Raw genomic sequence first — 57,671 nt, 5'->3', positions numbered from 1 at the left:
GTTTATTATTTAGATCAACCCAATCGTCTGAATAACTGGCTACCATTGATAAAGATAGTTTATTACTAAGAGAACTTGCGACTTTTGATAATGAAAACATTGATTTTTCAGTGTTATTAACAACTTTTGTTGTTTTATCAAAATGACTATTTAAACTTTTTAAATGTTGTTCAACTTGACGTTGCGAAGTAAGCATATCTCGAACATCTAATTGTATTTTATAAGCAACACTATTTTGATTTGCCATTTGAGGATCTCCAAAAATAAAAAAACCGCTCAATGGCGGATATTAGTTAGATAATTTTCTTTTTCTGCTAACTAGTCGTCGTTTACCACTAGTCAACTCATCATTACGCTTATCATCTTCTTCCATGATGGCGTTATATTCTTCTTTAGTGAAACCTTTCTCATCTGGATATTTCGCTTTTAACATCAACTGAAATTCAGTCATAGTTAATTGCTCTGCATCATAACGAGTCATACCAAAATGGGCTCTAGCGGCACTAATGTATTCAATAGAAAGAAAAGAACCAGAAAAGTCATTTTGATTTTCATTGCGTTGTAGTTGACGGATCTTTGCTTTTCCAATTACGCCATGCGTAAATAACTCTCGTGCGATCAGTATGATATCTGAAATAGGCATTTTGCCTTGTTTATAAACAAGACCGCGTTTTCCAGGTTTCCATTCACCGATTATTTCATCACATTCATCGTTGCAACAAGATTGCATGACCAACATAGCAAGTTGAAGAATATTTCGACCATAAACTGGTTTATTAATCATTTTAAATAACCAGTCGGGTATTTTTTGGTAATTCATCATAGCTTGACTAAGCAAATTTTGAATTTCAATACCATTTAATAATGCAAAAATATCAACAATCTGTTTAGGATCGCCAATACGAGTCATATTGGCGAAAGATGGGCGGAAAAAATAATCTTTTTTATCAGTAGAGATAACCATCTCACCGATTTCTAGCATGGGTGTCATAAAGCCTCCTAAATATTATCAAGGGTACTCGAAAGTACCCTTTGTAATATTATTCAGCTATAGACACCGAACAACTTGCACTCTTAGCACCGTCTTCAGATGTTACTGTAATTACTGTATTACCAGCAGCAATACCACGAACAGTAACGATGTCATCACTTTGAGAAACCGTTGCAATATTTGTTTTATCGCTAACAACAGCATAATTACCGTTAGTGGCATTTGTTGGTATAAATTTCACAATAAATGTTTTTTCTTCATTTGCTTTAACAGATAAAGTTGTTGGTTCTAGAACAATACTTTGTACAACAATTTCTTCTTGCAACCATTCAACAGTATCAGCATCATAAACTTTAAGCTCACCAGAATAGGTAGAAATCTCTTTCGTTGGAAACTCCATCGACCATGATGTAAATGCCATGTAACCTTGAACCACATCAGAACCATCACCTTTCATATCAAGCTGAACCCAATATGCAGGTTGGTTATTTGTTTTTACTTCATCTAAAATTTCCTTTGCAACATCAAAAGCTGATGTAGAGCCTGTCACACCTTTCTTTTTCAGTTCACCATCGAAACTAATAGTAAAGTCGGCACCTGTAACAATTGATTCAGTTAAACCTTTTGTATCATCAGCATTCGATGTTACTGTTTCCATACCAAAATCAAATGACTTACTTGTTAAAGCGCCTAGTCGTAAGAATTGACTTTGTTCTGGCACACGATTTGGATGTCCTTTAGCAATACGTAAAATACCAGCATTGCCCATTACTAACCCTTTGTTATCTGTATTATTCGTCATATTTTAAAACCTCTATTTTTGAAATAAAAAAAGCCACTTATGTGGCTTATATTTAATTTACGTTTAATTTTAATATCTTCAGTTGTAGCTATAATTTATCAACAATTAACTGAAATGCTTTTCATACAAAAACACTCTTTTGCAGGACTTATTTTAAGTCCTGTTTTAATAAAGATATTTTATATTTTATTTATCTAACATCATGAATATATGTTAGTGAAATACAGATACAAAAAAGCCCCACTTCAGAGTGGGGCTATTTATATTCTGTTGTGAGGTCTTTAGGTACAAATCTCTCACTGTGGGGATAGTGTATGTTTATTCTTCCTAAAGGTCAATAGTAAATTCCTATAAAAATAAACAAATAGAGAAAATTATTACTTCGCGGTCACTTCTTGAAGAATTTTTTCTGATAAAGACTCTTCTTTAAAGCATTCTTCCACTAAATGTTCAAATAATACCTTATAGTTACTGTATGCAACTGTTTTAGAAACACTCACCACTGTTTGTACTTGTGCTAATACTTCACTGAATTTTAAACGAGGATATCCACGTCCTGCACATTTACCACAAGGTTTAAAAACTGATAAACCTTGTTTTTCACTCTCTTTTTTATCTAAAACTTGGCCACGACCATGACAACGGCAAGCTAAGCGAATTTCAGCTTTCCCTTTACAAGTAGGGCAAATAACACGAGTTGTCTCTCTCACTTCGCGGTAAGAAGTGTTACTTATAGGTTTGATTTTAAGTGCATTTTTAAGATCTCGCTCAAATCCTTTAACGGGTTTTGAGGTATAACTTTTGGTAGTAAAAATATCAACTTCAATAAATCCATTGGTGCAATCAGGGCAGGCTTTTTTGCTTGCTGCACTTCTTGCATAATCTTGAAAGGCATAATTAGCAATAATATGTAAAACCTTAGCTTTATCATTTTCAGTTAGTTTATCAATTGCTTTATATTGGTATGCTTGAGTTAGTGCATATTGATAAAGACTTTCTATCGCTTCATCTGGATGACTAATATTATGTTTAGCTAAAAACAACTCTATGCCCATGCGCCCTTTTCGCGTAACTAAGCTAATTGATGTCATCACATCAGTTACGGAAAGCGAATCTACCGCTTTAACAGTTCTTACATCACTTAATACAATGCTTTTTGGTGAAAAATATTTAGGTAAGTCTGCTAGTCTCATTTAATGCTCCTTTTGATTTCCTATCATTACTAAATTGGTCATCCATGTACCACGACAAGGCATGGCATTTATGCATCTAAATCACCCGCATTTTACGGCGTTATCTCAACGTGATTTTTACTTACCACTCTTGCATTGGTTTATTTAGTTACTATTTTGTACTTCTCGCACTTTTATTAACTATTAGTTAATGCTATATTTTAACCAAAGTGGCGTCAAGTAGCAAAGGAAATTAACCAATGGTTAAAAATGATAATAAAACGGAGTTCACAAAAAGGCTTCAAGAAGCTTGCTTAGATTCAGGGATTGCTGGTCGTGGGCTGGGCAAAAGAATTGCAGATGCGTTAGCTCAACAAGGTATAAAAGTCAGCGCACCTGCAGTGTGGAAATGGTTAAACAGTGAATCGATTCCTGATCCAACTAACATTTTAGCATTAAGCCAGTGGTTAGATATTCGACCGGAATGGTTAGAATATGGGCGAGGAGCAAAAAGAAATGACGGTGTTTCAGTAAATGAAATGACTCCGGTTGATGATTGGGATAATAATACACCGATAGAACGAGATGAAGTTGAAATCCCCTTCTATACTACTATTGAATTAGCTGCCGGTTTCGGAAGTTGTACCACTGATAATCAAAAGGTGGAATTGTTGAGATTTTCTCGTTCTACATTTAATCGCTATGGTGTACAACCTAGTGATGCCGTTGCTTTTAAAGTACATGGTGACAGTATGTCTCCGGTTATTCCTGATGGCTCTATAGTGACTATCAGTACAGGGCATACAAAAATTGTTGATGGCGGTATTTATGCTATTCAACAAGGCGATCTTTTAAGAGTTAAAATTTTACATCGACTCCCCAATAACACTATTATCATTCGTAGTTATAATACGATTGATTATCCTGATGAACGTTCCACATTAGAAGAAGTAAAAATCTTGGGCCGTGTATTTAACTGGTCGGTAATGGGCTGGTAATTATTGTAATACCCAAAAACACCACCATCTTTTTATTTATGTGGTGTTTTTTTAGTATATACATGCTTTAGCATTAGGATTTAACCAAAGAAAAAACCCGCTATCTCTTACGAGATAACGGGTTCTTATATGGTGCCGGCTACCGGAGTCGAACTGGTGACCTACTGATTACAAGTCAGTTGCTCTACCAACTGAGCTAAGCCGGCTAATTCTGGCGGAAGGATAGAGATTCGAACTCTAGGATGGTTTCCCATCGGCGGTTTTCAAGACCGCTGCCTTCAGCCACTCGGCCATCCTTCCATAGCGCGGAATTATGCCTATCTCTGACCCCGCTGTCTAGCTCCTATTGTAAAAAAATCTGTTTTTTTTGTTTGTTTGCTCAAAGTTCATCCGAATATCCCTTTTAAAGCGATAACCTGTTAATATAATGGCTGAATAATGGTGATTGTTTATTCAACTTTTCTTTTTTAACTACATTGTCTCTTAAAGGCTCGCAAACTGAATGCGTACATTGAACCAACTCAAGCCAAATACACTAACTCGCTTATATGTCCTATTTCTTCTTTTTATGGTCATATCACTTTTTCTATACGCTTACAGTTATTTTGATACTTGGCTAGATAGTAAAAAGAATGCTATCAACAACACGACTCATAAATTTGCTTTGCAGGTTGAAGATTACCGTTATCATTCTAATCAGCTTTTTCAGTTATCAAATAAAATATCAGACACAACTGTCTTTCCATCCTTACCATTAACCCCAATAAAACTACGTTCTGATGTCTTTTGGCTTGAAGGTCGGGATCAAACAGTAGATGCCATTATATTTGGTAAACCTAACGAACAAACGTTCCAGCTAGCACAACGGTTTGCAAATTCACTCGAAATTATCTGGGGTGTACGTAATGATTACAGTTCACTTTATTATCTAAATGGTAAAGGAAATGATCTTATCTTAATTACGACTCACTCCGTGCTTAAACCAGAAATTCGTTACAAAGAAAGCTACCTAACTTTAACTGCTGAGAACAAACGCTCTGAACTGTTGATGCAATCAACCGCTTTAGATGAAAAAGAGAGTCTTTCCCCTATTAGAAAGATGTCTACAGAAAATATCTATTACTATACCTACCGCATTATGTTTAATGTGCCAGGGCAACTTACTAGCGTGGTCGCATTTGATTTACCTATCAATAATTTTTTACCTTCAGAACTATCACCACACTACTTGAGATTACTGCCAACAGGCCAACAGTCGGTCTATGATAAAAACAGCATTGAAATTTCAACCGATGGCTCTTCTTTGATTTTTTCTCAACCTATTGCGGGCATTCCCTATTCACTCTCTTATGAATATCCGTTGAAACTAATTATCAAAGAAATTGCTTATAAAAACATCTGGTTGTTAATTAGCCTGCTTGCCTTTATTTCAGTTTCTGTTTTCGGACACATTTATATACGTAACAAGTATGTTTTTCCGTACATCTCAATGACTCGTAATCTACGCATCAAAGAAGAGATGACTAACGACATCATTTCTAATCTTCCTATTGGGTTATTGGTATACAATTTTTCCTCCAACCATAAAATTATTAGCAACAGCCATGCTGAAAAACTATTACCTCATATCGATTTATCAAAGATCCGACAGATGGCGATTGAGCATAATGGTTTAATCCAAACAGCAATCAACAATGAGATTTATGAGATTAGAACCAGCAATAACAGCAATATTGATAATACGTCATTATTCATATTTCTGAATAAAGACAACGAAGCACTCATCAATAAAAAATTACAACTTGCACAGCAAGAATATGAAAAAAACACCATCGCACGACGTAAGATCTTATCTAATATGTCACTAGAATTAATGCGTCCAATCAAAGATATAAATGAGATGGTTTATCAATTCAAAGAACTATTGCCTGAAAGTACGCATCAGCAATTGCTTAGCTTATTATTAGAAAAGACAAATTATATTTCTGAATGGATAGAAAATATTACGTTAATTAATAAGTTAGAAAATCAAGAATGGAAAATTCACAAGGATGAATTTGAGCTTTCGACATTAGTTGAATCTATTTTGATAACTGCATCACCATTTATGATAAGAAAAGGTTTAACCCTTTATTTCCATAATAATATAAGGCCAGGTTTACTTTTAATTAATGATGGCCCTGCATTAAGTAAGATTATTTTATCATTGATTAATTATGCCATTAGTACGACTAACTATGGAAAAATAACTGTTAATCTAAATTTAGTTAAAAATAAAGACAAAGAAGAAATACTTATTGATATTATTGATAGCGGAAGTGGGCTAACACCACAAGACATTGCCAATATAAAATACCCATTCCTAGGGCAAGCAATGGGAGATAAATATTATTCCAATTCTGGAATTATTTTTTATTTATGTCATTTGTTATGTAATAAAATTCAGGGTGAGTTAACAATTAAAAGCCAAGAAAGTATTGGTTCTCATTTCCGAATTGTACTCCCATACCAGCATATAGATACAGAAGAACGAACTTTTAACGTATTATTGGAAGGAATAAGCGCAAAACTCGCCATAAAAAACCCTGAAATAGAAAAAATTATCTGTCAACAGCTTGATAAATACGGCGCGACATACTTTGATAAAAATAAAGAGAATCTTTATCCCGAATACGATATCATACTTAAAGATACTCCGGATGATAGTCCTGAGTCCCCAACAATATTATTAATGAGCTCTATTGTTGGATTTGAAAAAATATCAAAAGATTTAATAAAGTGTAACTATAACTTCGGTGATCCTTTAATTGAAGCTATTACTTATTTAATTGAAGAGAATGAGCCATTTTCTCTAGATACAACTGAAGAGAGTATTTTGGATGAAAATAATAACCTTGATAATTACGAAGTAATTCTTAATAATTATAGGAAGAAGTTGAATGGTAGTGATTATAAGGAACTATTTATCAGTACTGTTCCTATTGATGTTGAGAAACTACACTTAGAAGCAACAAATAAAGACTTTCATTCTCTAGCCCAGACAGCTCATCGCCTAAAAGGGGTTTTTGCCATGTTAGATTTAGAATATCTCAGAGAAAGCTGTGAATATTTAGAACATGACATAAAAAATCATAATGAATTAGAGATCAAAGAACGTATCACTCAACTGGATAAATGGATTCAACAGTTGCTGCAGCAAGGTAACAATTAAACATGAATAACCTTAATATTATTATTGCCGATGATCACCCAATCGTTTTATTCGGTATTCGTAAATCTTTAGAACAAATTGAATGGGTCAATGTTGTCGGTGAATTTGAAGATTCAACTTCACTTATCAACAACTTACCTAAGTTAAATGCAGATGCTTTAATTACTGACTTATCTATGCCTGGGGATAAGTATGGTGATGGTATTACGCTAATTAAGTACATCAAAAGACATTACCCGAATTTGTCGATTATTGTGCTTACCATGAATAACAACCCTGCTATTTTAAGTGCTGTCCTTGATCTTGAAATTGAAGGTATTGTACTTAAACAAGGTGCTCCAACGGATCTACCAAAAGCATTGGCTGCGTTGCAAAAAGGCAAGAAATTTATGCCTGAAAGTGTCGCGAAACTACTTGAGAAAGTAAATGCAAATGGTTATGGCGATAAACGTTTATCACCTAAAGAAAGTGAAGTACTGAGATTATTTGCTGAAGGCTTTCTCGTAACTGAGATCGCAAAAAAACTTAATCGTAGTATTAAAACAATTAGTAGCCAGAAAAAATCAGCAATGATGAAACTGGGTGTTGATAATGATATTGCATTACTTAATTACTTATCATCCGTAACTATTGATAAAGAAATTAACGGCCCAGATTAATCTTTTCAATCGACCGTTTGTAATACCGATAAAATCAGGAAGCTCAACCTATTTTGGGAGCTTCTCTGCTTTTTGTCTTTATTTTATCGCAATATCCCACCCACTAAGCACCAAACCGATGTAACATAACCTAACACTCATCTTTTATCTGATAATGCCCTAGAACCTATAGGATGTGTTGCTTACGGTATCATTCTTTATGTCTATCTTATCCGTACAATTAACATTGTTCTTATTTGTTCATTTTTATGATGACTATGTAAACTATTTTTTCGGTATATGTCCTACCAAAACTTCTTTTAGAATAGAAAGTGATACAGGTTTAGACACACAATCATTCATTCCAGCATCAATACAGCGTTGCTTTTCTTCTGCTATTGCATTTGCTGTTACGCCAATTACTGGCATATCACTACCCATTTCTCGTATATGAGTTGCAAGCTGATAACCATTCATATTTGGCATATTGACATCAGTCAGAATAATATCGATGTGATTTTTCACTAAATAGGCTAATGCATCACACCCATCCTCTGCGGTTGCTGTATTAAAACCAATTTTTTTCAATTGATCGGTCAGCAATAAGCGATTTATAGGATGATCATCAACAATCAAAATGGTCAATGCTTGTAAACCGCAATCTGTATTCAGCTCAACCATATCAACACAATTTGCTTCAATTTTATTCTGTGGTAATTGTAGTATTATTTTTGTTAATTCATTTAATTTATAAGTACTACATACCCATATGTTCTCTGCTATTTTTTTGGATGGCTCGAGGTAATGCTCATTAAGCCTAATAAATTGGCAATGATGCGCTCTAGGATAATCATAGTCCGTAATAATAAAATCTGTTGAAGACAGTGTTGTTTCTTCCGTTAATAATTCGCAGTTCAATCCAAAATAATTAAGATATCGCCCAATAAATCCTTCTAAATAAAGATTTTTGATATCAATAAAACAACGAACAGTGCTCTCTTTATAAATATCCTTTTCGGTAGCAAGTTCACTCTCTTCTAACGCACCATAAAGTGGTATTCGAACTGTAAATCGGCTGCCAATATTTTCTTGTGAAACAACGCTGATATCGCCATCCATTAAGTTAATCAGCTTTTCACAAATAGCTAAACCTAACCCTGTACCTTCGGATGCGCTTTCTGTATTTTGTGATACTTGGAAAAATGGTTCAAAAAGCTCATGTAATGCCTTCTCACCGATCCCTCGTCCTGTATCATGAATATCAAAATATAGGTAATACTCATCTTTATAAAGATGTAAAGTAATACATCCTGTCGTAGTAAATTTAATACTATTATTCAATAAATTAGAAATAACCTGTTGTACACGAACAGGATCACTGTTTACAATTTTAGGCACATCTGGTTCGATAAAGCAGTAGATCGCTAAATCTTTTTTCGCAATTAAAGGTAAATAATTAGAAATAACAAAAGAGAGTACTTGGCGACAATTAAACGGTTTAATCTCAATTTTTAACTGTTTAGATTCAATTTTTGAGAAATCGAGAATATCACTAATAATTTTTAGCAGTAATGATGAGGAGTTATCCATCGTTTTTAATAATCGACTTGTATCATCATTTTGTGTAAAGGATTGTAATAACTCTAAGTTGCCAATAATGCCATAAAGTGGTGTACGTAGTTCATGACTCACCGTGGCTAAGAACATTGATTTTGCTTGGTTCGCTTGTTCTGCCGCTGTTGCCATATTTTGTAGCGAACGTTCCATTTTGACACGAGCGCTAATATCCACTAAAACACAGATAGCCACATCTTCATTTTGATAACGCGAATTAACAAAACTGATTTGTAAGTGATTACGGTTATTCGTCACTACATCAACCATATTGCTACTTTTCTCAGCAATAATAGATAAAATATTTTGCTTATCACTGTGGCTGAGTAACCTAAAATAGTTATGTGCTAATTCGTTACTTAAAATGATCATGCCATCGCGAATTCTCAGAATACTAATTCCGACAGGTGCTGATGCCACAATTTTATGGTTAAACTGTTCATGCTCTTCTAGTCGGGAAGCGTTATTTTCTGCTGGTGAGAATATTTTCCTTTCGAAGATCCACACAAAAATAAAAATAAAAATGGCAGAAATAATATTTAAAATCAGTGCATTAAAAATAGTAAATTTAAATTCATTTAGAATTTGCTTCAGTGGTAATGAATACACCACACTAAAAGAGGATGGCAATAGTTTTCGCTTTGCAACTAGTTCACTGAAATCTTCGTCAAAACCAAAATAGGGTGCACTTACATCAGCAACTTGCTTAATAGAACGATAATTATTTTCTGCAGGATAGCTTAATACTGTGGTGTTTCTGCTATTTAGAAGATGGATAGAAATCACTCTATCTTTGGCTGGAGAGAAATATTCAAGACGAATTGCTCTTTCAATACCAATTAACCCAATGAATTTACCTGAAGCATAAACTGGTGACATTACATATAAAATGCCACTATCCCCTTTTGCATCAGGAACTATCCAGTATTGATTAACTTCTTTGCCTTGCGCCCGTTGATTAATATAGTTACGCGTATTTTCGTAAACCATCTTTTTCAACATTTCAGTATCTACAGGTGATGCACGTAAAGGGAAGTTAATCATGCACATACTGTGAGAACCTACCATGAAAACTTGGTTTATCCCTTGTAATGCAGGGGTGTTATCTTTCCAATAATATAAGATACTGTTAAACGAACGAAAATAGTTGTTGGTTTGTCCCTTAAATAACTCACAGTCCGCAGCCTCATTGAGTTTATGAAGTGAAAATGGTCCTTCATAAAATAATGAATTTTTTATACCTGGATTTAAATTGATTTGCTCTTGATGACGTTCTGCGAGGTATTGTAAATCACGGATGGTGCCAGAAGTTTGTCGAAAAAAACCGAGGAGATTAGTGTAGTTATTACTATACTCTTGCCTAATATCTGACTTTGTATCATTAAAGATATTGATGAGGTAAAACATTGTTAATAATGCCCCCATCGCCCACAACATGATACCTAATACGCGAAAAAGGTAGCGGGAAATTTTTAACGATGTTTTAAAGGACGAGAGATATCTCAAACAACCACCCTAATCAATATTCCTACCGCATAAGAAACTTATTCTATTCTAGCAGAAGTTACTGTATGTCTGAATAATATGATCTTTATCATCAGAATAATTATTTCTGATGATGTACTGATCCTACCACATAAAAAAAGCAGGCAATTATGCCTGCTTTCTTTTATTTATACATCACAATAATGATAAATATTATTCTTCGTCTGCTGCATCATCGGTTAAATCTGATCCTGGCTCTTCAGGTGATGCTTCGTTAATAACCTCATTAACTTCATCATCATCTAATGCATCATCTTCATCTTCAACACGTTGCAAGCCAACAACCAACTCATCTTCTGTTGTACGAATTAAGGTAACACCTTGTGTATTACGTCCAACAATGCTGACCTCTGAAACACGAGTACGAACTAATGTACCTGCATTGGTGATCATCATAATTTGGTCAGTTTCTTCAACTTGAATTGCACCTACCACTTTACCGTTACGCTCACTCACTTTAATAGAGATAACGCCTTGTGTAGCACGATTCTTCGTTGGGTACTCGTTTTGTGCAGTTCGTTTACCATAACCATTTTCAGTGACAGTTAAAATATTACCGTCACCACGAGGAATGATCAGAGAAACGACTTTGTCGTCATCACTCAGTTTCATACCACGAACACCTGTCGCAGTACGACCCATTGGACGAACACAATCTTCTGCAAAGCGGACCACTTTACCATCAGCAGAGAACAGCATAACTTCGTTCGTGCTATCAGTTAAGTCAACACCAATTAGCTCATCGCCTTCATTTAAGTTGACTGCGATAATACCTGCGCTACGAGGACGGCTGAAATCTTGTAGAGGTGTTTTCTTCACTGTACCGCTTGCCGTTGCCATAAAGACAAACTTACCTTCTTCATACTCTCTCACTGGCAATATAGCCGTAATACGTTCATTTTGTTCAAGAGGTAATAAGTTGATAATCGGACGGCCACGAGCACCACGACTTGCTTCTGGTAACTGGTAAACTTTCATCCAATAGAGACGACCACGGCTTGAGAAACATAATATGGTGTCATGGGTGTTAGCCACCAGCAGGCGATCAATAAAGTCTTCTTCTTTAATTCTTGCTGCTGACTTACCTTTACCGCCACGACGTTGTGCTTCGTAATCGGTAAGTGGCTGATATTTAACGTAGCCTTGATGAGAAAGTGTAACAACCACATTTTCTTCATTGATCAGGTCTTCGATATTAATATCCGCTGTATTCTCAGTGATCTCAGTACGACGTGGATCGTTATATTGATCTTTAATCGCATTTAGCTCTTCTCGAATGACTTCCATCAAACGCTCAGGGCTTCTTAAGATATGCAATAATTCAGCAATTTGAAGCAATAAGTCACGGTATTCATCTAACAGTTTTTCATGTTCAAGGCCGGTTAGTTTCTGCAAACGCAGATCCAAAATAGCTTGAGCTTGTTGTTCTGTAAGATAGTATTTACCGTCATGCACACCATATTGTGGTTCTAACCATTCAGGGCGAGCAACATTACTGTCACCAGCACGCTCTAACATAGTAGAAACACTACCTAAATCCCAAGGCTGTGCAATTAATGCGGCTTTTGCTTCTGCTGGGTTTGATGCTTGGCGGATCATTTCAATAACAGGGTCAATATTCGCCAATGCAACAGCCAATGCTTCTAATATATGAGCACGGTCACGCGCTTTGCGTAATTCGTAAATAGTACGACGAGTAACGACTTCACGACGGTGACGAATAAAAGCAGAAATAATTTCTTTTAGATTTAATAGTTTTGGCTGACCTTGGTGAAGCGCAACCATATTAATACCGAAAGAAACCTGCATTTGTGTTTGTGAGAATAAGTGATTTAATACCACTTCACCCACAGCATCACGTTTAATTTCAACAACAATACGCATGCCGTCTTTATCAGACTCATCACGTAATCCGCTGATACCTTCAATGCGTTTATCTTTAACAAGCTCTGCTATTTTTTCAATTAAACGCGCTTTATTCACCTGATAAGGAATTTCCGTTACGATAATTGTTTCGCGACCGGTTTTCTCATCAGTTTCAATATCAGCCTGAGCACGGATATAAATTTTTCCGCGACCAGTACGGTAAGCATCTAAAATTCCTCTGCGACCATTAATAATAGCGGCAGTCGGGAAATCAGGCCCCGTGATATGTTCCATCAACTCTTCAATAGTGATGTCTTCGTTATCAACATAAGCAAGACAGCCATCAATAACTTCGCCTAGGTTATGTGGCGGAATGTTTGTTGCCATCCCCACCGCAATCCCTGATGAACCATTGACTAGCAAGTTTGGAACTCGGGTTGGCATAACTGCCGGAATATGTTCTGTTCCGTCATAGTTAGGAACAAAATCAACCGTTTCTTTTTCCAAATCCGCCAGCAGTTCATGGGCGATTTTCGCCATACGAACTTCGGTATAACGCATTGCAGCCGCCGAGTCACCATCAACTGACCCGAAGTTACCCTGCCCGTCAACCAACATGTAGCGCATAGAAAAAGGCTGTGCTAAACGAACAATCGTTTCATAAACAGCACTGTCACCGTGCGGGTGATATTTACCAATAACATCCCCAACAACACGGGCTGATTTTTTATAAGGTTTATTCCAATCGTTTCCTAGTACATTCATCGCGAAAAGAACTCGGCGGTGTACTGGCTTCAGTCCGTCTCGAACATCGGGTAATGCGCGTCCTACAATAACAGACATCGCATAATCCAAATATGAGCTTTTCAGCTCTTCTTCGATATTAACTGGTGTGATTTCTCTGGCAATGTCGCTCATGGAGCCACTGTCCCTCATACTACGGATTCAAAGGTTTAGAACTATACCACAAATCGCCAATTTTTGGAAAAAGGAAACAACTAAATTAATGATCCTTTCGCTATTCTCTTCGATTTCACCGTCTAACGTTGGTAGAATCATGGCAATATGAAAATAGGAGTAATACTTTCTGATGAATGATAAAACAACCTCTTTACATGCTAACGTGGATCAGCATGAAATCGACAAGTTTGAAAGCGTCGCGTCACGCTGGTGGGATCTTGAAGGTGAATTTAAACCATTACACCGTATAAACCCACTAAGACTTAACTATATCCAAGAACGCGCTGACGGCTTATTTGGAAAAAAAGTCCTCGATGTTGGCTGTGGTGGCGGTATTTTATCTGAAAGTATGGCGTGTGTCGGTGCCGAAGTTACTGGCCTTGATATGGGCACAGAGCCATTACAAGTTGCACGCTTGCACTCATTAGAGTCAGGTATTCCTGTGACTTACATTCAAGATACCGTTGAAAACCATGCAAATGAAAACCCACAAACTTACGATGTTGTTACCTGTATGGAGATGTTAGAACACGTTCCAGATCCCTCTTCTGTCGTAAGAGCCTGTGCAAAATTGGTAAAACCCGGTGGACATGTTTTCTTTTCGACCATTAACCGTAATAAAAAAGCATGGCTAATGCTGGTGGTAGGTGCGGAGTATATTCTAAATATGGTACCTAAAGGCACACATGATGCTAATAAGTTTATTCGTCCATCAGAACTGCTCAGTTGGGTTGATGAAACAGCCTTACGTAGCAAAAATATGATTGGCTTACATTATAACCCAATCACTGACAAATTCCGATTAGCGCCAAACGTCGATGTGAATTATATGGTACACACACAATCGATACATAACTCGAATTCGTGAAACTGAAAGTTTGATTTGGTTTAATAAAACATCAAACGATCACATTTTTTAAAATTGACTTTACATCATTGTCACTTGAATTTGAGTTTCTTACTGCCTGTATTTATGCAGGGTACGGGCAGTTATTAAAAAATTTATCCCCTATTTATCCACAGAAACAATCAGATTTGTACACTTGATCAATCTCTCAATTACCTTTATCTTGTTATCACAATTTGAACCAACCCCTATATATTGTGTTTCCTTAAATTTCACACCACAAGACTCCTTGACACTCATTGTCATCGGGAGCGTTTTTTTGCGGTATAAAATTTCAGGTAGCACTAATGCAAGAAAGGTGCATCGCTCATGAATCACAGCCTGCTTGTCACAAAACGTGATGGTCATAAAGAACGCATTGACTTAGACAAAATTCACCGTGTAATTGCCTGGGCCGCTGAAGGTCTAGAAAATGTCTCTGTATCTCAAGTTGAACTACGTTCTCAGATTCAGTTTTATGATGGTATCAAAACTGCTGATATCCATGAAACTCTGGTAAAAGCTGCTGCAGATTTAATTTCAGGTGAAACTCCTGATTATCAATATCTTGCTGCCCGTCTTGCCGTATTTAACTTACGCAAAAAAGCCTATGGCCAATTTGAGCCACCAACGCTCTATGAACACGTTAAAAAATTAGTTGATCTAGGTAAATACGACCGTCATCTTCTTGAAGATTACACCCAAGAAGAATTTGAACAGATGAATAATTTTATTGTTCATCAACGTGATATGAACTTCTCTTATGCAGCAGTTAAACAGCTAGAAGGTAAATATTTCGTTCAAAACCGCATTACCGGTGAAATTTACGAAAGTGCACAATTTTTATATGTTTTAGTTGCAGCTTGCTTGTTCTCCCGTTATCCACAAGCAACACGTATGGACTATATCGAACGCTTTTATAATGCGATTTCTACTTTTAAAATCTCATTACCAACGCCAATTATGGCTGGCGTCAGAACACCAACTCGTCAATTTAGCTCTTGTGTATTAATTGAGTGTGACGATAGCCTTGACTCTATCAATGCGACATCAAGCGCTATTGTAAAATACGTTTCTCAACGTGCGGGTATTGGTATTAATGCAGGTCGTATTCGTGCATTAGGCAGTGCTATTCGTAATGGCGAAGCATTCCATACAGGTTGTATTCCTTTCTATAAACACTTCCAAACTGCGGTGAAATCTTGCTCACAAGGCGGTGTTCGAGGTGGTGCAGCCACACTGTTTTATCCATTATGGCATTTAGAAGTTGAAAGCCTTCTGGTACTGAAAAACAACCGTGGTGTTGATGATAACCGTGTTCGTCATTTAGATTACGGCGTACAATTAAACAAATTAATGTATGAGCGTTTAATCAAAGGTCAAGATATTACTTTATTTAGCCCTTCTGATGTTCCAGGTTTATATGATGCCTTCTTTGCCGATCAAGATGAATTTGAACGCTTATATGTACAATATGAAAAAGATAAGAGCATCCGCCAAAAACAAGTTAAAGCGGTTGAGTTATTTTCATTAATGATGCAAGAACGTGCATCAACAGGTCGTATTTACATTCAAAACGTTGACCACTGTAATACACACAGCCCGTTTGATCCGGCTATTGCACCTATCCGCCAATCAAACCTGTGTTTAGAAATTGCACTGCCAACTAAACCATTGAATGATATTAAAGATCCTAATGGTGAAATTGCACTCTGCACCTTATCGGCCTTTAACTTAGGTGCAATTGAAAATCTTGATGATTTAGAGGAGCTAGCTCGTTTAGCTGTTCGCTCACTGGATGCGTTATTAGATTACCAAGATTATCCGATCTTAGCGGCTAAACAAGGTGCAATGGGCCGTCGTACCTTAGGTATTGGTGTTATTAACTTTGCTTATTACTTAGCAAAACACGGTGTTCGCTACTCTGACGGTAGTGCAAATAACTTAACTCATCGTGCATTTGAAGCAATTCAATACTATTTATTAAAAGCATCTAATGAATTAGCAAAAGAACAAGGCGCGTGCCCATGGTTTAATGAAACCACTTATGCTGAAGGTATTTTACCTATTGATACCTATAAAAAATCATTAGATATCCTGACAAAAGAACCTTTACATTACGACTGGGAAGGCCTACGCAAAGACATTAAAGAGCACGGTTTACGTAACTCAACATTGTCTGCACTGATGCCATCAGAAACCTCTTCACAGATTTCGAATGCAACCAATGGTATCGAACCACCACGTGGTTATATCAGTATCAAAGCCTCTAAAGACGGTATTTTACGTCAAGTGGTTCCTGAGTATGAGCGTTTGAAAGGCGCTTATGAATTACTGTGGCAAATGCCAAGTATTGAAGGTTACTTGCAGTTAGTGGGCATTATGCAAAAATTCGTTGACCAAGCGATTTCAGCGAATACTAACTACGATCCTACTCGTTTCCCTAGCGGTAAGGTTCCAATGAACCAACTGCTGAAAGATTTGCTGCTCGCTTACAAATATGGTGTAAAAACACTTTATTATCACAACACCCGTGATGGTGCAGATGATGTACAGGGTGATCTGGAAGAAGTCGTTGAGACGGAAGATTCAGATTGTGAAGGCGGCGCGTGTAAAATTTAATTGAGGAAGCTATGTCCTATACTACTTTTTCACAAGTTAAAAATGATCAACTTCAGGAGCCCATGTTTTTTGGGCAGCCTGTTAACGTAGCGCGTTATGATCAGCAAAAATACCCTATTTTTGAAAAGCTAATTGAAAAACAACTCTCCTTCTTCTGGCGTCCAGAAGAAGTGGACGTTTCTCGTGATCGTATTGACTATAATGCGCTGCCCGATCATGAAAAACACATTTTTATTAGTAATTTAAAATATCAAACACTGTTGGATTCGATTCAAGGCAGAAGCCCTAACGTGGCATTTTTACCTTTAATCTCGATCCCTGAGTTAGAAACATGGGTTGAAACATGGTCATTTTCTGAAACCATTCACTCGCGCTCTTATACTCATATTATCCGTAATATTGTTAACGATCCTTCTGTCGTATTTGATGATATCGTTGAAAATGAAGAAATTTTAAAACGTGCACGTGATATTTCTTCTTATTACGATGAGTTAATCAGATTAACTAACCTATATCACATGTATGGTGAAGGCGATCATCATGTTCAAGGCAAAACCGTTAATGTGACTTTACGCAAATTAAAGAAACAACTTTATTTGTGTATCATGAGTGTAAATGCGTTAGAAGCTATTCGTTTCTATGTGAGCTTTGCGTGTTCATTTGCCTTTGCTGAACGAGAGTTAATGGAAGGTAACGCCAAAATCATTAAATTGATTGCGCGTGATGAAGCCTTGCACTTAACTGGCACACAACACATGCTAAATCTACTGCGTTCAGGTCAAGATGATCCTGAAATGGCAGAAATAGCCGCAGAATGCGAACAAGAATGTTATGACTTATTTGTTGAAGCCGCAGAGCAAGAAAAAGAGTGGGCGGAATATCTGTTCTCTGAAGGCTCGATGATTGGTTTAAATAAAGAAATCCTCTGCCAATATGTTGAATATATTACAAATATTCGTATGCAAGCAGTAGGCCTTAAATTACCATTTAAAGCGCGCTCAAATCCTATTCCATGGATCAATGCATGGTTAGTGTCTGACAACGTTCAAGTAGCACCTCAAGAAGTTGAAGTCAGTTCTTATCTTGTGGGTCAAATTGATTCACAAGTTGATACTGATGACTTGAGTAATTTTGAACTGTAATACTGAGAAATAACACTGATACGTTATGGCATCTCATAAAGTGACCCTGCATCAGCAGGGTCTTTCAACACCGCTAGAATTTCATACTGACGCCCATCCTTCACTGCTGGATGCTTTAGAGCATGGGAAAATCCAAGTCGAATACCAATGCCGTGAAGGCTATTGTGGCTCTTGTCGTCTACGTTTAGTAAAAGGTAAGGTTTGCTATCGCAATGAACCTTTAGCATTTATCCAACCTGATGAAATCTTACCTTGTAGCTGTCATCCTATTAGTGACATTGAAATAGAAATTTGCTCTGAATGATTTGAATTATCTGAATTTTCCTTTTTTTCTAACATTGTTGTCTATCATTGACTAGAATTAAATTACATTGATAAAAAAGGAAAATTATTATGAAATTAAATTCTATTTTCTCAGTTGTTGCTATCTCTGCATCACTCTTATTAGTTGCTGGCTGTTCAACTCCACAAAAAATAGAAACAGTGAATGGAGAAACGATTTTAACAACAGATAAACCCCAAGAAGATGAAAAAACAGGATTAATTACCTACAAAGATGCAGAAACAGGACAATTGAAACAAATTAATCGTGATCAAATAAGACGAATGGTAGAGCTTGACGATTAATATTCTTAATTACCCCTCCAATTAAGCGCCAATTAATACTTATAAATTGGCGCTTTTTTATTCGCCCTTTATTTTTTGTAAACATATCATTACACTATACGTAATTAAAATTTGACAGATATTTACCATTCTTATACTCTGCATTTTATATAAATAAAATAGGCTAGCGAGCAGAGGATTTAGTGAAAAATCGCACTATAGGTAGTGTTTTTATTGTTGCAGGAACAACAATTGGGGCAGGCATGTTGGCAATGCCACTGGCTGCGGTAGGTATTGGCTTTGGTACTATCATGCTATTACTCGTAGGACTGTGGTTATTAATGAGTTATACCGCACTCTTGCTAGTGGAAGTCTATCAATACAACGATCCTCATACTGGTCTTGGTTCAATTGCTAAGCGTTATCTTGGTGTTGGTGGTCAAGTGATCACTGGGCTTGCTCTACTCTTATTGATGTATGCATTGACGACGGCTTACATTAGCGGTGCTGGCGAATTGCTTTCATCTACCCTATCCTCTTGGATTGGTCATGAACTCTCTGTCACTCAAGGTATTATAATCTTTACAGTGATTGGCGGTGCTGTGGTGGGTATTGGTACCACATCAGTTGATATGATTAATCGACTGCTATTTACAGCAAAAGTCTTTTTCTTAATCTTTATGCTAGTTGTGATGCTACCCCACGTTGAAAGCGCCAATTTAACGTCAATGCCCGTCGCTCAAGGACTTATTCTTTCTGCTATTCCCGTTATTTTTACTTCATTTGGTTTTCACGGTAGCGTGCCAAGTATTGTAAGTTATATGAATGGTGATATTAAAAAATTACGTATTATCTTTATTATTGGTAGTGCGATCCCTCTTGTTGCCTATATTTTATGGCAAATTGCCACACTAGGTGCCATTCCAACAAATACCTTTATGGGAATTATGGCGCAACAATCAGGTTTAAATGGCTTACTTACAGCTATCCGTGATGTCGTTGCAACGCCTCGCGTCAATATTGCAGTAAACTTATTTGCCGCATTGGCTTTAGCTACATCATTCCTTGGTGTTGCATTAGGCTTATTTGATTATCTTGCTGACCTATTTAAACGCAGTAATCGTGCAACAGGTCGCATGCAATCAAGCTTATTAACATTCGTTCCACCTTTACTTTGTGCTCTTTATTTTCCTAACTTTGTGCAAGCCTTAGCTTATGCTGCTATTGCATTATCTATTTTGGCACTGTTACTACCCGCTTTATTAGTTTGGAAAGTAAGACAAGAGCAACACAGCTCTGATAAATACAAAGTCAAAGGCGGAAAAGGTGCATTAACCGTTGTATTTACTTGTGGCTTAGTTGTAATTGGTATTCAAATCGCCATCACTTTTGGTTTATTACCTCAAGTTGGTTAATCACTTTTTTTATATAGACAACAAAAAAGCAGGTGTTGATTTTTCAATACCTGCTTTTTATTTAACGTCACTGCAAGTTTTTGCTTAGAAGCTTAAACCTGCACCAACATAGAAACCATCAGCTAATTTATTATTACTTCTATTATGTGAGTTTTCGATTTCAATCACCCGATAACCTGCATTAACATGAAGTGGTTTAAATACCGTGTATTTAGCGCCGACATCAGCTTCATAATAAGATTTACTTCCTGATGTTAATCCTTCCGGCGAGGCATAAGCTTCACCATAAACACTCAGTGAAGGCAAAACACGCCAATTAAGTCCAACACCACCCGCTAAAGCAGCTCCGTCATCACCATTTTTTGGTGATAGGTAAAGTGCTTTACCGCCAACACTTGCCGAGAAAGGACCGAGTGGTAACGCAAATTTTGCACCTAAGCTACCTAACTGACCATCGTGATCACTACGTGCCCAGTTACCGTTAAAAGAGAGCCCAGAATCGGCATCACCTAAACCTGCTTGTACATCAGTATAATGTTTACCTGCTTGCACATTCATCGATATGGCATTGGCATTAGCAGAAATAAACAATGCGCTCATCGCTCCTAATAATAAAAACTTTTTCATTATGATTACCCCAGCAAACAATTGTCCTAACTTATAATTATACAACAAATTTATTAAACAACTTGAGTCAAAATTGAAAGCTAATCTGTAGAATTTTCAATCTATGTAAATAAGTTACATCTATCAATGTTATTGGTCTAATTGGTTTTATTAATAAGTTTAATATTGCTAAAGTGGAATTACAGCAAAAATTAACCATAATAAATATAAGGCTGTTCGCTTCGTTTTATTCACCCATGCTATTTTTTAATGTTCACTATTCCACAAATTGGAGAAGATGTGATGGAAAAGAAAAAGCTCACAACGGCGGCTGGTGTACCAGTTGTAGATAATAATAATGTAATAACAGCAGGACCTCGTGGCCCAATGTTACTACAAGATGTCTGGTTTTTAGAAAAACTCGCCCATTTTGATCGTGAAGTTATCCCTGAAAGACGTATGCACGCAAAAGGCTCTGGTGCTTTTGGTACTTTTACCGTCACTCACGATATTACGAAATATACTCGAGCTAAAATTTTCTCTGAAGTAGGTAAAAAAACAGAAATGTTTGCTCGCTTTTCAACAGTTGCGGGTGAACGTGGTGCAGCTGATGCTGAGAGAGATATTCGTGGATTCGCCTTAAAATTTTATACCGAAGAAGGTAACTGGGATATGGTGGGAAATAATACCCCTGTATTCTATCTACGTGATCCACTTAAATTCCCTGATCTTAACCATATCGTAAAACGTGACCCTCGCACTAATATGCGTAATATGGCTTATAAATGGGATTTCTTTTCTCATTTACCTGAATCTTTGCACCAATTAACTATCGATATGAGCGATCGTGGTTTACCTTTAAGCTATCGCTTTGTACACGGTTTTGGTAGCCACACTTATAGCTTTATCAATAAAGATAATGAACGTTTCTGGGTTAAATTTCATTTCCGTTGCCAACAAGGTATCAAGAACTTAATGGATGATGAAGCTGAAACTTTGGTTGGTAAAGATAGAGAAAGCTCTCAACGTGATCTTTTTGAAGCCATTGAACGTGGTGATTATCCACGCTGGAAGTTACAAATTCAGATCATGCCAGAAAAAGAGGCATCAACGGTTCCTTATAACCCATTTGATTTAACTAAAGTTTGGCCACATGCTGACTATCCACTAATGGATGTTGGTTACTTTGAGTTAAACCGCAATCCAGATAACTACTTCTCTGATGTTGAACAAGCAGCATTTAGCCCTGCTAATATTGTTCCTGGCATTAGTTTCTCACCAGATAAGATGTTACAAGGTCGTCTATTCTCTTATGGTGATGCGCATCGTTACCGTTTAGGCGTTAACCATCATCAAATCCCGGTTAATGCGCCAAAATGCCCATTCCATAATTATCATCGTGATGGTGCTATGCGTGTTGATGGTAATAGTGGTAATGGCATTACTTATGAGCCAAATAGTGGCGGTGTGTTCCAAGAGCAACCAGACTTTAAAGAGCCACCACTCTCTATTGAAGGTGCTGCCGATCACTGGAACCATCGTGAAGATGAAGATTATTTCAGCCAGCCTCGTGCACTGTATGAGCTATTAAGCGATGACGAGCATCAACGTATGTTTGCGCGTATTGCGGGAGAATTATCACAAGCAAGTAAAGAGACACAACAACGCCAAATCGACTTATTTACTAAAGTTCATCCTGAATATGGTGCAGGCGTTGAAAAAGCGATTAAAGTGTTAGAAGAGAAAGACGCTAAATAACCGTATAATAAGAAGCCCTGTGAGCAACTCGGCAAAAATAATAAGGCGCCTTCGGGCGCCTTTCTAAAAAGAATTCGATAGAATAACAATATCAATTCACTTGTTGCTGTTTCACCCACTCTTGCACTTGTTTACGGGAAACTTTAATTCCGCCATTTTTAAGGCTTTCAGGAAGTTGTAAACAAGCAACGGGTCGTTGAAATCCCGCTAATCGAGAGTGATACCACTGTGGTAATTGATTGATTATTTCAATATCAGCATCGACAACCGCAACAGGACGTTGCCCAAATTCTACATCATCAATAGGGACAACAAAAGATTGGCTAACACTTGGATATGTATTGAGAATTTTTTCTATATCTTCTGGTTGAATACCTTCGCCAGCACTGAAAAAGAGATTATCCAAACGTCCTAAAACACACCATTCATCAGCAATAAAGTCGCCTTTATCTCGTGTTGAATACCAGCCATCAGCAGTGAGTGATAATGGTTTTAATTTACTATCAAACCAATAGCCTAAAGCAACGCTGTCAGATTGTATCTGGAGTTCATCATCGACTAACCTAATTTCTTTGCCTTTTAGTGGACGCCCTACTCCTGCTTTACCGTCAGCGCGTTTGGCACAAACAGTAGAGGCCATTTCCGTCATTCCATAACCACACCAACACTGAATTCCACGATGCTCTGCTTCTTGTGTTAACTCAATGGGGATCATCGCTCCACCTAATAAAACAGATCTTAAGGTAGTAGATAGTTGATTATCTTGTTGAGCGCTATTTTGCAAGAAACGCCAAAGTTGTGTAGGTACCAAAGAAGCATGAGTGCAACCTTGTAACGCTTTTTCAAAAGGATACATATCACGCACCACTAGCGTTGCACCACGTAACAACCAGCGCCAAAAAATACCTTGCCCTGATACATGAAATAGAGGTAAAGAGAGCAACCAGCTATCATTTTTTTCAAAAGGTATTAATGATAGAACACCTTTAGCACTACAAAGATGAGCATCAAATGTATGTACCGCTGCTTTAGGTGATCCTGATGAACCAGAAGTCAGGATCAGGGTCGCCATACGAGAAGGCAACCATGATACATCCCCAGTTTCATTTTTATGTTGGCGTGATCTGCTATCAAACTCAACACCCTCAAGATCAAGCAATGTAGCCTCTAGATCCTGTATTGACTCACTCAGATCGGCATAAAAATCAATGTCTAAATGAGGTAGTAAATCATCCAGTAAGGGCTTAGGGAGTTGTGGATTTAGAGGTAAAACCTTTGCACCACATTGAAAAATAGCGAGTAATATAAAAACAAGATTGATATGGTTTTTGCCACGTAACAATACTGTGCTTTGGGTATTAACACCCTGCTTAATAAAATGGTTCGCTAATTGATTAATATGACAACTTAATTGTTGCCATGTAATAGGTAAATCACCTGAAATAATGGCCGTTTCATTTGGACTAACTTGTGCCCAGTGATGCCACGGCCATTGTTTAAATTGAACTACTGTTGCCATACAATCTCTAGCTGTTCAAGAGAGATAAGCGGAATATCCACATCGGGCCAAGGACGAATAAGTTGTTGCTTAATTAAATCAACGGTATCCAATCCTGGAATGCTATTAGGCGTTAACCATTGTGCAATTCTTGCTAATTGAGTAAGTCCGAAGCTACTTTCAATGCTTGAGCTGATAATAGCATCAAGCCCTAAAGCATGCGCTTGCTCAACTAAAGAGCGGCAATGTTCAAGGCTTCCCACCAATGAGGGTTTTATCACAATGGTAGAGACACCGGGTTGTGGTGTTATTTCAAACCCATCGTCTCGAACTGTTTCATCCCAAGCAATATTAATTCCCGTTGCTTGAGAAAAAGCCAGCGACTCTTCTGGTGTTTTGCAAGGCTCTTCTAAGAATGCAATACGATCACGCCATGCAGGGTTTACATACTTCGCAAATCCTTCTGCTTTGGCGGGGGTCCAACTTCTGTTCGCATCCAATCTTAATTTTAAGTCTGGAATGGCTTCTAATAACAGGTTAACGACTATTCCATCGCGTACCGCTTCATATAATCCCACCTTGATTTTAGCGACTTTTTCACCTTTCATATCATTAAGGCTTAAAATCAAATCATCAGGGTCGCCATTACATAAAGGTGCCGCGCGATAATTTGCCTCTAGTGGCAATGTGCCTTCAAGCTCTGCTAATGCACAACTTATACCAAAAGCCACGCTTGGCAGCTTACTGTGCTCTGGGTTTTCACCCGCACACCACGCAGTTAACCAAGATTGCGCTGATGCTTGTGCTTGCTCTAAAGTTTCACGGCTAAACTCAGGAAGAGGTGAAATTTCACCCCATCCTTGTTTGCCATTTTGCTCTAAACAGACAAGAAAACCATCACGCGTTTTTAGCCTTTGATAGCGCAGAACAACGCCTGCATCTACAGGTAGGCTGAATGAATAGAGTTTGGCGTTTCTCATTATGGGTTACGTTTAAATCGAGAGAAATCAGGTTGACGTTTTTCGTTAAAGGCGTTGCGACCTTCTTGACCTTCATCCGTCATATAGAACAGCATAGTTGCATTACCGGCTAATTCTTGCAGACCAGCTTGACCATCACAATCCGCATTTAATGCTGCTTTCAAACAACGTAATGCCATTGGGCTGTTTTCCAGCATTTCACGACACCAACGAACCGTTTCTTTTTCAAGAGAGGCATAAGGAACAACAGTGTTAACCAAACCCATCTCTAATGCTTCTTTTGCATCATATTGACGGCATAAGAACCAAATTTCGCGTGCTTTCTTTTGACCTACAATACGGGCCATATAAGAAGCACCCCAACCACCATCAAAAGAACCCACTTTAGGGCCTGTTTGACCAAAAATAGCGTTTTCTGCCGCGATAGTTAAGTCACACATCATATGAAGCACATGACCACCACCAATAGAGTAACCCGCGACCATTGCCACAACAGGTTTCGGACAAGTACGGATTTGGCGTTGGAAATCCAACACATTCAGGTGATGTGTACCGCTATCATCGCGATATCCGCCGTAGTCACCACGAATTTTTTGGTCACCACCAGCACAGAATGCTTTTTCACCCGCACCTGTTAAAATGATAGTACCAATTGTGTCATCATAACGTGCATCCGCTAATGCTTGGATCATCTCTTTCACTGTCAAAGGACGGAAAGCATTACGCACTTGCGGGCGGTTAATCGTAATTTTTGCAATGCCATCGACTGATTTATGGTAGAGGATATCTTCAAAACCTTCAGAACAATCTAGCCATTCAATCGGTGCATATAACTTTTCTTCGCTCGGGTAAAGCATAATTAGGTTCCTTTAACCAAAGAGGGATAAAACATGATTTATCACCGCAGCATAAGCAGCTGGCTGTGCCTGATGCGCATTATGTCCAGCTTGCGGGATAGTCGTTAATGGTAGCGAATATTGCTGCGCTATCGCTTGAAATTTTTTATCTTTCTCACCACAAAGCCAAATAAACGGCAAGGTGAGTTGCTGTAATTCAGGGACTAACCAAGGCTGGTGGCCTAAAGAAAGCATCTCTAAACTTTCTGCAATACAAAACCCCGCATTATGGCGACGTTTTTCAATCAATAATCGTCTGTTTTCATCACTTAGATCAGCAAACACGGGTTGTTGATACCATTGTGTTAATACATCACAAATAGATTCATTACGAAAACGCTCAGCCCAACGTTTATCATGTGCAATGCGGCTTTGCCTTTCTGTTGCATCATACAAACCTGGGTTGCCACCTTCTACAATCAATCCCATTAATCCTGTCGTATCACCAAAACATGCATGATACATTGAGATCCTGCCACCTAACGAGTAACCAATTAACCAATAGTGATCAATACCTTGCTCTTTTAGTGTGTCTGTTAGCAATGTACTCACTTCAACAAAATCTTTCGCGCTGATAGATGCAGAACCACCATGACGAGGCAAATCAATCACAAGTGATGGATATTCATGGCAAGCCTGAATGACAGGCTCCCATTCACAACCTTCACCTAATAGCCCATGCAACCAAACTAACCAAGGCCCTTCATTATGGGTATTATATCGCTGACATGCTAAAGTCATGAGATGTTACCTGTTTTACCAGCTGATTTAATGTTTTTGCGCCATCAGTATTATCAACAATTAATTCAATTAATGTGGTTGTTGGCGCCCCTGCCCAGCACTCCTGAACAGTCGTTAACAGTGCATCCCAACTTGTTGGTGATACATAATGCAAACCAAACATTGCGGCTGCATGTTTGAAATTTAATGAGTGAGGCATACAGTAAAAACGTTCTCGCTCTGCCTCTGGCGTGGGTAACATAGAAAATATTTGCCCACCGTTATTATTCACTACGATAATAACATTAGGTGCATAAACTTGTTGATGCAACGCTAAGCTATTCAGATCATACAGTGCCGATAAATCGCCCAAAATTGTTAATGTTGGCTTTTTTGTCGCGCGGTGAACGCCTGCGGAGGTTGAAATCAAACCATCAATACCACTTGCACCTCGGTTGCTCATTACAGGATAACCTTGTGGTAATTGAGCAAAAGCATCAATTAATCTAACTATCAGACTATTGCCAACAAATAACTGTCCATCACTAGGAAGTAATTTATCTAATTGATGTGCAACCTGTGCTTCACCAAAATAATTCGTTATTTCACTTACCTTTTGATAGGTTTCTGTAGCGATACGCGTTAATGCTTTAGCCCAAGGTAAATTATCAACAGCCGGATGCGTCCTTAACCATTGCATTGGTGATAATGTAAATTTTTCACCTCGATGATGGCCGGGATCTAAGCGTCCCGGAATAGGATCAACAATCCAATAAGCGTTAGGAGAACATCCCACTTGCCATTGCAATAAACGTTTACCTGTTAAACTTGAGCCAAATTGAATAACGATTTCGGCGTTATTGAGTTCTGATTTTGCTTGTGCGTTATTCAACCATAAATCGGCACAAGGTAACGGTTGCCCAGTTTGTGATAATACATCACCTAATAAAGGCCAGCCTAATTGTAATGCCCATTTTGCGACTTCAACACCTTCTTCATGGCTAATACGCCCTGCAATAACAACGCCTTTTTTCTGGCGTAATTCATTCCATTGAGGGTGTGTTGAAACTGAGTTAAAACGTGTTTCTTGTAACCAAGGGTTATCATTTTGCCACCAATTTCCTAAAGCCTCAGTCCATGGCGTTGATGTTTCAACATCATCACCATATAACGGTTCAGCAAAAGGACAATTGACGTGTAATGCGCCATGAACCAATGTATTCATCGCATTATCAAGTGTAGAAACTAACCAACTTGCGGGAATATCCGTTGTCGGTCGTGGTAAAGAGAGTGTTTGTGAAGGATGCGTTGCAAAAATACCTTGCTGACGGATAGCTTGATTTGCACCGCAATCAATTAACTCGGGCGGTCGGTCTGCGGTTAAAAAGATAACACGCTCCCCTGTTAATCCCGCTTCAATTAATGCCGGATACAAATTAGCGACAGCGGTACCCGATGTCACAATCACAGCAACAGGATCTTTGGTTGCTTTTGCCAACCCCAAGGCTAAATGCCCAAGCCCACGTTCATCAAAATGCGTATGACATATTAATTTTTGATTAGTGGCAGCTGCGAGTGTTAAAGGAGTCGAACGTGATCCGGGTGCGATACAGATATGGCGTAAACCATGACGAGTCAAAGTTTCGAGTATAACTTTAGCCCATTGGCGATTAAACGAACTATTAGACATTGATCATCCCAACAACGAAAACCTGCAATTGCTATTATAATATCTGTTCCTAAATACTTTTCCTTAGCCTAGTTCAATGAACAGAAGTTTTCGTTAAATAAATCGTTAAAGAAAACACTCAAAGAGTGCATTATTTAGGCGAATTATCCGCCTTACTTTCAAAGCGCTCTTTTTTATCGTTAAGAATAAGAATAAATAACGCTACAGCGGAAAGAATAGCATCAATTAGTTAACAACTGGCAATGGTTATTTGAAGAGTAGCACTAAATAGCTGACTTTAAAAAACACCTATCAAATTATGATTATTATTGCTGATACTATTTATTCAAACTCAGGTTTTCTGTAGAAAATTAACTCTCTTTTTCCAACAACGTTCGTAAACCCGCCGCTTTATTTTCAATTTCTGCCCACTCTTGCTGTGGTTCAGAGCCTGCCACAACCCCTGCACCGGCATACAGCGTCAAGGTATCATCGTGCAACTCACCACAACGCAAGCTTACTGCAAATTCCGCATGAGGAAGCGATAAATAACCAGCAGAACCTGCATACCAACGTCGCTCAAAAGGCTCATGCTTACGAATAAAAGCGCGCGCAACACTTCTTGGTAATCCACACACCGCGGCAGTGGGTTGCAATCGTTTTAAACAATCAATATCATCTGAATTAATTAATTTTCCATGAATATAACGACGAAGATGCTGTACTTTACGTAAGCGGATAACATCTGCTGACGATACATCAATTCCGTCAACAACACCTTGTAATCGTTGACAAATATCATCAACGACGACCAAATTTTCATGCTGATTTTTTTTGTCATTCATCAGCCAATCTGCAAATGCTGTCGCTTGTTGATCATTATCCGAACTCGCTACGGTTCCCGCTAGCGCTTCGGTATATAGCATCAACTCATCACGTTTATATAATCTCTCAGGTGTTGATCCCATAAAAGCATCTGAAGGTGAAAATGCCAGCATATAATGATAGCAATGATGATTGACATCACGACTTGCTTTCATAAATTGAATGGCTTTAAGTGGATTATCCAATGTTAAGCACGTAGCCCTTGCTGGTACTACTTTTTCAAATAAACCTTGGTTGATTTCATCTAATGCAATATTAAGATAATGAGTCCACTGTTCTTGCGTTAAAGAGTGATTAACTTGAGTCACAGAAACAGAGAGAGGCTCAATGTCTAGCGACTGATTTAATGTTTGCAGAAAACCTAAGGTATCTTTTTTATCAGCGTCATCAAGTAGATTTAAATGAACAGAAAGCTGTTGCTGGTAGCGCCTAATTTCAATTCTAGGTAAAAAAAGATAAGCATCATCTCCGTTTATATCATCTATACGGCCAGGAATAATGGTATCCCATGCGTTTAAACCCCAAATACGCACATCATCAATATTTATATCAGACTGATGCGTGGCTAAGAATTGGCGAGCATCCTGTATATGATTGAAGCAACATAGTTGCCCACACGCAGCCACTTCTTCATGCTCATCACGGTGCTGCCAATAAAATTGCGGATAATATACCTGAGCAGCAAGCCATGAGAGCAATGAAAATGAGACCTCTGATGGCAAGGCGACTTTCAAGTGTAAAAGATTACCTTGTGCTGTCAGATTTATTTTTTTAACTTTTTCGTACAGTGTCGAAAACACAGGATTAACCTTTTCCACTCCAAATACCCACAACTAATTAAAAGGGAGATTATACGTCTCTATAAGAATTATCAAAGAGCTGATTAATTATAACCTTTGTCATTTATCAAAGTTTTGTATTTTTCATGTTACAAAGTAGAAGCGTTAATCTGTAAATTCAAAATAGTATACAAATCATTCTAAGAACATGCTGTATAGATAAAAAATCATTATACATAAGAGAGGTTATATGGATACAACCACCTATGAACATATAGATAAAATTATCGAAGCGCCCGATATTCCTAAAGTTGCACTCGGTTTAATACTAGGTATAGATAACGAAAATGGTCGATTACCAGGTATTGTTACTTCTCATGATTTAATTAAGATAAAATCTTATATTAACAAAGCACTTTCACTCCCTTACAAATTAGAGGATGTTATCAATTTTATTGGTTACACTGAAATAAACATACAACAACTCTCCTCTGATAATATTTTATCGCTTTTTGTTCGGATCCGAGAGCATGCTTTTGAATGGAATAAAATTGAATATGCAATAAAACAACAAGCTATTGATTTAGAAATTATTGGCAGGGAAATAACATCTACGGGTGAAAGTATCATTTCATTTATTAGTCAAATGCCTTTATTAACAAAAATCTCAACTACTATCAATGATCTTTCCGAACAAGAGTTGGCTAATATTAAATATACTGATCAGGATAAACAAATTTCGACTCAACTTATTCATATATTAGAAAGTATGAAGCAAGATATCGAAACTGAACGAGATAAAACCCTTAAGATAAAAGACCTTTTATCGACCTTTAGAAGTAAAATAATGGGTGGAAAAGATAGTAGAAATATACAATATCAATCTATTTATCATGAAGTAATTAATAAAAAGAAGCTCATTAATGAATTCTACAATAGTAATAATATGTCTCTCACTGATGAACGAAATTTACTGGTTGAAGATATTAAAATATTAAAAGAGGAATATAAAAATTATGTTGGTCTTGCTTTTACAGGACTTGCAGCAGGTATTATTGGCGTTGTTATTACAGGAGGGATCTTTGGTGCTAAAGCTGAAAAAGTACGTAAAAAACGAAATGAATCAATAGAAAAAGTAAAAAACCTTAATAAGAAGATAGATATCTATACTAACCTATCTCTCCATTTAAATACTCTTTATATTGAATTGGATGAGGTTGAACAACTCATCGAAGATACATATATAGCGCTTGAACATATTGAATATGTCTGGCAAGCCATAATAACAGAGATAGATGCTTCAATAAGTAACTTCAATAAAATAAACAATGCATTAGAGCTCATTAAGTTTAGTATCTATTTAGAAAAAATTATTTCACCTTGGTATATGGTTATTGGATATTCGAAAGAGATTTTTATTTCTTTTGATAACGCCCTCTCTTCTTTTTACTCATCAAATTAACAAAAGGAAATTGTTATGAATAATAGTGAAAAACAGGTAGCATATGAAATACTATTTGAACATACAAAATTATTTCATGCTTATAGAAACATTCTTTACTTAAGTAATAACAAGTGTTATATGAATAATGACTTTAATAATGAATTAACTTTATTTATAGAAAGGAATAATAAAAATATTGAAAATATTATCTATTTCTCACTTATTTTAAAAACCAGACTAAGGCAGAAACTACTTAATGATACATTTAAAGTAGTTAATGAAATTGATAATGAAATAAAAAAAGATTCACTTAGCATCGAATTAAAAACAAAATTAGAAGAGGAAAAAAAAGAGATATTAGATATATTTCTAAATGAAGTTAATGAAACTAAAAAAATCATTGATGAACATTGTTTATTTCTTTCATCAGAAATTAACCAACTCAAAACACAGTTTGTTAGTGATAGAATCATACCTTTTATTATTGATAAAGAAAACTTTATCGATACACTAACAACTCATATTTCAACATTAGAACATGAAACTGAAAAGACAAAACAAGAACTCAATATCATACGCCAAAGTGAAGATATTTTAAATAAGCAGAGTTTTTTTGATCTTTTTAATGGCTCTATTCCTTTAAAAGCAGAAATTGAAGCACTTAATATTGAAAATAATGAAAAAAATATTTTATCTTCTTTAATAGAAATACTTAATAGATTATTTTCCACATTAAGCCATGGCTTCTCATATACTAAAATTGTTGAAACTCGTCATCAACTCACAACGCTCTTTCTTTCAAAAATAAAACAACTTAGTCAATTAAAAAATGAGAAGCAAAATGCTTTATTTACATTAAAGCATTACTATAAGTTAATTGATATTGATCCTTTTTTAAGAGTATTTATTGAACAATTAGGACTGTTAAATGAGTCTTGGCAAGAGATAAATTCACAATTTACAAATTTAAAAAATAATATGTTATTAACGGAAAAAATTCTCCCTCCCCTTTTTCTATTCTTAGATGATTTTACTTTATATTATGGTAATAAAGAACAAATAAAATATACAGAGAATTAATCCATAAAAAACGGCTCTATAAAAAGAGCCGTTTTATTATTTTGGTTTATTGCTATTACAATTAATTTACAGCAGGTGCAATAATCGCAAAGTTCGTCAATTCGATTAATGGTTGTGGCCATACACCAAATACAATCACAACAATTGCACAAATTAACGCAACAAATGTCGCCATATTTTGTGATGTTGTTGCAATCGCAGGCGTATTGTCATTGTCTGGTTTACGTAAGAAGACAATCGCGGCAGCACGTAGATAGTAGAATAAACCAATCGCACTACCTAACACGACCATACCGGTTAACCACCATAAGCTTGAGTTAATACCTGCAATAATCACATATAGTTTACCAATGAACCCTAAGGTAATTGGTACACCAGCCAGTGATAACATCATCAGAGACATAACCACAGCAACAACCGGACGACGCCAGAATAATCCACGGTAATCCTCAAGTGAATCCATTTCACTTTCACGATAAGGACTTGAAGCTACCGCGATTGCACCGAATGCACCTAAGCTTGCAAACAAGTAACCCGCTAAATAGATTTCAGCCGTTTCTTGCGCCAGTACAGGACTGTATTGCAATACAATTAATGCCACTAGCAGATAACCAAGATGTGATACTGAAGAGTAACCTAGTAAGCGTTTCACACTCTTTTGCGTTAACGCCATAATGTTACCAAACAGAATAGAGGCAATTGCCATGAAACCTAAGATCATTCGTAAGGTTTCACTATCTGCTGCAGGCGCTTCAAGGAATAAACGCATCACAACTGCAAAAATACCAATCTTACTTGCAGTGGCTAAGAATGCCCCTGTTGGTGCTGGCGCACCTTGGTAAACATCAGGTGTCCATAATTGGAATGGGAATAGAGATAATTTAAATCCAATTCCCACCAACATCATGCCTAACCCTGCAAGCACTAATGGTTTATGGATATTGCTATCACTTAAACTTTGTCCCATGGCAGTAAAGGAAAGGTTTCCTGCTTCTGCATAGAGCAGTGCCATACCAAACAGTAAGAAAGAAGACGCAGCTGCTGAAAGCAGCATATATTTAATACCCGCTTCCAGTGATGGACGTTGTTGGAATGCATAACCGATAAGACCAAACAGTGGCAATGTCAGCAATTCAATACCAATAAACATCGATGCGAAATGATGAGCAGATGAGAGTAAAATCCCCCCCACTACGGCAATCGCAATCAGCAAGTAAAACTCTTCTTTGTTATCTTGATAACCTTCTAACCAAGGATAAGCAAAAGCGATAGTACCAATACCAGAAAGAATAACTAGCGCAGTAAAGAAGCTAGAGTATCCATCAACATGGTAAAGCGTGGTCACATCAACGACGCCTAATGCATTAACGTAATAGAGTGATCCTAACGCAATAATGAAACCCGTTGCTGTCAAAGTGGCAATGGTGAAATGATCGCGTCGCCACGCAATGGACAGCATCACAACCACCACCGTCAATCCGACGATTAATAGCGGTAGCATTGCGATCAATTGTTCAGGAGTTATTGTCATGGCGAATTACGGCCTTACTGTTGAAATAGAAGCGGAATACCAAGTCTGGAGATTTTCCATCGCTGATGCTGAGGTGTCTAATACAGGTTGTGGGAAGAAACCCAGAATAACCAGTAAAACCACCAAGGTGATCAGGATAAAGAATTCTCTCAGATCCAGCCCTTTATAGGTTCTTTCAGCTGTTTTCGGTGAACCGTAGTAAGCCTGTTGCATCATCCATAGTGCGTAAACGGATGCAAAGACTAAACCAAAGACCGAAATAATCGTGATCAGCTTAAAGTTGCCATAAGTACCAAACAGGATCATAAACTCACCGACGAAGTTACCTGTTCCTGGCATACCTAAAGAGGCAACCGCAAAGAACAGTGAAAACGCAGGTAAGAAACGGATGCTTTTCCACAATCCACCCATTTGATTCATATCACGCGTACCTAAACGCTCATACAGCATGCCACACATGATAAATAGACCTGCAGCTGACAAGCCGTTAGTGATCATCTGAATGATAGCACCTTGGTAAGCCAATACAGACCCGGCATAAATCGCAATCACGATAAAGCCCATATGAGAAATACTACTGTAAGCCGCAAGACGTTTAATATCTGTCTGACGAAATGCCAGTAGTGCTGCATAAAACACGGTAATTAAACCTAACCACATTGCCACAGGAGCAAGCAACGCTGATGCTTCTGGGAACAGTGGTAAGTTAAAACGCAATAAACCGTAAGCTGCTGTTTTTAGCAAAATACCGGATAGGTCAACGGAACCCGCCGTTGGTGCTTCCGCGTGTGCATCGGCTAACCAGCCGTGAACAGGAACGATTGGCATTTTCACCGCAAACGCAGCGAAGAAACCTAGCATCAGGATAAATTGCAGCTCAGTACCTAATACAGTGTGTGCTTGTAATAAGGTGTCATAGCTAAACGTCCAAATACCTGTTTCACGGTAGAAAGCGACCGCTAAACCGATAATGGCCAGCAACATTAACAGGCCACTTGCCTGTGTATAGATAAAGAATTTCGTTGCTGCACTGACGTGTGCTTTATCGCTACTTCCTTTGTGTCCCCATAAAGAAATCAGGAAATACATTGGGATCAACATCATTTCCCAAAAGAAGAAGAATAAGAACAGGTCTGTTGCTAAAAATACCCCCATTACACCTGCTAAGATCCACAGCAGGTTAAAATGGAAAGCACCTTGTGATGGCTGGTTTTCACTCCACGAAGAGAGCACCGCTAAAATACCTAAAATTGCGGTTAAAACAGCCATCAGCAATGACATACCATCGAGTGCGAACTGGATATTGATCCCTAACGCAGGGATCCACGGCACAAAGAAATACTCTGTCCAGCGTGGCGCTCCATCAGCACTGAGTAGTTGATAATCGCCTTGCAACCATAGTTGCACAGAAATAACGAGTGTTAATCCCATCGTCAGCAACGCAACCCAGCGAGGAACTTGCGAGCCGATTCGTTCAGCCTGCCAACTTAGCAGGCCACCGATGAAGGGAATAAGTATTAGCCAGGGTAATAACATGGCGCAATGTGTCCCTTAATTAAACCAGAAGCAGCAGAGCGATAACCAGCACTGCACCTAAACCGAGAGAAGCCGCATACCAACGTGCTAATCCATTTTCACTGAAACTTAATCCTTTATTGGTGCCTTTAAGCAAGCATCCGAATAAATTAAAGAATTGGTTAACAGGATCATTTTGGATAAGCCACGCCGCCCCTTTATAAGGTTTGACAAACAGCACTTCATACAGCGCATCAAATCCCCAAGCATGGAACCACCATGTTGAGAAGAAACGACCTGTACGAGTATTGGCAACCTTAGCAACACATTGACGCTGTTTCAGGTATAACCACGCTGCAATGGCAACGCCTACAATCGCTACCACACCAGAAAGTATTTCTAACACATACTTACCATCATGAGATATGTTTCCTTCAGGGAATACAGCACCTAATGGTTGAGTAATTAACGCACCGATAAACGTTGATAACAGTGCTAATATCGCTAATGGGAAAGTATGTGTAAAACCTTTAACTTGGTGTGCTTCGGTTTTGGTTTCACCATGGAATACGATGAAAATCAAACGGAAGGTATAAAGTGACGTAAATAACGCACCAACTAACCCTGCTAGCATTAAGTTAAAATGCCCATTTGAGTACGCACCCCATAAGATTTCATCTTTACTGAAGAACCCTGCTGTTAACAGTGGTAATGCCGCTAATGCGCCACCACCAATTAAGAAACATGCATAAACAAATGGGATCTTCTTACGTAACCCGCCCATCTTAAAGATATTCTGTTCGTGGTGGCAGGCTACAATTACCGAACCTGCGGATAAGAACAGTAATGCTTTAAAGAAAGCGTGGGTCATTAAGTGGAAAATTGCCGCATCCCATGCTTGAGCGCCTAAAGCCAAGAACATATAACCAATTTGGCTCATGGTTGAATAAGCAAGAATACGTTTGATATCCGTTTGTACTAATGCCGCAAAACCCGCTAACACTAATGTAACAGCGCCGATAATACCGACTAATTCCAGTACTTCTGGTGCCATTAAGAATAGCGTATTGCTACGAGCCACTAAGTACACACCTGCCGTGACCATGGTTGCGGCGTGAATTAATGCAGATACAGGTGTTGGGCCTGCCATTGCATCGGCTAACCAAGTTTGTAATGGAAGCTGTGCTGATTTACCTACGGCACCGCCTAATACCATTAACATTGCCCAGTTAATGACACTTGAACCTACTGCTAATTGTTCAGGAGCCAATACGGCCATTTCACGGAAGCTCAATGTACCTAATTGGTCAAACAGGATAAACATACCGATAGCTAAGAACACATCACCGATACGCGTTACGATAAACGCTTTCATCGCCGCAGCGCCATTAGCAGGATTGCTATAATAGAAACCAATTAACAGGTAGCTACATAGACCAACCCCTTCCCAACCCATATACATCAGCATCATGTTATCAGCCAGTACTAAAACAACCATACTTGCGATAAATAAGTTGGTATAAGCAAAGAAGCGAGAATACCCTTCTTCGCCACGCATATACCACGATGCATACATATGAATAAGAAAGCCAACACCGGTAATAACACCCAGCATGGTTAACGAAAGACCATCAAGAACCAGTGTGAATGGAATATTAAAATTCCCTGCTGACATCCAGTTCCATAAAATCAGAACATGAGTTTCTTGCCCATTGGCAAAGAAATCCATACCAGCCCAAAGTGCAACTAAAGCTGATAAGCCAACCGAACCTGTACCAATCCATGCTGATACGTTTTCAGACCAACGACCACGCGAGAAAGCGAGCAGTAAAAATCCCAGCAGTGGTAGCAGAATGGTTAAATAGAGTATATTCATCCGCGCATCTCACTGACTGTATCAATATTGATGTTTTGGCGATGTCTATGAAGCTGTAACAACAATGCCAGACCAATACTTGCCTCTGCCGCCGCCAAGCTAATAGCCAGAATATACATTATCTGACCATCGGTTTGACCCCAAAAGCTACCACCGACAACAAATGCCAGTGCAGCCGCATTAATCATAATTTCTAGTCCGATCAACATAAACAACAGGTTGCGGCGAAGTACTAAGCAGGTAAAACCTAACACGAACAGTACCGCAGCCAAGATCAAACCATGTTGAAGAGGTATCATTTTTGCTCCCCTGCGTTTTCGTTTTCGACGAGATCGTCATGGCTCTGATCACGACCAATGTGATAAGCAACGATTAACCCTGATAATAAGAGAACAGATGCTAACTCAACAGCCAGAATATAAGGCCCAAACAAGCTAATACCGACCTCTTTCGCGCCAATTATTTCTCCAGTAATTTCACCGTGAGTGACACTACTAATGGCATAAATAAGCACGACTAATAGCATCAGAGATAAAAGTGCTGGCCCAATCCAAAACTTCGGCTGTAGCCACTTTTTCTCTTGATCAACGACAGATTTACCTAAGTTGAGCATCATCACCACGAAAACGAACAACACCATAATGGCGCCAGCGTAAACGATGATTTCTAATGCACCTGCAAAATAGGCGCCCAGCGAGAAGAAAACCACAGAGAGTGCAATCAATGAAATCACTAAGTACAACAATGCGTGTACTGGATTGGTATGAGTGATAACTCTCAATGTTGCAAGGATGGCAATCAGCCCCGCGATGTAAAATGCAAATTCCATGAATATCGCTCCTTACGGTAACAGGCTTTTGACATCGATAGGTTTAGCTTCATCATCTGCTTCACCTTTATCTTTGCCATTAATCGCCATACCTGTTTTACGGTAAAAGTTATATTCAGGATATTTGCCGGGCCCAGAAATCAACAGATCGTCTTTTTCATAAACCAGATCCTGACGCTTAAACTCACCCATTTCAAAATCAGGCGTTAATTGTAACGCTGTTGTTGGGCAAGCTTCTTCACATAAACCGCAGAAAATACAGCGAGAAAAGTTGATACGGAAAAATTCCGGATACCAACGACCATCTTCATGTTCTGCTTTCTGTAATGAAATACAGCCCACTGGACAAACTGCTGCACACAAGTTACAAGCAACACAGCGCTCTTCACCATCGGGATCACGCGTCAATACAATACGTCCACGGTAGCGTGGTGCAACATTGACAGGTTCTTCCGGGTACATCTGTGTTTCGCGTTTGGCGAAGGCGTGTAAGCCAATCATCCAAATGCTTCGTACCTGGGTGCCGAAACCAGTCAATAACTCTTTTAAAGTCATGGTTCAATCACCCCTTATTGAGCGTTGTAAAGTATCACTGCAGCAGTTACCAGCAGATTGATAAGAGTTAACGGTAAGCAAATTTTCCAACCAAAAGACATCACTTGGTCGTAACGCGGACGCGGTAACGAAGCACGAATAAGGATGAACATCATCATGAAGAATCCTGTTTTCAATGCAAACCAAATAAATGACGGTAAGAAAGGACCTTGCCAACCACCAAAGAATAACGTCACGATAAGACCGGATACCGCAACAATCCCGATATATTCACCAACAAAGAACAAACCGAATTTCATACCGGAATATTCAATGTGATAACCATCAGCAAGCTCTTGTTCTGCTTCTGGTTGGTCAAATGGATGACGGTGACAAACAGCAACGCCAGCAATCGCAAACGTTATAAAGCCGAAAAATTGTGGAATGACATTCCACATATTCGCTTGTGAATTCACGATATCTGTCAAGTTAAAAGAGCCTGCTTGAGCAACAACCCCTAAGATTGAGAGTCCTAAGAACACCTCATAACTTACAGTTTGTGCTGATGCACGCATTGCACCTAACAATGAGTATTTATTGTTACTTGACCAGCCCGCAAATAACACGGCATAAACCGCGATACCCGCAACCATCAAGAAGAATAAAATACCGATGTTTAAGTCAGCAACAACCCATGTTGAACTAACAGGTACAATGGCAAATGACAGCAATAAAGATGAAAACGCAATTACTGGTGCTATGGTGAAGATAAAGCGGTCAGCAAATTTCGGGATCCAGTCCTCTTTAAAGAACATTTTGATCATATCCGCGATTAGCTGTGCTGAACCTGCATAACCGACACGGTTAGGCCCATAACGATTTTGGAATAATCCCAGTAAACGGCGTTCCCCCATACTCATAAAAGCACCACAGGTGACCACGACAAGCAAGATCACCACGGCTTTTAGAACGGTGAGTAAAATCTCTGTAACTTCAGGAGATAACCAGCTCATTATGCAATACCCCGCAGTTGACGAACCGATACACCCACCAGCGATGGAGAAATACCTGCCATACCTAACGGCAAGCCAATTTGACCTTGAGTCAGGTGAGCACTGATTTTCACAGGTAAGGTGAATTCACGACCTTCGTAAGTAAACATAGCTTGCTGACCTTGAGTTAACGCTAATGCTTGTGCATCAGATTCGCTCAATGTTAAATAAGCCGTTTCCATACGAGATTGGATAACTTCTGCGCGTTGTGATAATTCTTCACTACCAAATAAACGGTAGCAAGGTGCGACAGTCCATTGATTTTTCTGTGCATTAAATGGCGCAGGGATATCCGTGAAGTAGCCAAGTGTATTATCACCACATTCGATTAAGCGCACACCTGGATCGCCAAAGCGTAAACTACCACCCACTTCTGCTTGGAATTTATTCCACGCTTGAGGTGAGTTCCAACCCGGGGCCCAAGCAAATGGAATTTGCTGACGAGGTGCTGTTGGACTGTTATTACCTTCCATTGAGAACGCAAAAGGTGTGTCGATATCTTTTGGTTGACGCTGTTCATGAACAGACACATTCGCTAGCATGGAAGTACGTCCACTGTAACGATGTGGTTCACGTGCTAGTTTTTGACCACGAATACGGAATGACGCATTCGGTGCAGCATCAACAATGCCAGCAAACTGAGGAAGACGGGTTGCACAATGCTCAATAACATTGTCTAACTGTGTCCAATCCAGCGTTCTTTCATGCCATTGTGAATCAACCGCGCTTAACCAACGCCAGCTTTCATGCATCACCACTTCTTTGTTATAGAAAGAAGGTTCGAATACTTGGAAATAACGTTGTGCTCTACCCTCTTGGCTAACCATGGTTCCGTCGCTTTCAGCAAACGAAGAAGCAGGGAGAACCAAATGTGCTTTCGCCATAATGTCTGTTTGCTGGTGGTCAATAACAATTAAGTTATCAACTTTCGCAATCGCATCATCAATCACGTCGGCATCGTAATGGCGATATAAATCGTTTTCCATAACAACAACCGTGTCAGCTTGACCACTGCGCATGATTTTTAACGCATCATCAAGAGGTTGTGCATTCATCATGGCAAGGCCCATGCTGTTTGCATCATCAGCAACGAAAGAAAGTCCCACTTCATTGCCTTTCGCTTTTAATGCAAACGCAATGTTGGCAGCAGCTTTAATAACATCTTCACTACCTGCATGACTACCACTGATAATGAGTGGTTTCTTCGCTTGAGAAAGTGCTTGAACAACCATTTCGATATGTTTATTCAGCGCGTCATCGATACCATCAACCGCAGGTGCTTCACCGTTAATATTATTGGCAATCGCAAAACCTAAGCGTGCTTGATCAACAACCGGTGCGCGATAACTCCACGCTGCAACATCATCAAGGCGAGTCTCGTCAACATGAGTCACAAACAGAGGATATTTCGCACGTTGCCCAATATTCATAATCGCAGCAATTTGCCAGTCAGCAACTTTTTGAGCAGCAGCCATTTCACGCGCTTTGCCTTTCACCGCTTGGCGTACAGATAATGCCATACGAGCACCAGTTTGTGTTAAATCTTCACCTAACACTAAAACTGCATCGTAATCTTCAATTTCACGTAGAGATGGCGTATGAACACCACCTTTTTGTAAAATCTCTAGCATTAACGTCAAACGTTTCTGCTCTGATGCAGAAATACCGCTATAGAAGTTTTCAGCACCCACAACTTCACGTAATGCAAAGTTACTTTCGATGCTTGCACGCGGTGAGCCAATACCGACAATACGCTGGCTTTTCTTCAGCATATCCGCAGCAGCTTGAGTTGCTTGAACAGCATTGATCTCTAACCAGTTACTACCTAAACGTTTTTTAGGTTGGCGAGGTCTGCTTGCTAAGTTCACATAGCCATAGCCAAAACGACCACGGTCACAGAGGAAATAGCGGTTCACTGTTCCGTTATAACGGTTTTCGATACGACGCAGTTCGCCATAACGTTCACCTGGGCTTGTATTACAACCCATGCTACAGCCTTGGCAAATACTTGGTGCAAACTGCATATCCCACTTACGGTTATAACGCGATGAGTGAGTTTTATCAGTGAAAACACCTGTCGGACAAATTTCAACCAAGTTACCCGAGAATTCGCTCTCTAATGTGCCATCTTCAACGCGTCCAAAGAAAACGTTGTTATGTGCACCGAAGACACCTAAATCAGTACCATCAGCATAGTCTTTGTAGTAACGAACACAGCGGTAACAAGCAATACAACGGTTCATTTCATGAGAAATAAACGGTCCCAGATCTTGGTTTCTATGTGTACGCTTAGTAAAGCGATAGCGACGCATAGTGTGACCAGTCATTACCGTCATATCTTGAAGGTGGCAGTTCCCCCCTTCTTCACAAACTGGACAGTCATGAGGATGGTTTGTCATATACCATTCAACAACGCTTTCGCGGAATTTCTTCGCTTCTTCGTCATCAATAGAAATAAACGTGCCATCAGTCGCTGGTGTCATACAAGACATCACTAAACGACCGCGGGTATCCTCAGCATTTTGATATTGCTTAACCGCACACTGGCGGCAAGCGCCAACGCTTCCCAGCGCTGGGTGCCAGCAAAAATAAGGAATATCTAAGCCTAAATTAAGACAGGCTTCTAACAGGTTATCAGCCCCGTTAACTTCATATTCTTTGCCGTCTACATGAATCGTAGCCATAGTCAGCATGCTTCCCAAAGGCCTGCACAGCAGGCGTTAAACCTAGAATGTGTCGTGAAAAATTACCAGCGGCTTTTCAGCAAGTTAGGCTGAATACCTCTGATTAAATTGGCATTGGTATAATCTTCTTGAATAATGCCTGCTTCAAATTCTTCACGGAAATATTTAATGGCGCTTTGTAAAGGTTCTACTGCACCCGGTGCGTGAGCACAGAATGTGTGTCCTGGACTTAAAGAACGACATAAATGCTCAAGGGTTTCGATATCACCAGGGCGACCTTTACCATTTTCTATCGCACGTAAGATTTCGACACTCCATGGCAAGCCATCACGACAAGGTGTACACCAGCCACAAGATTCACGCGCAAAGAATTCTTCTAAGTTGCGAGTCAATGAAACCATATTAATTTCATTATCTACTGCCATCGCAAGCGCTGTACCTAAACGGCTACCTGCTTTTGCAATCGTGCCAAAATCCATTGGGAGGTCGAGGTGATCTTCGGTTAAAAAGTCAGTACCTGCACCACCCGGTTGCCATGCTTTCAATTTAAGACCATCACGCATACCGCCTGCGTAATCTTCAAGGATCTCACGCGCTGTTGTACCAAAAGGTAATTCCCATAAGCCCGGATACTTCACGCGACCAGAGAATCCCATTAATTTAGTACCCGCATCTGGGCTTTTGCCTTCACTTAAGCCGATATACCAATCTTTGCCATGTTCAATAATCGCGGGCACGTTACACAGTGTTTCAACGTTATTGACACAAGTTGGTTTACCCCATGCACCTGATGTTGCAGGAAATGGTGGTTTAGAGCGCGGGTTAGCACGACGACCTTCTAAGGAGTTGATTAATGCCGTTTCTTCACCACAGATGTAACGACCAGCACCTGTATGAACAAACAATTCAAAATCAACACCTGAACCAAAGATATTTTTACCAAGGAAACCTGCAGCTTTTGCTTCCTCGATTGCATGGCGTAAATGCTTAGCTGCTTCGATATATTCACCACGAAGGAAAATATATCCACGGTAAGCTTTTAGTGCGTGAGCACCGATAATCATCCCTTCAATTAACAGATGTGGAAGTTCTTCCATTAAGAGACGGTCTTTATAAGTCCCCGGCTCCATTTCATCTGCGTTACAAAGGATGTAACGGATATTCATGCTTTCATCTTTTGGCATCAGGCTCCATTTCAAGCCTGTTGAGAATCCAGCACCACCACGACCTTTTAGGCCTGCATCTTTGACTTCCGTTGTGACTTCAGTCGGTGACATGCCTTTTAATGCTTTTTCTGCCGCTTTATAACCGTTTTTAGCACGGTATTCATCCAGCCAAACAGGCTGACGATCATCGCGTAAGCGCCACGTTAGCGGGTGCGTTTCTGCGCTACGAATAATCGGTTTTGCTCCTGAAATTGCTGTCATGGATACTGCTCCAGTAACGTTTCAATCTCTTCAGGTTTAACAAAGCTGTGAGTATCGTCATCTACCATCATGGTAGGACCTTTATCACAATTACCTAAACAGCAGGTTGGCAGTAATGTAAAGCGACCATCTGGTGTTGTTTGACCAGGGATAATATTAAGATGCTTTTCAATTGCTGCTTGAATGCCTTGATAACCTGTAATATGACAAACCACGCTGTCACAAAAACGAATAATGTGACGACCAACGGGTTGACGGAAAATTTGGCTATAGAACGTAGCAACGCCTTCAACATCGCTAGCGGGGATCCCAAGAACATCTGCAATCGCATAGATTGCACCGTCTTCAACCCAACCACGGTTCTTTTGCACAATTTTCAGTGCTTCTATAGAAGCTGCTCGCGGATCTTCGTAGTGATGTTTTTCTTGTTCAATTTCAGCGCGTTCTTCTTCAGTTAATACAAACGTCGCTTTCTTTGAATGCGTGACATCAACAATTTCAATCTGCACCGCATCATCTTTTTGGTTTAATTCATTTTGCATGATTAACGATCCACATCCGACATTACAAAATCAATACTTCCCAGATACACAATCAAGTCAGAAACCAAGCTACCGCGGATAACCGCAGGGATTTGTTGTAAATGAGCAAAACTAGGCGTACGGATACGTGTACGGTAGCTCATTGTGCTGCCATCACTGGTTAAGTAATAGCTATTGATCCCTTTAGTGGCTTCAACCATCTGGAATGATTCATTAGCAGGCATAACCGGGCCCCATGAAACCTGTAAGAAATGGTTAATCATAGTTTCGATATGCTGTAATGTGCGCTCTTTTGGTGGAGGCGTTGTCAGTGGATGGTCTGCTTTAAATGGCCCTTCTGGCATATTTTTATAGCATTGTTCCAAAATGCGTAAGCTCTGGCGGAGCTCTTCTACTTTCAGCATGACACGATCGTAACAGTCGCCATTACTTGCGACAGGAATTTCAAATTCAAAGTTTTCATAACCTGAATATGGACGCCATTTACGCACGTCAAACTCAACGCCTGTTGCACGAAGACCCGCACCAGTAACACCCCACTCTAACGCTTCTTTCGAGTTATATGAGGCAACACCGATAGTACGACCTTTCAAAATACTGTTTTGCAACGCTGCTTTTACGTAAGAATCTAGACGTTTTGGCATCCAATCTAAAAATTCACGTAATAAACGTTCCCAACCGCGTGGCAAGTCATGAGCAACACCGCCAATACGGAACCATGCAGGGTGCATACGGAATCCGGTAATCGCTTCAACGATGTTGTAGACTTTTTGACGGTCAGTAAAGGCAAAGAACACCGGTGTCATTGCACCAACGTCTTGGATAAAGGTACTGATATACAGTAAGTGGCTATTAATACGAAATAGCTCAGACAGCATGACACGAATGACTTTAACGCGTTCAGGCACTTCAATACCAGCAAGTTTTTCCACTGCAAGTACATAAGGCATTTCGTTAACGCATCCGCCAAGGTATTCGATTCGATCTGTATATGGGATATAGCTGTGCCAAGATTGGCGCTCACCCATTTTTTCAGCACCACGGTGGTGATAACCCACATCGGGTACACAGTCGACGATTTCCTCGCCATCAAGCTGAAGAATAATACGGAATGCACCGTGAGAGGATGGATGGTTAGGGCCGAGGTTTAAGAACATAAAGTCCTCATTCTCCGTACCGCGCTTCATTCCCCACTCTTCAGGTTTAAATGTCAGCGATTCCATTTCCAGATCCTGTTTCTGCTTTGTCAGCACATAAGGATCGAACTCTGTCGCACGAGCAGGATAATCTTTACGCAGTGGATGACCTTCCCAATCAGGAAGCATCATGATACGGCGTAAATTAGGGTGTCCATTAAAGACAATCCCAAACATATCCCAGACTTCACGCTCATACCAATTCGAGTTAGGAAAGAGAGATGTGATAGTCGGAACATTAAGATCATTTTCACTTAATGCGACTTTCAACATAATATCTTTATTACGATCGATTGATATCAGATGATAGAAAACGGAAAAGTCTGCTGCAGGCAAGCCTTGACGGTGCGTACGCAGACGCTCATCAAAGCCATGCATATCAAACAGCATGACATAAGGTTTTGGTAAAGATTTGAGGTATTGCATTACCTCAATGAGTTGTTCCCGCTTAACCCAAACAACTGGCATGCCAGTACGAGTAGGCTGGAATGTAAACGCATCTGGCCCAAATTTCTGACGCAGTTCATTAACCACCTGATCATCAATATGATCGGTCGTTTCCCACGCTGGCCGAGCGCCTTTTTGCGCTATCTGATCGGTCATTTCTATTCACCACAACTTTGATCAGGGTTACTATGATCGCAACACATTGCTCTGGTTACGTCTTAGGCAAAAGCCTTTAAATTTCGTCTGGAGTACGCAGATTTTTGACTGCGATACGCTCACCGTGTTTTCTTTCTCGTTCTGATTGCATATTGGCACGGTAAACGCCTTGGTCACCGACAACCCATGATAATGGGCGACGTTCTTTACCAATGGACTCTTGTAATAACATTAATGCTTGCATATAAGCTTCAGGGCGTGGCGGACATCCAGGAATATACACATCAACTGGAATAAACTTATCCACACCTTGCACTACGGAATAAATGTCGTACATACCACCAGAGTTAGCACATGCACCCATAGAGATAACCCATTTAGGTTCTAACATCTGATCGTACAAACGCTGAATAACAGGAGCCATTTTCGTAAAGCAAGTACCCGCAACCACCATAAAGTCAGCTTGACGAGGAGATGCACGCAATACTTCAGAACCAAAACGAGCCACGTCATGCACAGCTGTAAATGACGTCACCATTTCAACGTAACAACAAGAAAGACCAAAGTTATATGGCCATAAAGAGTTTTTCCGTCCCCAGTTCACAACGTCATGTAACGCATGTTCCAGTTTTCCCATATACACGCTGCGATGAACGTGAGCATCTAATGGGTCACTGACAATTTCCTGTGATTGCAGGGGATAACGGTCATTCTCACCGTTCGGATCTATGCGGGTGAGGGTATAATCCATTTCTAATGCCTCGCTTATTACTGCTGCGGATGTTTGCCGCTGGTTAATCGAACATGGCTTTTACTCGCAGTTTCGCGGCGAGAGCGAATAGGTGTCCAATCTAATGCACCTATGCGAACCAAATAGAATAATCCAGCTAATAAAATAGCGATGAAGACTGATGCTTCAATAAAGCCTAACCAGCCGACTTCACGAACGGAAACAGCCCAGGCATAAAGAAACAGTGCTTCAACATCGAAAATAACGAAAAACATGGCAACTAAATAGAATTTAGCCGACATGCGCAGACGAGCGCTGCCAACAGAATCAAGACCAGATTCATAAGGAACATGCTTTGCCCTTGCCTGTGCGCGTCCGCCTAAATAGCGGGCACCCAACAACATGAGCGAACATAACCCCAATGCGCCTATGAGGAAGACAGCAAATGCCCAATGATGGGCGATAACTTCGGTGGTTGTAGACATACTCATTGCTTACTCATCAAAGGTGGTGTCAATTAACCAACTCTTATCCGGCGGTTTACACCACATTTCTAATTACGAAAAAAAAGCGTATTAAACAGACTTGCTAATTAAACAAATAATAACAGTCTATTTATACCTTTCTTCTTTTTTAGAAAACTTTGTAATAAATTACGCCGTTTTCTATCGCGATTTAACAAAATTAACACTCATTTTTAACACCCAATTACTGGCTAATGCTAAAACGTGTCAGTCAATCTACAAAATTTTTGCTAACACGCTTAGTCTAACCGATAATTCGATTTTACTACACCAGTATCTCAGGAAAAACCTGACTCAACACAGGCAAATGTGCCTTATTTTTTTGATCAAACTCACAAAATAGTCGAAAAAATACTTAATCAGTTTAAAATTTATCCAAATTTTAACAAATTAACTTTCCAATATTGTGGAGGAGGTCAAATATCCGTTTTGATTTGCGTTTTTATTCTCTAAAAACCTAGACAATCTTTTTATTTGTTAACAAATCCTACAACTGATTAACCAAGGAGGAAGGTAAACATTTTTTTAACAAGCAGTTAAGGAGGTTATGGAATGAAATGTCACAAAGATGAATACATAAATCAACATAAATATTAACATAATGTTACTATATCTAAATATAACAATAAAAAAACGGAAATAAATGCGCTTAATTGCATCTATTCCCGTTTATCATTATTCATCACTTTTCAGTCTTATTTGACTGTTTTTTAATCTTTAATTTTTGTGTTTTAATACTCTATATTTACACAACAATTAATGTGATTATTCCAGCTCAGTAGAGCTAATATCTTCAGGTGCAGTGACGGTATAAGGTGTTTTCTTGTTTTCAATTGCATTGAATACTGTTAACACCGCTTCATTTTGTTCATCAAAGTTACGATATAACCAAAATTGTGTTTCAGGTAAACGCGGTAAACCTTCGCTTTCACCTAAAATACGTAAATCGGCATTTTGCATTTCAAGTGGACGCGCTGTAATACCCACTTCTGCATTTACGGCCGCACGAACAGCAGATAAAGAAGCAGCTTCATAAGCAATACGCCATTGAATGCCGGCATCATCTAGTGTATTCGTTGCTAATTGACGGAATGGGTTTGTTTCATCCATCACAACTAAAGGGAGCGGTTCATTCATTTGTATTTGGAAATCAGGTGCACAGTGCCATAACACTGGTGCAGTGCGTAACGCTGTACGCGGGTGATGTCCAATGCGTGCTGTTGTTAATGCTAAATCAATTTCATGATTATCTAGCATTGTTTCAATATATTGAGAACGTTTAATACGTACATCAACAGCTAAACGTGGATACACAGACGCGATACGGTTTAATAAAAAAGGCAATAAAGTATCAACAGAGTCGTCAGAGGCACCAATACGTAGCTCCCCTTCCGCATCGCTATACGTTAATGACGCAGTTGCATCATCATTCGCACGTAAAATTTGACGCGCATAACCTAATAATTGAAGGCCATGCTCTGTAAGTAATTTATTACGACCATGACGGGCGAAAAGCTCTCTGCCCACCAATTGCTCTAAACGTTGCATCTGCTGACTAACAGCAGACTGGGTTCGACATACAGCAGCCGCAGCGGCTGCAAACGTGTTTAAATCTGCTACAGCTACAAACGTTCTAAGCAGATCGAGGTCGAGATTCATTATCGGACGATTTGCATTAATCATTGTTTATTCTTCACTTATTTTTGATTTTTAAATTACATATACCTGGTGTTTTTTTATCAAAAGTCTAAAAAAGACTTCCAATTAGACAGTACTCTACTCTGAAAAGGAGAGCAAAGACATACCGAATACTTTACATTTGTTTCTTATCGTTTACACCTCCTAGATAGAAAGGAATTGCATCTTTTTGTAACAAATTAAATTTTATTATCATTTCAAGCATTCACAAGAAAGAACTGTATACCATCATCACAAGTTAGACATGGATCATACTATATTGCTTTCTCGTACATAAATTTTAACATTTTGAAAATAATTTAAATTATCTTAACTATGCATTCCAGTTTAAGTATCTTCCCCTATAAATTAAATTTAAGATTTAAATTTAATTTATACTTAAACTGATTGATTGCTATAGAATAAAGTAGATTTAACCATATTATTTGAAAATTTAATATATTAAGTCAGATAATACAAATCCGATAAAATTATTCAATAATTGATTATGCAACATTCCATCTACCTATGTATCACATCAACTTATTTCTGATCACCACACTAAAAAGCCCTTATTCACCAGAATAATAATCCAGATTTAAAATCAAAACTGAAATATAAATCCGACATAAACCACACAATTAGTCATCAAAATAACATTCTAAGAATAAACTGACCTTTTACACCAAAAATTACCTAGCATCTTCAAAAGTTTGTAACGTAAGAGTAGAGTGATAGAACAGTTATTTGCTGGGACAGCCTTTTCATTTGTATCTTTCTATATGAATAGCAATTGGCGATAAATGTCGCTAAGTCGCCACAGTAGAGATACATGTCAGATCCTATTAGGTAAACGCGCTATGAATCAGATTAAAAAATCAAACAAACTCGAACATGTCTGTTACGACATTAGAGGTCCGGTTTTGCAAGAAGCAAAACGTCTGGAAGAAGAAGGTAATAAAGTTTTAAAACTCAATATTGGTAACCCGGCACCTTTTGGCTTTGAAGCACCTGATGAAATTTTAGTAGATGTTATTCGTAATCTACCAAGCTCACAGGGCTATAGTGATTCGAAAGGACTGTTCTCTGCGCGTAAAGCAATCATGCAGCATTATCAAGCTCGTGACATGCGTGACGTTACTGTTGAAGACATCTATATTGGTAATGGTGTTTCTGAATTAATCGTACAAGCGATGCAAGCCTTATTAAATAATGGCGATGAAATGCTGGTACCAGCTCCGGATTATCCTTTATGGACAGCAGCGGTTTCCCTTTCTGGGGGAAACGCCGTTCATTATATGTGTGATGAACAACAAGGCTGGTTCCCTGACCTCGATGACATTCGTAGCAAAATTACAAAAAATACCCGTGGTATTGTCATTATCAATCCAAACAACCCAACAGGTGCGGTATATAGCAAAGATATTTTGATGGAAATCGTTGAAATAGCTCGTCAACATGACCTAATTATCTTTGCCGACGAAATCTACGATAAAATTCTCTATGATGATGCCGAACACCACTCTATTGCTGCGATGGCTCCTGACTTATTAACAGTCACCTTTAACGGTTTATCAAAAACCTATCGGGTTGCGGGTTTCCGTCAAGGTTGGATGGTATTAAACGGCCCTAAAAAGCATGCTAAAAGCTACATTGAAGGCTTAAATATGCTGGCTTCCATGCGTTTATGCGCCAACGTTCCGATGCAACACGCTATTCAAACTGCATTAGGTGGTTATCAAAGTATTAGCGAATTTATTCTACCGGGTGGTCGTTTATACGAACAACGCAATCGTGCTTGGGAACTGATCAATCAAATTCCCGGTGTATCTTGCGTTAAACCTATGGGTGCATTGTATATGTTCCCTAAAATAGACCTTAATCGCTACAGTATTAAAGACGATCAGAAAATGATCCTCGATTTATTACTGCAAGAAAAAGTTTTATTGGTACAAGGTACTGCCTTTAACTGGCCATACCCAGACCATTTCCGCATCGTCACCCTTCCCCGTGAAGATGATTTAGATATGGCAATTCAAAAATTTGGACGCTTTATTGTGGGTTATCATCAATAAAATTGTCTTCTATTAGAGAAAACGCAGTATAACAACCCGTTATATTGCGTTTTTTTATTTTCTTTTTCATTGGCGTTTACATCTGTAAGTTATCCACTCACAATAATGTCTTCAATCACGCAATTGGGAGATATTATGAGTTACTTTTTTGCCCACCTTTCTCGCTTGAAACTCATTACTCGTTGGCCATTAATGCGTAATATTCGCCAAGAAAATGTTTCTGAGCACAGTTTACAAGTCGCTTTTGTCGCCCATGCATTAGCAGTAATTAAAAATCGTAAATTTGATGGTAATGTCAATGCAGAACGTATTGCATTACAAGCGATGTATCATGATGCCAGCGAAGTGATCACCGGCGATATGCCAACACCAATTAAGTACCATAATCCACAAATTGCTCATGAATATAAAAAAATAGAAAAATATGCACAGCAAAAATTAATTGAAATGTTACCCGAAGAATTACAAGAAGATTTTCGTCCTCTTATTGATGAGCAATTACATAGTGAAGAAGAAACCTTTATCGTCAAACAAGCCGATAGTTTGTGTGCCTATTTAAAATGCCTTGAAGAACTTGCCGCCGGTAATAGTGAATTTAATTTGGCGAAAAATCGCTTAGAAAAAACATTAGCAGAAAGACATAGCCCTGAGATGGACTATTTTATGAAGGTGTTTGTACCCGGTTTCAGCTTATCTCTTGATGAAATTAGTGAGTAAATGATCAAAAAACGCCGTTTATGATGTGATGACTAAACGGCGTTTCAGAAAAATGCAAAGCATTAGAATGGAAATAATAGCGGGATCAAGAATACGCTAATAAACATCACAATAATCGTAAATGGCACACCAATTTTAATAAAATCTGCAAATTTATAACCACCAGGCTCAAGAATAAGTGTATTAACTGGTGATGAAACAGGTGTCATAAATGCGGCTGATGCGGCAACACCAATCACCATTGCAAATGGTAACGGCGAGACATTCATTTGGTTTGCAGCTGCAATCGCAATGGGTGCCATTAATACCGCCGTTGCCGTATTCGAGATAAACAACCCAATTGACGCACAGAGTACAAACAAGCACACCAACATCACTTGAGGCCCTGCACTACCAGCAACATCCATTAAACCATTTACAATAAGCTCAATACCGCCTGTTTTTTGCAATGCAGCGGCAAATGGCATCATACCCACAATCAAAATAATACTTGGCCAATGGATAGAACGATAGGCACTTTCCATATCAATACAACGGAATTTCCCCATTAATAAACAGGCAATAAGTGCTGCAATAAAGTTGGGCACTTCATTTGTCACCATTAACGCCACCATTAATGCTAACGAAAATAATGCATGAGGTGCTTGTGATGAGGCTGGCGCAACAGTTTCAATTTCTGCAGCTAAATTTAACACAATAAAATTACGTGGTTTAGTGGATAAAATACGAATAAGCTTCCAATCACCAATAACCAATAGCACATCACCAAGGCGTAATGGCTCATCAACAATTTTACCCGGCAACGCATTGCCTTCTCGACGAATAGCAACAACGTTTAATCCATAACGAGTACGGAATTTTATCTCTCTTAATGATTTGCCTAATAACTCTGAATCTGGATTCATGGATACTTCAGCAAGACCCACATCACGGGATTGCTCAGAGAAATATTCTCCTCGTAATACCATCGGCTCTAACATCTGTTCACGGCAAAATTCACGCAAATCAACATCGCTGGCAGACATATCAACCAATAAAACATCACGCTCTCTTAATTCAGTGCCCCCTGTTGCGCTAACCATTACACGCCGAAACCGCCTCCAGCGTTCAATACCAACAACGTTTGCACCATAACGAGAACGTAGGTGCAATTCATCAAGTGAATGACCTATAAGTGGCGAGCCTTTACGAATGGCTAAACGACGAGCACGTCCTGCTAATTGATAATCACGAATAAGATCACGGAAAGTACGACGATAAGCCTCTTTTTGCTTCCCATTATCGTTATTTCCTAACCAACGACGTACCACCAGCATATATAGAATGCCGGCAAACAATACAGCGATACCAATAGGCGTAATGGAGAAAAATTGAAAACTTGGCAACCCTTCTCTGACTAATTCACTGTTAACAACCATATTAGGCGGAGTCGCCACTAAGGTCATTAATCCACTGATAAGGCCCGCGAAACCTAACGGCATCATTAAACGACCTGGTGATGTTTTCATGCGAGCAGCAACACTCAGCACAACAGGAATAAAAATGGCTACCACTCCTGTTGAACTCATGAAAGCACCTAGACTTGAAACACATATCATTAATAGCACAAGCATTTTAACTTCACTGCTACCCGCGACACGTACAAGCCAGTCACCCATTTGATAAGCCACGCCTGTTCTCACTAACCCTTCGCCAATAACAAAAAGAGCAGCAATAAGTAATACGTTAGGATCACTAAATCCTACTGTGGCTTCATTTAATGTAAGTGTACCGCTAAGAACGAATGCGATGATGACAAGTAAAGCGACCACATCCATACGGATTTTGTTGGTCGTAAAAAGGACAATAGCTATCAATAGCAGGCTTAAAACCCATAATAATTCGCTATTCAAAATGGCCTCGATCAGCAATAAGTGAAAACAGGTTAAGACATCAATTCACTACATTGATAAGTAGACCATTTTTACATCAATAAGTCTTCTAGTATGATCAAAGAAAAGACTATCTTTTGTGCGTTATTATCACTTTTTCAGCTTGCTTCTCGATTTGAATATCATTTAAAGAATCAATAATTAAATGAATCTCATTACGGCGAGGAAGGGATAAAGGAGCATGAACCGCAATGACTTGACAACCTGCATCTAAACCAGAGTAAATACCAGCGGCTGCGTCTTCAAAAACCACACACTCTTGAGGCAATAAACCCAATTTTTTTGCGCCTAAAAGATAAGGTTCTGGATCAGGCTTACCTTTACTAATACATTCAGCCGTCACCCAGTGTTTAGGCTCAGGAATACCCGTGACAGATTGGCGGGTTGATGCGATTGGTACAGTACCTGAAGTCACTATTGCCCAAGGAATATCTAATTCATTAAGGTGATTAATTAACTCAATGGCACCCGGAAGTGGTGCTAAACCATCTGTTTGGGTTGATTCTAATTTTTCTAACCAACGAAAAGTATCTGTTATCTCTTGTTCGGTAGCATTAGGCATAAAATGGCGAATCGACTCAATGGCAGGCTTTCCATGGATATAGTCATTAATCTCTTGTGTTGATACACCGACGCGTTCACCAAATAGCGCCCAACAATATTCAACAACAGGTAATGAATCAACTAATGTTCCATCTAAATCAAACAGAAAGCCTTTACATGTGATCGCCATAATTTATGCCTACCTTAGAATGATGCGTTACTTATTACGCATTAAGAATTTGTTGGATTTCAACGGCGCTAAGGTGATATTGGCGAGGGCAGGCTAACCAAACAGCTAGCATTCTTTGGTATTTTTCCCACATCGGTGTTTGTGAGTTGAAACCATGACTGCCACTATCAAAATGCGTATAGCGCCCTTCTGTATTCACCATAAAACGCACATAACTAAGATAGCGGGATTCTGTCGCCGCATCAAAGCCAATAAATGCGACACGACGAGCATCTGGCATTTCTTGATCTTTTAAGTTATCGCGAGAAACTTGCAGTGCATGGTACATTTCCATGACGTTAATAATGGTACGGCAAGTCTCTTCAGACATTTCATCAAAATCACGGTCTAGTTCACGCAATTGTAATCCGTAACCGCGCTCAATGATTGTCTGATAGCGACGATAACGTTCAGCGTTATCAGGATCCATCATAGTCATCATTTTATATTGATTAGAGAGGATCAAGCGTTGTGCGTGTGTCATTTCCATCATTAATTCTCCAAAGAAATCATTGAGGAGAGCATGACATTAATCAAAAGTATTGAGTAGTGTTAACTACGCGTTTTTTGATCTCAACGGGTAATTCTAAGGACAATAATGACAAATGACGAAGGTAGAACAAATGTTCTACACATCATCAAGAAAAGAGCGATCAAGTTGCTTAAAAGCACGTTTTAATAAATGTGCAAGAGAAAGGTAAGTCGGCGTTTGTTCCACAGGTGCTAAAGCAATACCTGCTTCTTCAAATTTATCACGTATCTCATAAAACCAGCGTAACAATGTGCCAGGAAGGGGTGTTGCGGCTCGCTTACCCAACCACCATAAACCTTGCATTGGTAAGCTACAGGCAAATAACGCCGTTGTAATTGCTGGCCCTAAACTACCCCCTAAAGCAATTTGCCATGTCATCGTAAAAATAGCGATCGGTGGCATAAAGCGAATGCCAAATCGCGTTGCTTTGACAATACGGTTTTCAGGGAAAACGGGGGCTAATTGCTTTTCAACCGGCCAGGTTTTTAAATACTCATTACCCAAACGAAGCTTCTTAAAAAAGCCGGGGGGAGTCACTGTCGGTTCGCTCATAATGACCTCAATCAATTTCTTCTGTAACTTTTAAAAAATATCTATAAAGAATAAAAATCTTTTAGTAGAATTAAGTATATTTTGTCTTTGTTGCCTTTACTCTGTATCCTGTGCCCATTCTAAAGGTTTGTGGCAATAAAGCGCTATATTTTGTTTGCCGGCGTGATTTTCAACCCTTTTCGACGATTTTAACGCGAAAAGCTAATGGGTGAATAAAAATCGTCCAATTAATGATTGGCAACTATAATTAGCATCAAGTTTTTTACTTTAAGCATGATGCGCGTCATTAATGTCATCATAGTAATGCGATAGGCTTTTATGATTGACGTTTTATTAACCACCGTCTTTATAATATAAAAGACACTACGACAACAAGATAAATAGGTAATTCCATGTCAAGTAAGCTGGTGCTGGTACTGAACTGCGGTAGTTCTTCTCTTAAATTTGCAATTATCAACCCAGAAAATGGTGAAGAATTCCTTTCAGGTTTGGCTGAATGCTTCAACCTTCCTGAAGCCCGCCTGAAGTGGAAAATGGATGGCCAAAAACATGAAGCTGCGTTAGGCGCAGGTGCTGCTCATAGCGAAGCATTAAACTTTATCGTAAATACTATTCTGGCTGAAAAACCAGAACTGTCTGCACAAATTGCTTCTATTGGTCACCGTATTGTTCACGGTGGTGAGAAATTCACTAAATCTGTCGTGATCACTGACGAAGTTATCAAAGGTATTGAAGCTGCTATCCCATTTGCCCCATTACATAACCCAGCTCACCTTATTGGTATTGAAGAAGCGCGTAAAGCATTCCCTCATTTAATTGAGAAAATGGTTGCAGTATTTGACACTGCATTCCACCAAACAATGCCAGAAGAAGCTTATCTGTATGCACTGCCATACAGCTTATATAAAGATCACAGCATCCGTCGTTACGGCGCTCACGGAACTAGCCATTTCTTCGTTTCTCGTGAAGCCGCTAAAATGTTAAACAAACCTGTTGATGAACTGAATGTAATCACTTGCCACTTAGGCAATGGTGGTTCTGTTTCTGCTATCGTTAACGGTAAATGTGTTGATACTTCTATGGGTCTGACTCCATTAGAAGGTTTAGTAATGGGCACACGTAGTGGTGATATCGATCCTGCTATCGTATTCCATTTACATGATACTTTAGGTATGAGCGTTGATGACATTAATAAACTGCTAACTAAAGAATCTGGCTTATTAGGTTTAACTGAAGTCACTAGTGACTGTCGTTATGTTGAAGATAACTACGAAACTAAAGCAGATGCTAAACGTGCAATGGACGTTTACTGCCATCGTTTAGCGAAATACATCGGCTCTTACTGTGCACTGATGGAAGGTCGTTTAGATGCTATTATCTTTACTGGTGGCATCGGTGAAAACGCAGCAATGGTACGTGAATTATCACTGAAAAAACTGGCTCTGTTAGGCTTTGAAGTGGATCATCAACGTAACTTAGATGCACGTTTCGGTAAATCAGGCACTATCACTACCGATAACAGCCGTCTTGCTGTTGTTATCCCAACTAACGAAGAGTTAGTTATCGCTCAGGACGCAAGTCGCCTGACC

General features: G+C 39.0%; 46 protein-coding genes and 2 tRNA genes (2 of these 48 cut by a window edge). 15 read left to right on the top strand and 33 right to left on the bottom strand.

The features are described 5' to 3' along the window. From JEP40_RS10675 to JEP40_RS10660, 4 genes are all read right to left on the bottom strand, one after another. Positions 1-247 carry the beginning of a tape measure protein gene (locus JEP40_RS10675; RefSeq protein WP_198623534.1) on the bottom strand. 3,083 nt of this gene lie to the left of the window's left edge, so only the first 247 of its 3,330 coding nucleotides appear in the window; it begins with the start codon at positions 245-247; its stop codon lies beyond the left edge, outside the window. Positions 248-289: 42 nt separating this feature from the next. Continuing rightward, complete coding sequence (locus JEP40_RS10670) at positions 290-991, bottom strand: DUF6246 family protein (RefSeq protein ID WP_198623533.1); 702 nt, start codon at positions 989-991, stop codon at positions 290-292. Positions 992-1,040: 49 nt separating this feature from the next. Beyond that, complete coding sequence (locus tag JEP40_RS10665; protein WP_232799242.1) at positions 1,041-1,793, bottom strand: Ig-like domain-containing protein; 753 nt, start codon at positions 1,791-1,793, stop codon at positions 1,041-1,043. Between the two features lie 377 nt (positions 1,794-2,170). Then, positions 2,171-2,986, bottom strand: a complete 816-nt coding sequence (locus JEP40_RS10660; RefSeq protein ID WP_198623532.1) for an antitermination protein — start codon at positions 2,984-2,986, stop codon at positions 2,171-2,173. Positions 2,987-3,225: 239 nt separating this feature from the next. On the opposite strand from JEP40_RS10660, the gene JEP40_RS10655 reads away from it, so the two are divergent. Continuing rightward, on the top strand, positions 3,226-3,963 hold the full coding sequence (locus JEP40_RS10655; protein ID WP_109407864.1) for a S24 family peptidase: 738 nt from the start codon (positions 3,226-3,228) through the stop codon (positions 3,961-3,963). A 130-nt stretch (positions 3,964-4,093) separates the two neighbouring features. Here the strand turns inward: JEP40_RS10655 and JEP40_RS10650 are convergent. Both JEP40_RS10650 and JEP40_RS10645 read right to left on the bottom strand, forming a co-directional pair. After that, positions 4,094-4,169, bottom strand: a tRNA-Thr gene (locus JEP40_RS10650). 6 nt (positions 4,170-4,175) lie between these two features. Continuing rightward, positions 4,176-4,263, bottom strand: a tRNA-Ser gene (locus JEP40_RS10645). A gap of 202 nt (positions 4,264-4,465) precedes the next feature. Here JEP40_RS10645 and rcsD point away from each other — a divergent pair. Then, positions 4,466-7,174 carry a phosphotransferase RcsD gene (gene rcsD / locus JEP40_RS10640; protein ID WP_198623531.1) on the top strand — a complete coding sequence of 903 codons (2,709 nt, stop codon included), beginning with the start codon at positions 4,466-4,468 and terminating at the stop codon, positions 7,172-7,174. Positions 7,175-7,176: 2 nt separating this feature from the next. After that, the gene (gene rcsB / locus JEP40_RS10635; RefSeq protein ID WP_036935620.1) at positions 7,177-7,833 is read left to right on the top strand and encodes a response regulator transcription factor RcsB; all 657 of its coding nucleotides are present in this window, start codon (positions 7,177-7,179) and stop codon (positions 7,831-7,833) included. 264 nt (positions 7,834-8,097) lie between these two features. On the opposite strand, the gene rcsC is transcribed toward rcsB, so the two are convergent. Together rcsC and gyrA are read right to left on the bottom strand one after the other, a co-directional pair. Further along, entirely contained in the window at positions 8,098-10,932 is a 2,835-nt protein-coding gene (rcsC, locus tag JEP40_RS10630) for a two-component system sensor histidine kinase RcsC (RefSeq protein ID WP_198623530.1), read from the bottom strand. A gap of 192 nt (positions 10,933-11,124) precedes the next feature. Further along, the gene (gyrA, locus tag JEP40_RS10625) at positions 11,125-13,755 is read right to left on the bottom strand and encodes a DNA topoisomerase (ATP-hydrolyzing) subunit A (RefSeq protein WP_198623529.1); all 2,631 of its coding nucleotides are present in this window, start codon (positions 13,753-13,755) and stop codon (positions 11,125-11,127) included. Between the two features lie 172 nt (positions 13,756-13,927). On the opposite strand from gyrA, the gene ubiG reads away from it, so the two are divergent. The 6 genes from ubiG to tyrP all read left to right on the top strand — a co-directional run bounded on the left by ubiG (position 13,928) and on the right by tyrP (position 20,468). Next, a complete protein-coding gene (gene ubiG, locus JEP40_RS10620; protein WP_198623528.1) occupies positions 13,928-14,665 on the top strand; it encodes a bifunctional 2-polyprenyl-6-hydroxyphenol methylase/3-demethylubiquinol 3-O-methyltransferase UbiG in 738 nt (245 codons plus the stop codon). Between the two features lie 348 nt (positions 14,666-15,013). Next, on the top strand, positions 15,014-17,305 hold the full coding sequence (gene nrdA, locus JEP40_RS10615; RefSeq protein ID WP_198623527.1) for a class 1a ribonucleoside-diphosphate reductase subunit alpha: 2,292 nt from the start codon (positions 15,014-15,016) through the stop codon (positions 17,303-17,305). An 11-nt stretch (positions 17,306-17,316) separates the two neighbouring features. Continuing rightward, positions 17,317-18,447 (top strand): class Ia ribonucleoside-diphosphate reductase subunit beta, encoded by a 1,131-nt coding sequence (gene nrdB, locus JEP40_RS10610; RefSeq protein ID WP_109407228.1) that lies wholly within the window; start codon positions 17,317-17,319, stop codon positions 18,445-18,447. Positions 18,448-18,472: 25 nt separating this feature from the next. After that, on the top strand, positions 18,473-18,751 hold the full coding sequence (yfaE, locus tag JEP40_RS10605) for a class I ribonucleotide reductase maintenance protein YfaE (RefSeq protein ID WP_232799241.1): 279 nt from the start codon (positions 18,473-18,475) through the stop codon (positions 18,749-18,751). Between the two features lie 89 nt (positions 18,752-18,840). Beyond that, on the top strand, positions 18,841-19,074 hold the full coding sequence (locus JEP40_RS10600) for a YgdI/YgdR family lipoprotein (RefSeq protein ID WP_072068590.1): 234 nt from the start codon (positions 18,841-18,843) through the stop codon (positions 19,072-19,074). 182 nt (positions 19,075-19,256) lie between these two features. After that, positions 19,257-20,468 carry a tyrosine transporter TyrP gene (tyrP, locus tag JEP40_RS10595; RefSeq protein WP_198623526.1) on the top strand — a complete coding sequence of 404 codons (1,212 nt, stop codon included), beginning with the start codon at positions 19,257-19,259 and terminating at the stop codon, positions 20,466-20,468. A gap of 84 nt (positions 20,469-20,552) precedes the next feature. On the opposite strand, the gene JEP40_RS10590 is transcribed toward tyrP, so the two are convergent. Beyond that, complete coding sequence (locus JEP40_RS10590) at positions 20,553-21,095, bottom strand: YfaZ family outer membrane protein (RefSeq protein WP_198623525.1); 543 nt, start codon at positions 21,093-21,095, stop codon at positions 20,553-20,555. A 282-nt stretch (positions 21,096-21,377) separates the two neighbouring features. Between JEP40_RS10590 and JEP40_RS10585 the strand changes: the two genes are divergently transcribed. Then, on the top strand, positions 21,378-22,832 hold the full coding sequence (locus JEP40_RS10585) for a catalase (protein ID WP_198623524.1): 1,455 nt from the start codon (positions 21,378-21,380) through the stop codon (positions 22,830-22,832). Between the two features lie 91 nt (positions 22,833-22,923). On the opposite strand, the gene menE is transcribed toward JEP40_RS10585, so the two are convergent. The 6 genes from menE to JEP40_RS10555 all read right to left on the bottom strand — a co-directional run bounded on the left by menE (position 22,924) and on the right by JEP40_RS10555 (position 30,298). Then, entirely contained in the window at positions 22,924-24,351 is a 1,428-nt protein-coding gene (gene menE, locus JEP40_RS10580) for an o-succinylbenzoate--CoA ligase (protein WP_198623523.1), read from the bottom strand. Then, positions 24,339-25,310 (bottom strand): o-succinylbenzoate synthase, encoded by a 972-nt coding sequence (gene menC / locus JEP40_RS10575; protein ID WP_198623522.1) that lies wholly within the window; start codon positions 25,308-25,310, stop codon positions 24,339-24,341. Before menC ends, menE begins: the two co-directional genes overlap by 13 nt. Next, entirely contained in the window at positions 25,310-26,167 is an 858-nt protein-coding gene (menB, locus tag JEP40_RS10570; RefSeq protein WP_036935597.1) for a 1,4-dihydroxy-2-naphthoyl-CoA synthase, read from the bottom strand. The genes menC and menB overlap by 1 nt, the downstream gene beginning before the upstream one ends. A 12-nt stretch (positions 26,168-26,179) precedes the next feature. Beyond that, a complete protein-coding gene (gene menH / locus JEP40_RS10565) occupies positions 26,180-26,947 on the bottom strand; it encodes a 2-succinyl-6-hydroxy-2,4-cyclohexadiene-1-carboxylate synthase (RefSeq protein ID WP_198623521.1) in 768 nt (255 codons plus the stop codon). Further along, the gene (gene menD / locus JEP40_RS10560; protein ID WP_198623520.1) at positions 26,922-28,616 is read right to left on the bottom strand and encodes a 2-succinyl-5-enolpyruvyl-6-hydroxy-3-cyclohexene-1-carboxylic-acid synthase; all 1,695 of its coding nucleotides are present in this window, start codon (positions 28,614-28,616) and stop codon (positions 26,922-26,924) included. Before menD ends, menH begins: the two co-directional genes overlap by 26 nt. A 350-nt stretch (positions 28,617-28,966) precedes the next feature. Further along, the gene (locus JEP40_RS10555; RefSeq protein ID WP_198623519.1) at positions 28,967-30,298 is read right to left on the bottom strand and encodes an isochorismate synthase; all 1,332 of its coding nucleotides are present in this window, start codon (positions 30,296-30,298) and stop codon (positions 28,967-28,969) included. A 211-nt stretch (positions 30,299-30,509) separates the two neighbouring features. Here JEP40_RS10555 and JEP40_RS10550 point away from each other — a divergent pair, with 211 nt between their 5' ends. Next, the gene (locus JEP40_RS10550; protein WP_198623518.1) at positions 30,510-31,721 is read left to right on the top strand and encodes an alpha-xenorhabdolysin family binary toxin subunit A; all 1,212 of its coding nucleotides are present in this window, start codon (positions 30,510-30,512) and stop codon (positions 31,719-31,721) included. 15 nt (positions 31,722-31,736) lie between these two features. Then, on the top strand, positions 31,737-32,783 hold the full coding sequence (locus JEP40_RS10545) for an alpha-xenorhabdolysin family binary toxin subunit B (protein ID WP_198623517.1): 1,047 nt from the start codon (positions 31,737-31,739) through the stop codon (positions 32,781-32,783). A 61-nt stretch (positions 32,784-32,844) separates the two neighbouring features. Here the strand turns inward: JEP40_RS10545 and nuoN are convergent, their stop codons facing one another. The 14 genes from nuoN to hexA form a co-directional block, all read right to left on the bottom strand. Beyond that, the gene (gene nuoN / locus JEP40_RS10540) at positions 32,845-34,314 is read right to left on the bottom strand and encodes an NADH-quinone oxidoreductase subunit NuoN (protein WP_198623516.1); all 1,470 of its coding nucleotides are present in this window, start codon (positions 34,312-34,314) and stop codon (positions 32,845-32,847) included. 6 nt (positions 34,315-34,320) lie between these two features. Beyond that, positions 34,321-35,850, bottom strand: a complete 1,530-nt coding sequence (gene nuoM / locus JEP40_RS10535; protein WP_198623515.1) for an NADH-quinone oxidoreductase subunit M — start codon at positions 35,848-35,850, stop codon at positions 34,321-34,323. 19 nt (positions 35,851-35,869) lie between these two features. Further along, positions 35,870-37,705 (bottom strand): NADH-quinone oxidoreductase subunit L, encoded by a 1,836-nt coding sequence (gene nuoL, locus JEP40_RS10530; protein WP_198623514.1) that lies wholly within the window; start codon positions 37,703-37,705, stop codon positions 35,870-35,872. Continuing rightward, a complete protein-coding gene (gene nuoK, locus JEP40_RS10525) occupies positions 37,702-38,004 on the bottom strand; it encodes an NADH-quinone oxidoreductase subunit NuoK (RefSeq protein WP_023581731.1) in 303 nt (100 codons plus the stop codon). The genes nuoL and nuoK overlap by 4 nt, the downstream gene beginning before the upstream one ends. Then, positions 38,001-38,534 (bottom strand): NADH-quinone oxidoreductase subunit J, encoded by a 534-nt coding sequence (gene nuoJ / locus JEP40_RS10520; protein WP_198623513.1) that lies wholly within the window; start codon positions 38,532-38,534, stop codon positions 38,001-38,003. Before nuoJ ends, nuoK begins: the two co-directional genes overlap by 4 nt. A 12-nt stretch (positions 38,535-38,546) precedes the next feature. Continuing rightward, complete coding sequence (gene nuoI / locus JEP40_RS10515; protein ID WP_036935576.1) at positions 38,547-39,089, bottom strand: NADH-quinone oxidoreductase subunit NuoI; 543 nt, start codon at positions 39,087-39,089, stop codon at positions 38,547-38,549. 14 nt (positions 39,090-39,103) lie between these two features. Further along, on the bottom strand, positions 39,104-40,081 hold the full coding sequence (gene nuoH, locus JEP40_RS10510; RefSeq protein WP_006533300.1) for an NADH-quinone oxidoreductase subunit NuoH: 978 nt from the start codon (positions 40,079-40,081) through the stop codon (positions 39,104-39,106). Then, on the bottom strand, positions 40,081-42,813 hold the full coding sequence (gene nuoG / locus JEP40_RS10505; RefSeq protein WP_198623512.1) for an NADH-quinone oxidoreductase subunit NuoG: 2,733 nt from the start codon (positions 42,811-42,813) through the stop codon (positions 40,081-40,083). The genes nuoH and nuoG overlap by 1 nt, the downstream gene beginning before the upstream one ends. A 53-nt stretch (positions 42,814-42,866) precedes the next feature. Next, a complete protein-coding gene (gene nuoF / locus JEP40_RS10500) occupies positions 42,867-44,231 on the bottom strand; it encodes an NADH-quinone oxidoreductase subunit NuoF (RefSeq protein ID WP_072068606.1) in 1,365 nt (454 codons plus the stop codon). Further along, entirely contained in the window at positions 44,228-44,773 is a 546-nt protein-coding gene (nuoE, locus tag JEP40_RS10495; protein ID WP_006533305.1) for an NADH-quinone oxidoreductase subunit NuoE, read from the bottom strand. Before nuoE ends, nuoF begins: the two co-directional genes overlap by 4 nt. A gap of 2 nt (positions 44,774-44,775) precedes the next feature. Next, positions 44,776-46,572: an NADH-quinone oxidoreductase subunit C/D gene (nuoC, locus tag JEP40_RS10490; RefSeq protein WP_109407245.1), complete on the bottom strand. Its 1,797-nt coding sequence runs from the start codon at positions 46,570-46,572 to the stop codon at positions 44,776-44,778. Positions 46,573-46,648: 76 nt separating this feature from the next. Continuing rightward, complete coding sequence (locus JEP40_RS10485) at positions 46,649-47,323, bottom strand: NuoB/complex I 20 kDa subunit family protein (RefSeq protein ID WP_004243697.1); 675 nt, start codon at positions 47,321-47,323, stop codon at positions 46,649-46,651. A gap of 17 nt (positions 47,324-47,340) precedes the next feature. Beyond that, a complete protein-coding gene (locus JEP40_RS10480; RefSeq protein WP_072068609.1) occupies positions 47,341-47,793 on the bottom strand; it encodes an NADH-quinone oxidoreductase subunit A in 453 nt (150 codons plus the stop codon). A gap of 798 nt (positions 47,794-48,591) precedes the next feature. Further along, positions 48,592-49,509 (bottom strand): transcriptional regulator HexA, encoded by a 918-nt coding sequence (gene hexA / locus JEP40_RS10475; protein WP_198623511.1) that lies wholly within the window; start codon positions 49,507-49,509, stop codon positions 48,592-48,594. An 854-nt stretch (positions 49,510-50,363) separates the two neighbouring features. On the opposite strand from hexA, the gene JEP40_RS10470 reads away from it, so the two are divergent. Both JEP40_RS10470 and yfbR read left to right on the top strand, forming a co-directional pair. Next, the gene (locus tag JEP40_RS10470) at positions 50,364-51,578 is read left to right on the top strand and encodes a pyridoxal phosphate-dependent aminotransferase (protein WP_072068611.1); all 1,215 of its coding nucleotides are present in this window, start codon (positions 50,364-50,366) and stop codon (positions 51,576-51,578) included. 135 nt (positions 51,579-51,713) lie between these two features. Then, complete coding sequence (gene yfbR / locus JEP40_RS10465) at positions 51,714-52,295, top strand: 5'-deoxynucleotidase (RefSeq protein WP_004243705.1); 582 nt, start codon at positions 51,714-51,716, stop codon at positions 52,293-52,295. 62 nt (positions 52,296-52,357) lie between these two features. Here yfbR and JEP40_RS10460 read toward each other — a convergent pair whose 3' ends face one another. The 4 genes from JEP40_RS10460 to yfbV all read right to left on the bottom strand — a co-directional run bounded on the left by JEP40_RS10460 (position 52,358) and on the right by yfbV (position 56,082). Then, entirely contained in the window at positions 52,358-54,187 is a 1,830-nt protein-coding gene (locus JEP40_RS10460) for an SLC13 family permease (protein ID WP_198623510.1), read from the bottom strand. 109 nt (positions 54,188-54,296) lie between these two features. Further along, positions 54,297-54,959 (bottom strand): sugar phosphatase, encoded by a 663-nt coding sequence (locus tag JEP40_RS10455; protein ID WP_232799239.1) that lies wholly within the window; start codon positions 54,957-54,959, stop codon positions 54,297-54,299. A gap of 34 nt (positions 54,960-54,993) precedes the next feature. Further along, positions 54,994-55,488, bottom strand: a complete 495-nt coding sequence (locus tag JEP40_RS10450; protein WP_072068750.1) for a YfbU family protein — start codon at positions 55,486-55,488, stop codon at positions 54,994-54,996. 138 nt (positions 55,489-55,626) lie between these two features. Then, the gene (gene yfbV, locus JEP40_RS10445; protein WP_198623509.1) at positions 55,627-56,082 is read right to left on the bottom strand and encodes a terminus macrodomain insulation protein YfbV; all 456 of its coding nucleotides are present in this window, start codon (positions 56,080-56,082) and stop codon (positions 55,627-55,629) included. Between the two features lie 392 nt (positions 56,083-56,474). On the opposite strand from yfbV, the gene ackA reads away from it, so the two are divergent. Next, positions 56,475-57,671: the 5' portion of an acetate kinase gene (gene ackA / locus JEP40_RS10440; RefSeq protein WP_072068617.1), read on the top strand. The gene runs 6 nt beyond the window's last position; 1,197 of the gene's 1,203 nt are visible here — the first part of the coding sequence; the start codon lies at positions 56,475-56,477; its stop codon lies beyond the right edge, outside the window.

It is taken from the genome of Proteus vulgaris (assembly GCF_016239305.1).
GTDB classification, from domain to species: Bacteria; Pseudomonadota; Gammaproteobacteria; order Enterobacterales; family Enterobacteriaceae; genus Proteus; species Proteus vulgaris_C.
Note: the sequence above shows the minus strand (reverse complement) of the source record. Positions and strands in the feature narration are given on the sequence as shown.

Coding starts and splice junctions, on each gene's coding strand:
- JEP40_RS10670 (WP_198623533.1), bottom strand. CDS start 991: ATGACACCCATGCTAGAAATCGGTGAGATGGTTATCTCTACTGATAAA.
- JEP40_RS10665 (WP_232799242.1), bottom strand. CDS start 1,793: ATGACGAATAATACAGATAACAAAGGGTTAGTAATGGGCAATGCTGGT.
- JEP40_RS10660 (WP_198623532.1), bottom strand. CDS start 2,986: ATGAGACTAGCAGACTTACCTAAATATTTTTCACCAAAAAGCATTGTA.
- JEP40_RS10655 (WP_109407864.1), top strand. CDS start 3,226: ATGGTTAAAAATGATAATAAAACGGAGTTCACAAAAAGGCTTCAAGAA.
- rcsD (WP_198623531.1), top strand. CDS start 4,466: ATGCGTACATTGAACCAACTCAAGCCAAATACACTAACTCGCTTATAT.
- rcsB (WP_036935620.1), top strand. CDS start 7,177: ATGAATAACCTTAATATTATTATTGCCGATGATCACCCAATCGTTTTA.
- gyrA (WP_198623529.1), bottom strand. CDS start 13,755: ATGAGCGACATTGCCAGAGAAATCACACCAGTTAATATCGAAGAAGAG.
- ubiG (WP_198623528.1), top strand. CDS start 13,928: ATGAATGATAAAACAACCTCTTTACATGCTAACGTGGATCAGCATGAA.
- nrdA (WP_198623527.1), top strand. CDS start 15,014: ATGAATCACAGCCTGCTTGTCACAAAACGTGATGGTCATAAAGAACGC.
- nrdB (WP_109407228.1), top strand. CDS start 17,317: ATGTCCTATACTACTTTTTCACAAGTTAAAAATGATCAACTTCAGGAG.
- yfaE (WP_232799241.1), top strand. CDS start 18,473: ATGGCATCTCATAAAGTGACCCTGCATCAGCAGGGTCTTTCAACACCG.
- JEP40_RS10600 (WP_072068590.1), top strand. CDS start 18,841: ATGAAATTAAATTCTATTTTCTCAGTTGTTGCTATCTCTGCATCACTC.
- JEP40_RS10590 (WP_198623525.1), bottom strand. CDS start 21,095: ATGAAAAAGTTTTTATTATTAGGAGCGATGAGCGCATTGTTTATTTCT.
- JEP40_RS10585 (WP_198623524.1), top strand. CDS start 21,378: ATGGAAAAGAAAAAGCTCACAACGGCGGCTGGTGTACCAGTTGTAGAT.
- menE (WP_198623523.1), bottom strand. CDS start 24,351: ATGGCAACAGTAGTTCAATTTAAACAATGGCCGTGGCATCACTGGGCA.
- menC (WP_198623522.1), bottom strand. CDS start 25,310: ATGAGAAACGCCAAACTCTATTCATTCAGCCTACCTGTAGATGCAGGC.
- menB (WP_036935597.1), bottom strand. CDS start 26,167: ATGCTTTACCCGAGCGAAGAAAAGTTATATGCACCGATTGAATGGCTA.
- menH (WP_198623521.1), bottom strand. CDS start 26,947: ATGACTTTAGCATGTCAGCGATATAATACCCATAATGAAGGGCCTTGG.
- menD (WP_198623520.1), bottom strand. CDS start 28,616: ATGTCTAATAGTTCGTTTAATCGCCAATGGGCTAAAGTTATACTCGAA.
- JEP40_RS10550 (WP_198623518.1), top strand. CDS start 30,510: ATGGATACAACCACCTATGAACATATAGATAAAATTATCGAAGCGCCC.
- JEP40_RS10545 (WP_198623517.1), top strand. CDS start 31,737: ATGAATAATAGTGAAAAACAGGTAGCATATGAAATACTATTTGAACAT.
- nuoN (WP_198623516.1), bottom strand. CDS start 34,314: ATGACAATAACTCCTGAACAATTGATCGCAATGCTACCGCTATTAATC.
- nuoM (WP_198623515.1), bottom strand. CDS start 35,850: ATGTTATTACCCTGGCTAATACTTATTCCCTTCATCGGTGGCCTGCTA.
- nuoL (WP_198623514.1), bottom strand. CDS start 37,705: ATGAATATACTCTATTTAACCATTCTGCTACCACTGCTGGGATTTTTA.
- nuoK (WP_023581731.1), bottom strand. CDS start 38,004: ATGATACCTCTTCAACATGGTTTGATCTTGGCTGCGGTACTGTTCGTG.
- nuoJ (WP_198623513.1), bottom strand. CDS start 38,534: ATGGAATTTGCATTTTACATCGCGGGGCTGATTGCCATCCTTGCAACA.
- nuoI (WP_036935576.1), bottom strand. CDS start 39,089: ATGACTTTAAAAGAGTTATTGACTGGTTTCGGCACCCAGGTACGAAGC.
- nuoH (WP_006533300.1), bottom strand. CDS start 40,081: ATGAGCTGGTTATCTCCTGAAGTTACAGAGATTTTACTCACCGTTCTA.
- nuoG (WP_198623512.1), bottom strand. CDS start 42,813: ATGCTGACTATGGCTACGATTCATGTAGACGGCAAAGAATATGAAGTT.
- nuoF (WP_072068606.1), bottom strand. CDS start 44,231: ATGACAGCAATTTCAGGAGCAAAACCGATTATTCGTAGCGCAGAAACG.
- nuoE (WP_006533305.1), bottom strand. CDS start 44,773: ATGCAAAATGAATTAAACCAAAAAGATGATGCGGTGCAGATTGAAATT.
- nuoC (WP_109407245.1), bottom strand. CDS start 46,572: ATGACCGATCAGATAGCGCAAAAAGGCGCTCGGCCAGCGTGGGAAACG.
- JEP40_RS10485 (WP_004243697.1), bottom strand. CDS start 47,323: ATGGATTATACCCTCACCCGCATAGATCCGAACGGTGAGAATGACCGT.
- JEP40_RS10480 (WP_072068609.1), bottom strand. CDS start 47,793: ATGAGTATGTCTACAACCACCGAAGTTATCGCCCATCATTGGGCATTT.
- hexA (WP_198623511.1), bottom strand. CDS start 49,509: ATGATTAATGCAAATCGTCCGATAATGAATCTCGACCTCGATCTGCTT.
- JEP40_RS10470 (WP_072068611.1), top strand. CDS start 50,364: ATGAATCAGATTAAAAAATCAAACAAACTCGAACATGTCTGTTACGAC.
- yfbR (WP_004243705.1), top strand. CDS start 51,714: ATGAGTTACTTTTTTGCCCACCTTTCTCGCTTGAAACTCATTACTCGT.
- JEP40_RS10455 (WP_232799239.1), bottom strand. CDS start 54,959: ATGGCGATCACATGTAAAGGCTTTCTGTTTGATTTAGATGGAACATTA.
- JEP40_RS10450 (WP_072068750.1), bottom strand. CDS start 55,488: ATGGAAATGACACACGCACAACGCTTGATCCTCTCTAATCAATATAAA.
- yfbV (WP_198623509.1), bottom strand. CDS start 56,082: ATGAGCGAACCGACAGTGACTCCCCCCGGCTTTTTTAAGAAGCTTCGT.